The following is a 57,671-nucleotide window of genomic DNA, read 5'->3' as shown; positions in this document are numbered from 1 at the left end:
GGGAAATATTAGTGGAAGCGATCGAAGCCGCATTAGTGACTGCATATAAACGCAATTTTAATCAAGCACAAAATGTACGCGTTGATTTTAATCAAGAAACCGGAGAAATTAAAGTATTCTCACGAAAAGAAGTTGTGGAGGAAGTGGAAGATCCACGATTAGAAATTTCGCTAGAAGAAGCTAGAAAAATTAATAGCGTTTATGAACCAGGAGATATTGTTGAACAAGAAGTGACACCTCGCAACTTTGGTCGAATTGCTGCACAAACTGCAAAACAAGTTGTTACTCAACGCGTACGTGAAGCAGAAAGAAGCATTATATATGAAGAATTTGTTGATCGCACTGATGATATCGTGAATGGAATTATTGAACGAAGAGACGCTCGCAATATTTATATTAATCTTGGAAAAGTAGAAGCTGCATTACCATTAAATGAACAAATTCAAGGTGAAGAATATAAGCCTCAACAACGCATTCGAGTGTACATTACAAAAGTCGAAAAAACGACTCGCGGACCACAAATTATCGTTTCCCGTACACATCCAGGTTTACTACGTAGACTATTTGAAATGGAAGTACCAGAAATTTATGATGGTATCGTAGAAATTAAATCAATCGCTCGCGAAGCAGGAGATCGTTCAAAAATCTCCGTTTATGCTCACGATCCAGAAGTGGATGCAGTAGGTGCTTGTGTTGGTACGAAAGGAGCCCGTGTACAAGCAATCGTCAATGAGTTAAATGGCGAAAAAATTGACATTGTTGAATGGTCAGAAGATCCTGTTGTATTTGTTGCAAATGCTCTTAGCCCTTCAAAAGTGTTAGATGTCATTGTGAATGAAGAAGAAAAATCAACGACAGTCATCGTTCCAGATTATCAACTGTCATTAGCAATTGGTAAACGGGGACAAAATGCGAGACTTGCAGCAAAATTAACAGGTTGGAAAATTGATATAAAAAGCGAATCTGATGCTCGTGAATTAGGAATTTATCCTAATGAGAACAGTCCAATCATCGACATTCAAAATGATGAAGAGTCTTCCTTCGACGATTTTGAATATGACTTATATCAAGATATCAACGATGATGAACATCAAGAAGTTACAATCGATGAAGACACAATCTATGAAGAACAAGATGATGAAAAATAAATGACATCGAACAAGGAATGCGTATGATGAGCTTATAGGGAAGGTGATATTACGTGCCAACGAAAAGAAAAGTTCCATTACGCCGCTGTGTTGTAACAGGTGAGAGTTTCCCAAAAAAAGAGTTGCTTCGTGTTGTTCGCTCGAAAGATGGAGAAGTATCGGTAGATCCGACTGGAAAAAAGTCAGGTCGCGGTGCATATGTTTCTAAGTCGGAAGAGGTAGTTGAAAAAGCTCGTAACAAAAAGATTTTAGAACGCCATCTAGAAGTAAAAATACCAGATGAAATTTATGATGAATTAATTAGATTAATTCGCAGGGAGTCGCTATTTAAAAATGAATCATGAAAAGATATTTCAAATGCTAGGCTTGGCGACTCGAGCTCGAAAAATCATTACTGGTGAAGAATTAGTTGTCAAAGAAATTCAAAAAGGCAATGCGAAGTTAGTCATTCTTGCTTCGGATGCAGCCTACAATTCAAGAAAAAAAATTCAAGATAAATGTACGTTTTATAACGTTGAGTATCATATATTTGGCAATCGCTATGAACTAGGACATGCGATTGGGAAAGAAGCCCGGGTGGTTATTGCAATCACCGATCAAGGTTTCGCCAAAAAATTGTCTAGTCTACTCAACGAAAATTAATCGGGGGTGAGCAGATGACCAAAATCAGAGTTCATGAATATGCCAAAAAAGTTAATAGACCTAGTAAAGAAATCATTGAAGAATTGAAAAAATTAAATATAAATGTAACTAATCATATGTCTACGCTTAACGGAGAAGAGGTTGCTAAATTGGACGCAGTCTTTAACAAAAATACGAATGAAGCACCAGTTAAGCAAAAAAATGCAGAACAACAAAAGTCAAAGCCAGTGCAAAACAAAGAAGTAAAAAGACATGAGCAACAGCTAAAGAAAATCGATAATAATGATGATGAGTTAGACGTTGCTTTTGAAAAAATTAAAAGAAACAAATCTCCAAAAGATCAAGATGTTCTTCAACATCAACCAAAAAATAAAGGTAATCAACGTAAAAAGCCTGGTATTCATGGTGGTAAACGCCGTCAGCCAAAACAACAACCTCAACAGCAAGTTCAAAAGGAACTTCCTAAAAAAATTACTTTCTACGAATCGCTAACGGTAGCAGAACTTGCGAAGAAATTAAATCGCGAACCTTCTGAAATCATTAAAAAGCTCTTCATGCTAGGTGTAATGGCTACAATTAACCAAGATTTAGATAAAGATGCGATAGAATTAATTTGTGCGGACTATGGCGTAGAAGTGGAAGAAGAAGTTCGCATCGATAAAACGGACTTAGAAATTTACTTTGAACAAGCGGATGCAGAAGAGGATTTAGAAGAACGTCCACCTGTTGTAACAATTATGGGCCACGTTGACCATGGGAAAACTACAACTTTAGACTCCATCCGCAATTCGAGAGTAACAGAAGGAGAAGCTGGCGGTATTACGCAGCATATCGGTGCATATCAAGTGGATATTAACGGAAAGAAAATTACTTTCCTTGATACACCAGGGCACGAAGCCTTCACAACAATGCGTGCTAGAGGTGCACAGATTACCGATATTGTTGTTATCGTTGTTGCTGCTGATGACGGTGTCATGCCACAAACTGTGGAAGCCATTAACCACGCGAAAGCAGCTAACGTACCAATCATTGTTGCTGTAAACAAAATGGATAAACCAACAGCAAATCCTGATCGCGTTATGCAAGAATTAACTGAATATGGTCTTATTCCAGAAGACTGGGGTGGCGATACAATCTTCGTACCAATCTCAGCGTTAAAAGGTGAAGGAATTGACCAACTATTAGAAATGATCCTACTAGTTGCAGAAGTTTCTGAATTAAAGGCGAATCCAAACCGCAGAGCAATCGGTACAGTTATCGAAGCACAATTAGATAAAGGGCGCGGTTCTGTGGCCACATTATTAGTGCAAAATGGTACGTTGCGCGTTGGAGATCCAATCGTTGTAGGAAATACGTTCGGTCGTGTTCGTGCTATGGTCAATGACTTAGGACGTCGAGTTAAAGAAGCGTTGCCGGCAACACCTGTCGAAATTACTGGTTTACACGAAGTACCTCAAGCAGGTGACAGATTCGTAGTCTTTGAAGATGAAAAAACGGCTCGCGAAATTGGTGAAGCTCGTGCACAAATGGCAATACAAGCAAGCCGTGCACAAAAATCACGAGTTACGTTAGATAACTTGTTTGAACAAATGTCCCAAGGGGATATGAAAGAATTGAATTTAATCATCAAAGCAGACGTACAAGGTTCAGTAGAAGCTCTATCTTCCTCATTTATGAAAATTGATGTGGAAGGTGTAAATGTGAAAATTATACACACAGGTGTAGGGGCAATTACTGAATCCGATATTAGTCTTGCAGCGGCTTCCAATGCCATTGTAATAGGATTTAACGTTCGTCCAGACGTCAATGCAAAGCGTGCAGCGGAACAAGAAGGCGTAGAAATTCGCCTACACCGCGTCATTTATAAAGCAATTGAAGAAATTGAAGCTGCAATGAAAGGAATGCTTGATCCGGAATATGAAGAGAAAATTATCGGGCAAGCGGAAGTACGTCAAACAATTAAAATTTCCAAAGTGGGTACAATTGCAGGTTCATATGTGACAGATGGTAAAGTAACTCGCGATGCAGGCGTACGCGTCATCCGTGATGGAATCGTTATTTATGAGGGAGAACTTGAGTCGCTAAAACGCTTTAAAGATGACGTAAAAGAAGTCGTTAAAGGCTTTGAGTGCGGTATGCAAATTAAAAACTTTAACGACATTAAAGAAGGCGACATCATCGAAGCCTTCATTATGGAAGAAATTGTGCGGAAATGATTGTCTATCTTGAAGCGGAATTTATGATTCCGGATGCCCATTCTTTAAAGGAAAAGCGTGCAGTTCTCCAACGGATGATTACACGTACAAAACAAAAATTTAATGTATCAGTTGCAGAAATCGATCATCAAAACGTGTGGCAGCGAACAAAGATAGCTGTTGTAACAGTTGCTTCATCGAGTGCTGCAGCTGACCGTGAAATCGATCATGTACTTCACTTTTTACAATCAAATCCATCATGGGAATTGCTAGAATTTTCTCGGGAATATTTATAAAAACAAGAGGATAATTTTCCGGTTTCCAATTAAACTAACAATAACACTATGAAGTAAAGTAGATAAAAGCCAGTTCGTTTCGCTTTTATCCTGCTTTTAAAAGAGGTGACAACATGTCTCTACGTGCAAATCGTGTTGCTGAACAAATGAAGAAAGAATTAGGCGACATCATTGGCCGAAAATTAAAAGATCCTCGCGTAGGATTTGTTACGGTAACGGCTGTCGAACTGACAGGCGACCTTCAACAAGCTACGATTTATATCACCACATTAGGCGATGAAGAAGAAAAGAATGAAACGTTAAAAGCCTTGGAAAAGGCGAAAGGTTTCATTCGCACAGAAATCGGCCAACGTATTCGTCTTCGAAGAACACCTGAACTTTTATTTAAGTTTGATTCATCGATTGAATACGGCAACAAAATCGAACAATTATTACGCTCTATTAAAGATCATGATGAGGCGTAATTCTAAATAGTTTAAAAAAGCCTGCGACTGCATCATAATGCAGGTAGGCTTTTTTTATTGAAATTTTTAGGGGGGATAGAGTGAACGGGATTTTACCACTATGGAAAGAACGAGGTTTAACGAGTCACGACTGTGTATTTCAACTGAGAAAAATTTTAAAATACAAAAAAATAGGGCATACAGGAACGCTCGATCCAGCGGTTGAAGGAGTTTTACCGATTTGCATTGGACAAGCAACTAGAATTGCCGAGTATATAACGGATACGGGTAAAACTTATGAAGCCACTGTTGCTATTGGTCGCTCAACAACAACTGAAGATGCTGAAGGAGAAACGGTAGAAGAAGATCTATCTTATAAAGTTATTACCCGTGAGCAATTGCAAAAAGTGCTTTCACAACTTACTGGTGAAATTGAACAAATTCCCCCAATGTATTCAGCGGTAAAAGTAAATGGAATTAAACTTTATGAATATGCACGAAAAGGAATTGAAGTAGATCGACCTTCAAGAAAAGTAACGATTCATGAATTGCAACTGCTTGATGATCAAGCCATTTTTGAAGGCGGGGAAATTACCTTTCATATAAGAATTAAGTGCAGCAAAGGCACATATATACGAACTCTTGCTGTACAAATAGGACAATTATTAGGCTATCCTAGTCATATGGCTTCTCTTGTTAGAACTGCCTCAGGGAATTTTACGAAAGCGGATTGTTATACTCTTCGTGATATTGAAAAGGCTGTGGAGGAAGGAACATTTGAACAACTGCTGCTTCCCATTGAAGATGCGTTAACTTATCCATTTATCGAGGTCGATGAATCAAACGAAAAGAAAATTTGTAATGGACAAATTTTAAAAGTCCATTCATTATTAAAACAGGAAGAAAAAATCGTTTTTAGTCGAAATGGGAAGGCGATTGCAGTATATAAAAAACATCCAACGAAACCTGGACTCATGAAACCAGATAAGATGTTTCCAAATAATTTCTAGGAGGCCAATCGAATGAAGGTTATTCATTTAAAATATCCATATCAATTAAATAAAGTTGATCCTTCCACTTCCTATTCCCTAGCAGTTGGCTTTTTTGATGGAGTACATAGAGGACACCAAGCTGTTATCAGTGCAGCAATGGAAAAAGCAGAGGAATTGAATATTAAAAGTGCTGTTATGACTTTTGATCCCCATCCTTCTATTGTATTAGGTAAAAGCAATGAAAAAATTTTTTATATTACACCTCTTCCACAAAAATTAGAAATATTAGAAGAAATGGGCGTAGATACAACATTTGTCGTACAATTCACATCTGATTTTGCTAGGCTTTCACCAGAGGATTTCATTCAATATTTTATTCGAGATTTGAATGTTAAACATGTAACTGCCGGCTTTGATTTTTCTTTTGGTGCATTTGGGAAGGGAAATATGGATTTAATGAAGGAACTGTCCCTTGGTAATTTTGGTGTAACAGTAGTGGAAAAACAGGTGGACGATGGGGAAAAAATCTCATCAACTCGCATTCGAAAATGTTTACAAGATGGAGATATGGAAACCGTCCATCATTTATTAGGACGCCCCTTCCAAGTTCCTGGAATTGTTGTTCAAGGAGATAAAAGAGGACGTACCATCGGATTTCCAACAGCCAATATTCAATCAATGGAAGGCTGTTTTATTCCAAAAAATGGGGTTTATGCAGTAAGGGTGTTCGTGCAAAATCGATTATATGATGGTGTTTGCAATGTCGGCTTTAAACCAACATTTAAAAACCCGGATGAAAAACAATTAACAATTGAGGTGCACATATTAGATTTTGAAAAAAATATTTACGGTGAAGAAGTAAAAGTCCTTTGGTATAAACGTTTACGTGACGAACAAAAATTTGACGGCATTGAATCATTAAAAGCTCAAATCTCTCGAGATAAGGAACGAACAATTGAGTATTTTGCCGATAAATAAGTTGCTTATCCATTTGAACTATGATATTATTTCCTAGTGTACTAATCGTACATTCCTTAGCTCGGCTTACCGATTCTCCAACGGTTGACTGTGCTAAAGGAGTAAATAAATATTAGGAGGAACTAAACATGGCAATTTCAAAAGAACGTAAAAACGAAATCATTAAAGAATTCCAAACTCATGAAGGAGATACTGGTTCTCCAGAAGTACAAATCGCAATTTTAACAGAAGAAATTAACGTATTAAACGATCACTTAGCTGTTCATAAGAAAGACTTCCACTCTCAACGCGGTCTTCTTAAAAAAGTAGGTCGTCGTCGTCATTTATTAAAATATTTACGTGAAAAAGACGTTCAACGTTACCGTACATTAATCGAAAAATTAGGCTTACGTCGTTAATTCAAAGCGGGATTTTCCCGCTTTTTATTTATTCAAAAAACAGTATATTGGGTAACAATAAAAGTAAAATTACCATATTTTAATTGAAAATGTTTAGCATAGAATATTCTTTTTTGATACACTTACTAATGGTATATAAATATTCCTGACGAGTGTTCTCAAAGAGAAAGGGGATTAATGAATGACCGAAAAAAAAGTCTATCGATATGATTGGGCTGGACGCCCATTAGTAATTGAAGTTGGCCAATTAGCAAAACAAGCTAATGGGGCTGTGCTTGTTCGCTACGGCGATTCGGCAGTACTTTCCACTGCAACGATGTCTAAAGATGCAAAAGCATTAGATTTCTTCCCTCTTACTGTAAACTACGAAGAGCGTTTATATGCAGCAGGAAAAATACCTGGAGGGTTCATCAAACGAGAAGGCCGTCCATCTGAACATGCAATTTTGGTTTCGCGCTTAATTGACCGTCCGATTCGTCCGATGTTCCCAGAAGGATTTCGAAACGAAGTACAAGTCGTTTCAATTGTCATGTCTTCAGACCCGGATTGTCCAACAGATGTGGCTGCAATGCTTGGTTCATCGTTAGCTCTTTCCATCTCAGATATTCCATTTAACGGTCCAATCGCAGGTGTGCATGTAGGTTATGTAGATGGAAAATTTGTTATTAATCCAGATATAGAGCAATCAGAGAAAAGTACTATCCACTTATCTGTAGCAGGAAATAAAGACGCTATCAACATGGTTGAAGCAGGTGCTTTAGAAGTTCCGGAAGAAATCATGCTTGAAGCCATTATGTTTGGGCATGAAGAAATTAAAAAATTAATTGAATTCCAGGAACAAATAGTTGCAGAAGTCGGCAAAGAAAAAATTGAAGTAGAATTGTTTGAAATTGATGAAGAAATTGAAAATGCAGTTAGAGCAATGTGCGAGCAAGATATGATTGCTGCCATTCAAACTGTGGAAAAATTAGCTCGGGAAGAAGCAATTGCAGCTGTTAAAGAGCGAGTAATTACTTATTATGAAGAACAAGAAGCTGAAGAAGAAACGTTGAAACAAGTAAACACTGTTTTAGATAAAATGGTGAAAGAGGAAGTTCGACGTTTAATTACAGAAGAAAAAGTACGCCCAGACGGACGAAAAGTAGATGAAATTCGTCCGCTATCATCTGAAGTCGGCTTATTGCAACGCGCCCATGGTTCAGGTCTTTTCACTCGCGGTCAAACACAAGCCCTTTCCATCTGTACTTTAGGTCCATTAGGAGACGTGCAAATCATTGATGGATTAGGTTTAGAAGAATCAAAACGTTTCATGCATCATTACAACTTCCCTCCATTCTCAGTAGGGGAAACAGGTCCTATGCGCGGTCCTGGTCGACGTGAAATCGGACACGGTGCATTAGGTGAACGTGCATTGCTTGCAGTCATTCCGGATGAAAAAGAGTTCCCATATGCGATTCGTTGTGTATCAGAAGTATTAGAGTCCAACGGTTCAACTTCTCAAGCGTCAATTTGTGCTAGTACACTCGCTATGATGGATGCAGGTGTTCCAATCAAAGCGCCTGTTGCAGGAATTGCGATGGGATTAGTGAAAAAAGGCGAACACTATACAATTTTAACAGATATTCAAGGAATGGAAGACCATCTTGGAGATATGGACTTTAAAGTAGCTGGAACAGAAAAAGGTGTTACAGCGCTTCAAATGGATATTAAAATTGACGGATTATCACGTGAAATTTTAGAAGAAGCGTTAATGCAAGCAAGAGAAGGTCGTTTGAAAATCTTAGAACATATGAAACAAACGATTGCAAAACCGCGTGAACAACTTTCAAAATATGCTCCAAAAATTATTTCCATTAAAATTAACCCTGAAAAAATTCGTGATGTTATTGGGTCAGGTGGAAAAACAATCAACAAAATTATCGATGAAACAGGTGTAAAAATCGATACTGAACAAGACGGTACAATTTATATTTCTTCTGTGAATGAAGAAATGAACTTACGCGCGAAAGAAATTATCGAAGAAATTGTTCGCGAAGCAAAAGTGGGAGAATACTATTTAGCAACTGTAAAACGCATTGAAAAATTCGGTGCATTCTGTGAAATTTTCCCTGGCAAAGATGGATTACTCCACATTTCTGAAATTCAAGAAGAACGTACAAATAAAGTAGAAGATGTGCTCAAAATTGGCGATAAAGTACTGGTGAAAGTAATCGATATTGACGATCAAGGTCGCATTAATTTATCGCGAAAAGTAGTCATTAAAGAAGATAAAGAGCGAGCAAAACAAAATTTAAAACAATAATATGTTGAGAGGTTGTAGGAAAGGAGAACAACCTCTTTTTATTTGTTTGAAATGAAAGTACATAGGATATCAAAAAACTTTTATTCCAATAAAATATTTTGTAAAGTAAGAAGTAGTTTCGATTATAAAGATCGAACAGATAGGAAATGTCAGTAGAAAGAGGTTGTAAATTGGTTAACGTTTATACTTGTCAAAATGGCGTAAGGATTGTATATGAACATATTCCATACGTGCGTTCAATTTCTGTAGGAATATGGGTTGGAGCAGGATCTCGATTTGAACTGCCAGAAGAAAACGGAATTACCCATTTTATTGAACATATGCTCTTTAAAGGAACAAATACTCGAACTGCTAGACAAATTGCAGAAGAGTTTGATCGCATTGGCGGAGAACTAAATGCTTTTACATCAAAGGAAAACACTTGCTACTATGCAAAGGTGTTGGAGCATCATGGAAAGTTGGCAATCAGTATATTAGCTGATATGTTTTTCCATTCAGTGTTTGAAAAAAATGAATTGGAGAAAGAACGGCAAGTTGTATTAGAGGAAATCTTAATGAGCGAAGATGCTCCTGATGATGATGTACACGAACGTTTATGGAGAGTGATGTATCCAAACGATTCATTAGGTCTTCCGATTTTAGGAACGAATGAAACCCTTCAAAAATTTGATCGTGATTTTATTTTGAACTATATGGATAAACATTATTATCCAAAGAATGTTGTTATTTCTTTGGCAGGGAATATATCAAAAGATTTGCTTTTACATATTGAATCGTTGTTCGGGAACTTCGAACCATCGGAAAAAGCTGTCCCACTAAACTTATCAAATCCAACATTTCATTCAGGACGTTTCGTAAAGGAACGGGATGTAGAACAGTCCCATTTGGCGATGAGTTATCCCGCCATCAGTGTAAAAGATACAAATTACTATAGCTTTATCACTTTAAATAATATTATAGGTGGTAATATGTCTTCTCGCCTCTTCCAAGAAGTAAGGGAAGAAAAGGGATTAGCTTACACAATTTTCTCCTATCCATCCTGTTATATGGATGTCGGTGCATTAACCATTTACGGAAGTACGAACAATCAACAATTGCCTTTACTACATGAGACAATTATTAAATCCATTGAAAAAATAAAAAAAGATGGCGTGACGCTACAAGAGCTTTATAACGGAAAAGAACAGTTAAAAGCAAGTTTTCTACTGAATATGGAGAGCATGACGAATCGCATGAGCCGTAACGGGAAAAACGAATTGATTTTTGGACGCCACAAGTCGATTGATGAAATCATTCAACAGATCAACGCTATTTCAATGGATTCAATTCATGAGCTAGTGAAAAAGATTTTTTCAGTTGAGCCTGCAGTGGCGATCATTGGTCAAGGCGTTCAACATTATGCAGCGAAAATAGCAAATTTATGAAAAAACGAGCAAAGGGAAATCCTTTGCTCGTTTTTTCATCGATGGAACCACCCACACTGTGAATAAAGTTTGTATGTTGATTCCTGCTACTCTACTCATCATTCGAGATTGTGATGAAAAGTGTAATAAAAAATGTTCATTGCCAACTATGAATGATATGGAGCATAAGTTGCAATATATTCAAACATTAATTAATTTGCTCTACTTAAAAACAATGCTAATATTCTTTTTTCTCGAAAAACATAACGGATAGTTTAAAAGATAAATAAAACATAACAACAGCTAAAATGAAAGAAATGATACTAATTAGATTCACAAGTTCAAGTAAATTAGAAAATAATGAATTATTGAACAGTATATTGATTGCAATGATAGGTATAAATACTATTGCGATTATGAAAATGCGAGCTTTTTGGGCACCAAATTTGATGGACACTGGTATCACGAATGACAACATCATGAGGATTCCTGATATGATGATGGATAAAATTGAAATAAAATTAACCATTGTAAATGTTTTCGTAATCATATTTGTTAATAAAAATATTGGAAAAACAATGATAACCATAAAAAGTATTAAGATCAGACTTAAGATATACTTACTTTTTACGATATCTGCTTTATTAATTGGCAGTGTATTGACAAATCGATTCCAATGACTTGTTTCGTCGTTGGAAAGGGTGATATTGATTAAAGTCATGGATAAAACCGTAAGAAAAATAAGTAACATTCCCGTATCACCCAAAAAGAAAGAAGCGATGACAAAAAGCGTTATGAGCATTAACAAAGAGTTTTTTTGGTTAAGTATGACGTACAAATCTTTTAAAATCAGTGCTTTCATACATAAGCTCCTTTCACAAAAAATAACATGATGTCTTCTATAGACGGTTTATCGAGATGGAAAGCTTTGTTCACTTCTTTTCGATTCACTAAAATTTCTATTCCGAATGCATTTTTTCTCATGCGCACTTTTGCATGTTCAGGCAATTCCTTCGATTGCTCCACCGTTCCTTTCCATATTCCGTAGTCATACAACAGTTCATCTTTATTTTTGCTAAAGACGATTTCCCCTTCATGAATAAACGTAATATAGTCAGCAATCTTTTCTAAGTCAGATGTAATGTGGGTGGAGAATAAAATGCTGTTGTCCTCGTCCTGCATAAATTCCATAAAAAGATCGAGAATTTCATCCCGCACAATCGGATCTAATCCGCTCGTCGGTTCATCTAAAATTAATAATTTTGGATGATGGGCAAGAGCCATAGCAATGGACAGTTTCATCCGCATCCCACGGGAAAGCTGTTTAATTGGCTTTTTAATAGGTATTTTGAAGCGCTTTAATAGTTCTACGTAGTAAGCTTCATCCCAATTAGCATAAATTTTTTCTAATATGTGATTGATTTGAGTTGCATTTAATGTTTCAGGTACATATAAATCATCAAAAACGACGCCAATTTGCTCCTTGATGGCTATATCATGTTCAACATGATCAAGTCCAAATAGTTTAACTTCACCACTATCCTTTTGAAGCAGGTTTAAAAGGCATTTTATGGTTGATGTTTTTCCGGCACCATTTTCTCCAACAAATCCCATAATTGTACCAGTTGGTAACTGGAAAGAAACATCGACTAATTGAAATTGAGGAAACTTTTTTCTTAAATTTGCGACTTCAATTGCATACGTCATTCCAATTCCTCCTCTATTAACAATGAAAGTAAATCCAATAATTCTTTTCCATGTATTCCTGAAATCTTCGCAATTTGAACGGCTTTATTTAAGTGATCTTCCACTTGCCGAAGCAATTCTTCCCGCAAAAACTCCTGATTTCGTTCCGCAACAAAACTTCCCTTCCCAGCAAAAGTAACGATAAATCCATCCCGTTCTAAATCGGAATACGCTCTCTTTGTCGTCATAACGCTAATTTTTAATTCTCTCGCTAGATTGCGAATAGAAGGCAATGGATCACCAGGTGTTAATTTTCCCGTAATAATTGCTTGTTTAATTTGTTCTGTAATTTGTTCATAAATTGGTTTATCGCTTGCATTACTAAGTTTAATATCCACGGAGTCACCACCATTCTGATTTACAACTGTATATATACAGTATATACAGTTATAACGGATTGTCAACAATAAAACTTTTAAACTTGATGGGCACCTAACGGATTTTTCATGCATATAGTACTAATAAGCTCATGGAGGAGGGAAATGATGCTATTATCAGAGCTTGCTGAAAAGGAATTAATCGAAATGGAAAATGGAGTTCGTTACGGCTATCTATCTGAGACGGAATGCATCTTTGATCCTAAAACAGGAAAAATTTTAGGGTTTGAATTAATAGAACCTTCCCGTTTACCGTTCCAGAAAAAAAAATCAACGACGGCATTATTTATTCCTTGGGAAGAAATACATCTCATTGGGGAAGACCGTATTTTATTTCGAAAAACAACGAGTACAAGAAGGCATTATGACCAATGACGAACGAAAAATGGCTTGTAATTGGAACGGATGAGCGATTGAAAATTCTTGCAAAAATGTTATCAAATCCAGAGAGGACTGTTTACTACAAAAGCAAAACAAATTGGGATCATGAACTAAACCATCTTTCGTTATCTATACAACCGGACTATGTCGTATTACCAATCCAGCCACTAAAAGTGGAAGTACCTGCTGTTTTAGGTATAACGAATGCGACTATTTTTAGTGGGAAGACAAATGAAGAATGGAAAGAAATTTTAAATGAAAATCAAATTTACTATTATTTAGAGGATGAAGAGTTTATTTGGCAAAATGCTCTTCTTACAGCAGAAGCTTTTGTAGCAACTTTCTATAATACGAAACATGCGATTTCTGGAAAAAGATTTATTATTACTGGATTTGGTCGTGTAGCAAAAACGCTTGGACATTTATTGAGAAGTATTGGGGCTGAAGTGGTTATTGCTGTAAGGTCGGATGTTCAATTGAATGAAGCGAAAGCTTTCCGTTTCGAATCTGTATATTTAGCTGATGTGGGAGAAATAGAAGCGGATTATTTTATTAATACAATTCCTGCTAGATGGCTAGATGCAAGTGTGAAAGAAAAAATTAACATGCCGATTTATGATTTAGCTTCCTACCCAGGTTGCTTAAAAGATGATGTAGAACGTGATCATTATGAATTATTACCAGCATTACCTGGGAAATATTTCCCGCATGATGCGGCGAAAATTTTGTATAATTCGATTGTTGGCCAATTAAGGAGGAGAAAATCTTGCTGAAAGGTAAAAGAATTGGGCTTGGCATTACCGCTTCCCATTGCACATATGAGGATGTCGTACCAAAAATAAAAGATCTTCGCGATGCAGGTGCGACAGTCATTCCGATTGTAACCCATTCGGTATTAACAGCTGTCACACGCTTCGGAACAGGAGAGGAATGGGTGAAAAAAATTGAGGAACTATCTGGTGAAAAGGTAGTTTCCACTATTGTAGAAGCAGAACCGTTTGGACCAAAAAATCCTCTGGATTGTATGGTCATTGCGCCAATGACAGGAAATTCCATCAGTAAATTCGCCAATGCTGCGACTGACAGCCCTGTGCTAATGGCTGCAAAAGCAACTTTAAGAAACGGAAATCCTGTAGTATTAGGAATTTCTACAAATGATGCGCTAGGTTTAAATGGTGTCAACATTATGAAACTATTAAACTCAAAAAACATTTACTTTATTCCTTTCGGGCAAGATGATCCATTTAATAAACCAACTTCATTAATTGCAGATTTCACAAAAATGGTAGATACTGTCGTGCATGCAATTTACTACAAAAAGCAGCTTCAGCCGTTATTTATTCAGTACCATAAAGAAAATTAATTTTTATCACACAATTCAGTAAAATTGTGATAAAATTTTCATCATTATATAAGGATTATATGGTTTAAATGTATTAGGAGGAGATTTATAGAATGTCGAAGTTATTAACAGTAGCGATTGTAGGTGCAACAGGTGCAGTCGGTACAAAAATGAAAGAACAATTACTAAAAAGAAATTTTCCAATTAAAGATATAAAGTTTTTAGCCTCTGCCAAATCTGCAGGAAAAGAAATAGAATTTGGCGGAAAAATGTACAAAATTGAGGAAGCTACTCCTGAAGCTTTCGAAGGGGTAGATGTGGCGCTATTTTCTGCAGGAGGGTCTGTTTCCGCAAAACTTGCTCCTGAGGCGGTAAAACGTGGAGCGGTTGTAATTGATAATACAAGTCATTTCCGTATGGATCCGGATGTGCCTTTAGTGGTGCCGGAAGTCAATCGCGAAGACTTAAAGAAACATAATGGAATCATCGCTAATCCAAACTGTTCAACAATTCAAATGGTTGTAGCATTGCAACCTATTCGACAAAAATTAGGTTTAAAGAGAATTATCGTTTCCACTTATCAAGCAGTTTCTGGTTCAGGGATGTCTGCCATCGAAGAACTTCGCGAACAAAGCAAGTATTGGGATGACAGAAAAGATATAGAAGCGAAGGTATTACCAGTAAAATCTGAAACTAAACATTATCCAATTGCTTATAATGTTCTCCCTCAAATCGATGTGTTCACAGAAAATGGATTTACTAAAGAAGAAATGAAAATGATTAACGAAACAAAAAAGATTATGCATTTACCAAATTTACATGTGGCAGCAACATGTGTACGTGTACCGGTTGTGAACGGTCACTCTGAATCTGTGTATATCGAAGTTGAAAAAGAGGCAAGTGTACAAGATATCTATAATATTTTAAAAGACGCACCTGGCGTTGTGTTGCAAGACGATTTAAATAATCAAGTTTATCCAATGCCTCTTTATACTGAAGGGGAAGACCCAGTGTATGTAGGAAGAATTCGAAAAGATTTATATCATCCAAACGGTTTCCACCTATGGGTTGTCGCAGATAACCTGTTGAAAGGAGCTGCCTTAAACTCAATCCAAATCGCTGAAGCAATGCTAGAGGATAACTTACTATAAGGGGTGTTAGATTTGGATTTAGGTAGAATCGCTACTGCCATGGTTACACCGTTTCAAGAAAATGGTGATATTGACTTTGAGGCGGTGGAGAGACTCATTGAATATCTTCTTGCGAATGGAACCGATTCGATTGTCGTTTGTGGAACAACTGGAGAATCACCTACTCTATCAACTGAAGAAAAACTTCAGTTGATTCGGTTTACGGTTGAAAAGGTGAACAAACGGGTGCCTGTCATTGCAGGAACAGGCTCCAATAATACGAAACAAACAATTGAGCTAACTAAAAAAATAGAGAGCCTCGGAGTTGACGGGGTTATGTTGGTGGCTCCCTACTACAATAAACCTAATCAAAAAGGACTTTATGCACATTTTGAGGCAGTAGCAGAAGAAACAACATTACCAATTGTTGTGTATAATGTGCCAGGGCGCACGAGTTCGAATATTGAAGCAGCCACAACAATTGCATTAAGTAAAATACCTAATATCCAAGTCGTAAAAGAAGCGAGCGGTAATTTAGATCAAATATCTGAAATACTAGCAAATACTCATGATAAATTTCTCGTTTATAGCGGAGACGATGCGTTAACACTACCGCTGTTGGCAATTGGAGGTCGAGGTGTCATATCCGTTGCTTCGCATATCGTTGGAAACGAAATGCAGGCGATGATTCAAGCTTTTGAAGAAGGAAGACACGCATTTGCAGCGAAAATGCATCAAACGCTATTACCTTTGTTTAAGCAACTCTTTAAAAACCCAAATCCGGTTCCGATAAAATACGCAATGAGTAAAGTTGGTTTCCATATTGAAAAAGTTCGATTGCCTTTAGTCGAGATGACTGATGAAGAAAAACAAGAATTTGATCATGTTTGGGAACAAGTGAAGCAAAATATTTGAAGCCTGCTCTCCAAACAATTCTTTTTGAGTTGTTTGGGTGATAGGCTTTTTTTATTTTTAAAATTTACAATATCGAAATACCATTTTTTATTTGTACTTCCTCCCCTCTCACCGTATAATGATAAATAAGTGGTTGTGCGTTCGGGATAATATTAGGAGGAAAGATTGTGATAAAAACAAAAAATGAAGTAATCCGAATCATCCCACTTGGAGGCGTGGGAGAAATCGGGAAATCCATGTACGTTATTGAAATCGATGACGAAGTCTTTATTGTCGATAGCGGTTTAATGTTTCCAGAAGATGAAATGCTTGGTATTGACATCGTCATCCCTGACTTTACTTATTTGGAAGAAAACAAAGATCGGATTAAAGGAATATTTCTTACTCATGGTCATGAAGATGCAATTGGTTCTATTGCCTATGTATTGCAAAAAATTAATGCACCTGTGTACGGATCGAAATTAACAATTGCTCTTGCTAAGGAACATTTGAAAGAATTACCTGCTCCACATCAAGTGAAATTCTTCGAAGTAACAAACAAAAGTCGCATGAACTTTCAATCGACTTATGTAACCTTCTTCCATACAACACATAGCATTCCTGACTCTTTAGGAATTGTGTTCCATACTTCTGAAGGGGCAATTGTGCACACAGGAGAATTTAAATTTGACCAATCTGCAAAAGGAAAATTTAAACCAGATCTTGCCAAAATGGCTCAATTAGGTGAAGAAGGAGTATTTATTTTACTTTCAGAATCAACAGAAGCAGAGCGACCAGGGTATACGACGAGTGAAACGGTAATTGAGGAAAGGTTAGCGAAATTCTTCCATTCTGCACCTGCTCGTATCATTGTTGCAGTATATGCTTCAAATTTTATCCGCATTCAACAAGTATTTAACCAGGCACAAAAATCAAATCGTAAAGTAGCTATCGTTGGGAAAAGCCTCGAAAAAGTCATCGATATTGGAGTAAAACTTGGATATTTATCCATAGACGAAAACACATTAATTCCTGTTTCAGAAATTAATCAATATGAAGATGATGAATTAATTATTATTGTGACAAGCAATCAAGGAGAACCTTTAGATGCCCTTGATAAAATTGTACGAAAACAACATCGCGATATTCGAATAAAAGAAACAGATACTGTATTAATTACTTTCACGCCGTCACCAGGAATGGAAGTGCAGATGTCAAATGCCATGAACAATCTTGCGAAAGCTGGTGCAACGGTATTGGCAGCCGATAAAAAAGTCCATGTATCTGGGCACGGTAGCCAAGAAGATTTAAAACTAATGTTAAACTTAATGAAACCAAAATATTTTATCCCGATCCAAGGCGAATACCGAATGTTAATTGCACATTCCAAATTAGCACAGCAAGTTGGAATTGATAAATCGCGCATTTTTATTGCGGATAAAGGCGATGTTGTGGAATATCGAAATGGTAAAATGCGCATAAGCGGCCGCGTACAAGCAGGAAATGTCCTTATTGACGGAAGCGGTATCGGTGACGTTGGAAATATCGTTTTGCGTGACAGAAAACTGCTCTCCCAAGACGGTATATTCATCGTTGTCGTAACCTTAAACCGTGCCCAAAAGCGAATTGCTTCAGGACCAGAAATTATTTCTCGCGGATTTGTTTACGTTCGTGAATCTGAAGAACTAATTTCAGAAGCGACGGAAATTGCCCGTGAATGTATAGAAAAATATGTAAGCAAAGACACGTTCGAATGGACAAATATTAAACAAGAAATCCGAGAAACGTTAAATGCTTATTTATTCCAAAAAACAAAACGACGACCAATGATAATCCCGATTATTATGGAATATTAAGCTAGACTAGATAAGACAGGATTTTCTTCACCGTACAGCGGTTAAGGAAATCCTGTTTCTCATACTGATGATTGTTTCTTGTAGAGTAGGTGAACAATATGGCAAGGAAGAAAACGAAAGCAAAAACAAAAGCAAAGGCTGGCATTTCTCCCCTTTATTTTGAAATCATCGGATTAATTTTAATTGGCTTTGCCATCATCATCTTTTTTGAATATGGTTTTGTAGGCCGAATGGTTCAAAGTATTTCGATGTTTTTTTTCGGTAATCTTTACTTCGCAGTCCCAACATTCCTCTTTTTATTCGCAATATTATTGATGGTTAAGCGAGAAAAAATCCCATTTACCGATCGCGTTTTACTCGGTGCGATGATGATGATTTTCAGTTTATCCATTTTTAGTCATAGTGTTTTGTTTGATGAATTATATAAGCGGGATGCGTTGGAATCTCAATCAGTATTGAAAGAAACTTGGCGAATAATGATTAGTGATGAGGGCATTCAAAATAGAAGCAATGCGCTTGGCGGTGGAATGATTGGTGCGTTTTTGTTTAGTATGTTTCACATTTTATTTGGTGCAACTGGAGCGAAAGTAGTAGCAATTCTATTATTTTTCATTGGAATTGTTTTAGTCACAGGAAAAGCTTTTGTACCGATGATTGCTGAAAAAATTCCAAACTTCAAATTAAAATTGCCGAAAAAGAAAAAACGTAAACGCCGTTCATTAAATAAAGACGAGAATAAGCGAAAACGAACGAAATCTGAAGAGCAAACAGCATTAAAAGAGATGGCGGCAACAAGTGAAGAATCGGTTCCATTATTGTTAGTGGAAGATGATGAAGATGATGAACCAATCATTTCTGATTTTACTCAAAATATTCAAAAAGAGCAGAAACTAGCGCAAGAAGTACAAGAAGACGATATACAGGATACAATTGAAGATACAATTCAACAATCCGTTGAAAACAACGTGGAAAATCAAGATTACCGGTTGCCGCCTATGACTTTATTAAATGTCCCTCCAGAGCATGATCAAAGCGGCGAATATTCTATCATTCAAGCGAACGCAAAAAAACTTGAGCAAACGCTTTTAAGTTTTGGCGTAAAGGCAAAAGTAGTGCAAGTTCATTTAGGTCCAGCCGTAACAAAATATGAAGTGATGCCAGACGTTGGAGTAAAAGTTAGTCGAATTGTCAATTTACAAGATGACTTAGCTCTTGCACTTGCAGCAAAAGATATTCGAATGGAAGCGCCGATTCCAGGAAAATCAGCCATCGGTATCGAAGTGCCAAATAGTGAAGTGGCAGTTGTAACGCTGAGAGAAGTTTTAGAGTCAAAAGAAAATAACAAACCGGATGCTAAACTGTTGATTGGATTTGGTCGAGATATTGCTGGACAAGCAATCTTAGCTGAATTAAATAAAATGCCTCACTTGCTTGTTGCAGGTTCAACCGGAAGTGGGAAAAGTGTATGTATTAACGGCATCATCATCTCGATTTTAATGCGAGCAAAACCACATGAAGTGAAAATGATGTTAATTGACCCGAAAATGGTTGAGCTCAATGTTTATAATGGAATTCCACATTTGTTAGCGCCTGTTGTTACGAACCCGAAAAAAGCCTCACAAGCCTTGCAAAAGGTTGTGAGTGAAATGGAAAGACGTTACGATTTATTCTCTCATACTGGAACGAGAAATATAAAAGGGTACAACAGCTACGTAGAGCGCTACAACAAAGAGCATGAAGAGCAATTATCAAAATTACCTTATATCGTTGTCATTATTGACGAGTTAGCAGATTTAATGATGGTAGCTTCCCACGATGTGGAAGATGCCATTACGAGACTTGCACAAATGGCTCGTGCAGCAGGAATTCACTTAATTATCGCAACTCAACGGCCTTCTGTTGATGTCATTACTGGAGTCATCAAAGCAAATATCCCATCTCGAATTGCCTTCGCTGTATCAAGTACTGTCGATTCAAGAACTATTCTTGATACAGGCGGAGCAGAGCGCCTCTTAGGTCGAGGGGATATGTTGTTTATGCCAGCAGGTACTTCCAAACCAATACGTGTTCAAGGGGCATTTGTTTCTGATGAGGAAGTACAAGCGGTAGTAGATTATGTCATTGCTCAACAAAAAGCCCAATATGATGAAACGATGATTCCAACTGATGAACCAGATGATCAATCTTTTGAAGAAGAAACAGACGAGCTTTATGATGAAGCGGTGAAATTAGTGGTGGAAATGCAATCTGCATCCATTTCTATGCTGCAACGTCGTTTTCGAATTGGTTATTCCCGCGCAGCAAGAATTGTTGACCAAATGGAAGCTCGCGGTGTAGTTGGCCCACCTGATGGCAGCCGTCCAAGACAAGTATTAATCTCGAGTATACAGGAATAATAAGCGATTCATTCAATGCTCTCTATTAGGATGACGGATTCAATCGTTGACCTAATCGAGAGCGTTTTTTATCTTATTCTTCATTGTGAAAACTAGTAGGATACATTACGACAACAAATGCTGAAGAAATTGTTCTTTTACGTTTAACCATTCTTCCTTTGTAATACTATACATGACCGTATGTCGAATGCTTCCATCTCTTCGAATCATATGATTTCGAAAAACTCCTTCTTTTACTGCTCCAATTCGTTCAATTGCTTTTTGGGATCGTATATTTTGATGACCTGTCTTTAGTTGAACCCGATTTAACTTTAATTGTTCAAAGCAATACGTAAGTAACAAAAACTTGCAATTTGTATTAATCGGCGTACGCCATACAGAAGGATTGATCCATGTGTTACCAATTTCTAATCTTTTATGCTCCAGCGATATATCTAAAAAGGAAGTGCAACCCACAATTTTGTTTGTTTTTTTATCGATGATGACAAACATATAGGAAACTTTTAAATTGCGTTCAGCAATTGCGTTTTTAACATATTGTTCAACTGCTTTTTTCGTCGTTAAAGATACTTGCATATGTTCCCAAATACGCTCATCTCTTCCAGCTTCCGCAATAGATTCAATATCGGTTAATTCAACTGGACGAAGTAAGACAATATCGTTTTCTAGTATTATATTTTTCATTTGAACAACCTCCTTTATTGCTATTAAAAGCTTCATTTGATACTTTTGAAATAACCAAATTCTGAATTTTTTATCATACCAGGAGGTTGAAATGGAGTTACAATTTCAGTTTCCCGAGACGACGCCAAAATATATTGCGATATATGAACAGCTAAAAGAAAAAATCATTACGAAACAACTTAGGGCTAATGAAAAATTACCTTCAAAAAGAAAGCTTGCAGAGCAATTGAACATTAGCATTCAAACTGTACAAAACGCGTATGAACAATTGCTAAGTGAAGGATACATTTATAGTGTAGAACGCTCAGGCTATTTTATTTCAGAATATAATGGTGATTGGTGTCACATAGTTGTAAAAGATAAACCTTCGATTGAATTGATTGAGGAGAACTCAATCTATAATTTAAAAAATGGGCAAGTAGATGCAGAGGCTTTTCCATACAAGGTATGGCAAAAACTATATAAAACTCAATTACAAAAATTCCCTGCACACGCTAGTCCTTGGCAAGGTGAAAGAACGTTGCGTAAAAATATTGCAAATTATTTACACATCGCTAAAGGAATTGAATGTGAACCTGAACAAATCTTTGTTTTTAGTGGTACACAGCAACAGTTACAAGCATTATGCATCTTTTTTGGCAACATTCCAGTTGCAATTGAAGAGCCTGGATTTTATAGAGCAAATATTATTTTTCAACAAATGAAATATAACATTGAATATGTAAGAACTGATCATTACGGTGCCACCATCCCAACGAACAGAGTAAAATTATACTATGTGACTCCTGCTCATCAGTTTCCGTTAGGGGCCGTTATGCCAATTGAGCGAAAAGCTCAATTACTTCAATGGGCACAGGCAACAAATGCCTATATTATTGAGGATGATTACGATGCAGAATTTCGTTATAAAGGGTTGCCCATTCCTCCACTAGCTAATATGGATCAGCTACAGCGCGTCATTTATTTCGGTACTTTTTCAAAAACCCTTTTACCATCGATTCGCATGAGCTATATGGTGCTGCCAATTTCCCTTGCTGTTGATTTCCAAAACTTTTATCAGCATCAAAAATCAACTGTGTCGAGAATTGATCAACTTGTTGTGGCTGAATTTATGGAATCTGGTTATTTTGTAAAACATATTGAAAAAATGCGCACACTGTATAGAAAAAAATGGAAAACATTAATAGAAGCATTACAAGTTTATTTAACGGATGAATATAAAATTTTCGGCGATACAGCAGGACTGCATATCGTCATACAATTACCTCCATGGTTATCTGAGAAACGTGCTGTACAAATTGCTCTTGAAAAAGGAATTGATATTGATCCGGTCTCAAAATATTATCAAACAACTACACCTCAAAACCTAGTCATGATAGGATTTGGTGCCATCCCTTTAGAAAAGATTCATCCTGTCATACAAACATTAGCTGATGGTTGGTTACAATCGCGGTAATGGAAGAATCTACTATACTACAATCTTCAAAAAATTCTTCATTAAGCCATATGTAATGCTAAAAGGAAAATTTTCTATTAAAATGAAAATGTTGTACATAAACTGTTCCTTTGCATGTATAGTAGTAATAGTAGTTAATTGGGTATATTTCTGAATAATAAACGAGCCTCTTGAGAAAATTATTTTTATGAGGCATATACACAATATATGGGAAGTCAGGAGGAATTTTTTTGTTTCAAACGACGAAATTAGCGGAGGGCGTTTCGCTACATATAAGAAAAACGACACAATTTAAGACGGTGAATTTCTCTTTTAAGTTTAGGACACCTTTAACGACAAAAGTGGCAGCTGAGCGAGCTGTTCTTTCAAACGTATTACAACATAGCAATGAGCGGTATAAAAAATCAGCAGAGTTTCGCAGTTATTTAGATGATTTATATGGTACGATGCTTTATTTCGACGTATCGAAACGCGGTGCGGAACATACTGTAGTGTTGAACGTAGAAACGGTAAATGATCAATATTTATCGAATCATCCTGTTTTAAATGATGTGATTGGCTTATTACAAACAGTTATTTTCCATCCAAATATGGAAAACGGACAATTTGTTCCATCGATCGTCGAACGGGAGAAACAAATTGTTATCCAACGAATTGAATCAATTTTTGACGATAAAACTCGCTATGCTCAACAACGGTTAACACAAATTTTACGTCCGAATCATCCTGCATCTATTCCAGCAAGCGGCTCAATTGAAGCGGTAAAGGAAGTAACTCCGGAGTCGCTGACAGAGGCTTATTATTCCATGATTCATAACGACAAAATTGACATATACGTAGCAGGAGATATCGACACGGAAGAAATTCAAGAAAAAATGAAAAAAGCTTTCCAGTTTAAAGATCGAACTCCTCAACAACTAAATTACAATGAGGAATCAAAACCTGAGAAAGATTATGTAAAAGAGTTTCAAGATATGAAGCAAGGGAAGCTGCATATTGGCTTTAGCACACCGGTGAAATTTGGCGATCCAGATTTTCCTAAAATGCAAATTTTCAACGGTGTATTTGGCGGATATGCCCACTCGAAACTATTTATGAATGTCCGTGAGCGTGAAAGTTTAGCATATTACGCTTCCAGTTCCTATTCGCCTCATTACGGTCTACTTTTCGTTGTTTCAGGAATTGAACCAAGCAACGAGAAAAAGGCAATTGATATTATTTTTGAACAGTTAGAAGACATGAAAAAAGGAAATATTTCCGATTTAGAATTGAATCAAACGCGGGCGATGTTGACAAATCAATTGAGAGAAGCGTTGGATTTAGCTCGTGGTCAAATTGATATATTTGATCAATATAAAGATTTAGATGAAGAATTTTCTGTAGAATTGTGGAAGGAACGTTGGAATAAAGTGACAAAAGATGATTTAAAACAAATGGCATCTCAAATTCAACATGAAGCAACATATTTCTTATGCGGAAAGGAGGCGAAATAATGGAAACGATTGAATTTCAACAATTAGATGAAACGTTATATTATAAAAAATTATCCAATGGACTTGATGTATATATATTGCCAAAAAAGGGATTCTCTAAAACTTTCGTAACTTTTACTACAAAATATGGATCCATTGATCGTACCTTTACGCCAATCGGAGAATCGGAGCGTATCACAGTTCCAGATGGCATCGCCCATTTTCTTGAACATAAAATGTTTGAAAAAGAAGAAGGCGATGTATTCCAAAAGTTCAGTGAAAGAGGAGCGTCTGCAAACGCATTTACTTCTTTTACAAGAACAGCTTATTTATTTTCTGCAACGGTTAATATTTTCGAAAATACGGAAACATTGTTAGACTTCGTGCAACAACCGTATTTTACTGAAAAAACGGTAGAAAAAGAAAAAGGAATTATTGGGCAAGAAATCACAATGTATGATGACCAACCGGATTGGCGACTGTATTTTGGTGCAATTGAAAATATGTATCACAATCATCCTGTAAAAATTGATATCGCTGGAACGATTGAATCCATTGATCAAATTACAGCTGAACATTTATATACTTGCTATAATACGTTTTATCATCCTTCCAACATGTTGTTATTTATTGTTGGAAATGTGGATCCAAAAGAAATGATGAATTTTATTGAAGAAAACCAAAATAAAAAGTCCTTTAAAGAAGCACCTGAAATTGATCGCTATTTTGAAGAAGAACCACTTGATGTTGCAGTAAAAGAGCGAGAAATCAAAATGGATGTTCAACAGCCGAAAGTGTATGTCGGACTGAAAGCGAAGGAGACAAATTTGAGTGGGGAAGAAATGCTCAAACATGAACTCGCTGTACAAATTGGTTTAGAATGTTTATTTGGTCGAGCATCCGAATTTTATACAGATGTTTACGAAAACGGATTAATTGATGAGTCCTTTGCTTACGATTTTACTTTAGAGAAGGGATTTGGATTCGCTTTAGTCGGCTCAGATTCACCGGATCCTGATGCACTCGTCGAAAAAATATTGCATACCGTTAATCATGCAAACAAAATTTTCAATGAAGAGGCGATTGAACGCATAAAACGAAAAAAAATCGGCTTCTTCTTAAGAGCGTTAAATTCTTTAGAATATATTGCAAACCAATTTACAAGATATAAATTTAATGATATGAATTTGTTTGATGCAGTTCCTGTAATTGAAAAAATCACATTGGAAGATGTGAAAGAAGCTTTTCAATCCATTCAAGGCGAATCTCAACAAACGACATTCAAAATTTTACCGACAAGGAGCCCGCAATGAAAAAATTTGCACTTGTAATTGGAGCTTCCGGTGCAATCGGTAGTGCGATTGTAAAGCGTCTAGCTAAAGATGGCTGGTCGCTTTATTTGCATTATTTTAAAAATCGTGAAAAAGTGGAGCATTTAGTAGATGATTTGAATACTGCTTATCCTCACTTGGAATTCATCCCGGTACAAGCGGATTTCTCCGTTGATGATGGGGCAGAACAATTGGTCAATCAAATTTATTCTATTCAAGCGGTCATTTTTGCCGGTGGTACCGCATATTATGGTCTACTTGAAGATACCCCTTCAAGCGTTATCGATCAACTATGGAAAGAGCATGTACAAAACCCCATTCGACTTGTTGCACTTTTATCAAAAAAATTGCGTCAACATGATATTAGTTATATTATGTTTATCGGTTCTATTTGGGGAGAAGCTGGAGCTGCTTATGAAACTGTGTATGCCACAGTAAAAGGTGCTCAACATGCTTTCGTGAAAGCATATGCAAAAGAAGCAGCCTATCAAGGGATTTTAGTAAATGCGATTGCACCTGGTATCATCAATACGGAAATGAATTATCATTTGTCGGAAGAAGAAAAACAGGAAATTTATAATGAGATTCCACTTCATCGCATGGGGGAACCTGAGGAAGTTGCGAATATGGTCTCCTTTTACATTAGTGGACAGGCAGATTATGTCACAGGCCAAATTATACGTTTAAATGGTGGTTGGTACATATAATGAACGTTGCTTGTCCATACTAATGATGAAAAGGAGGAGATAATATGGAAATATTACAAAACTGGGAACGATGGAAATCATTTCTTGGACAACAAGTAGAAAATGCAAAAAATATGGGCTTGTCTGATAACACAATTGAAAAAACAGCGGTCCAAATCGGCGAATATTTAGCGAAAAATGTTGACCCAAAAAATGAACAAGAGAGAGTACTCGCCGATCTATGGTCAGTAGCTAGTGAAAAAGAAAAACATGCACTAGCAAGCTGTGTTATGAAATTAGTCCAAAACAGAAACATTAACTAATGATGGAAACTTTTTTGGTTGTTACTTTTTAACTAAACTATTCATATCATCATCTTGAATAGTATTTTGTTTCCTTTCCGTATGTGTATTTAAAAGGAAAAAGGGGGAAATTTCCTCCTTTTTCTTCATTCCAATTCATCAAAAATTAATGAGTCGTAAAAAGATGAATAATTTTGTCCAATTTAGCATAATTTTGTCGCATTCTAACTTTTCAATACATATAAAATCAGATATGATGAAACTTGTAGGTCATTATTTTCGTTAGAAATAAGGGGACGGTTGTAAATGGGTGAATGGTATTTTGAATATGAAATTCAAGTAAATCGTCCAGGATTGTTAGGTGATATTGCCTCTCTACTTGGTATGCTTAAAGTGAACATTGTAACTATTAATGGTGTAGACGAAGGCCGTCGAGGTTTGTTGTTAAAATCCGAAAATGAGGAATCCATTAGACGTTTTCAATCGATTGTCAACACAATTGATGATATCCGCGTCACAAAATTGCGTGAGCCAAAAGTTCGAGATCGTTTAGCTGTTCGCCATGGTCAATATATTGAAAGAGACGCAGATGAAAAAAATACTTTTCGATTTGTTCGAGATGAACTAGGAATTTTAGTTGACTTCATGGCTGAATTATTTAAAACCGAGGGACATAAGTTAATCGGAATTCGTGGAATGCCTCGAGTAGGCAAGACAGAATCAATTGTTGCAGCGAGTGTCTGTGCTAATAAAAAATGGATATTTTTATCCTCTACTATGATTAAACAAACGATTCGAAAACAATTAATGGGAGATGAATTTAATACAAATAATATTTTTATTCTCGATGGAGTCGTTTCTAGAATGACGACAGATGAAAGGCATTTGCAACTTGTGCGTGAAGTAATGAAAATGCCTAGTGTAAAAGTAATAGAACATCCAGATATCTTTGTAAAACACTCCGAATATAACATTGAAGATTTTGATTATATTATCGAATTACGCCATCATCCAGATGAAGAAATCGTTTATGATGCCATTGAGAAGAATGATACTTTTGCCAATGGGGACTTTTTCTCATTTTAATAATATTAAATAAAGTAGGTGTTATGGTTGACAGAGCTCGGTACTCGCCTAAAAGAAGCAAGATTGTCTAAAGGATATAGTTTAGATGATTTACAAGAGATTACGAAAATACAAAAAAGGTATTTAGTCGGCATTGAAGAAGGAAATTATTCTATTATGCCGGGTACCTTTTACGTACGAGCATTTATCAAGCAATATGCTGAAGCAGTTGGACTCGATCCAGATGAAATTTTTGAGGAATTTAAAAACGAAATTCCTAGTCATCAAACGGAGGAAGTAGCACAATCATTCTCCCAAAGTCCAACTCGTAAAAAATTAAAAACAACATCCACAAATAAATTAATGGAATCTTTGCCTAAATATGTTGTTGCCTTATTTATTATCATCATCATTGCTGTCCTTTGGTTCTTTTTCTCTCAAAGGCCATCAGCTCCAGAAGAACAAGTAACAGAAAATAATACTGAGCCAATTGAATATGAGCAAACAAATGTTGATAATCCTCCAGCAAAGGACGAAAATAAGGCTGGAAATGAGGAAGAGCCTAATAATCAACCAATTGTAGATGAGCAAGAAGATGATGAACAACAAACGCAAGTCATTTCAGAGGGACAAGTGCAACCGGATGGGGTTTCGACTGTTTACGAATTATCAGGAACAGACAAAATGCAAATCCGGGTTGAAGTTTCTGGTGATACTTGGGTAAGCATTCGCGATGCAAATGGTAATGAACAAGTGGATGATCGTGTCTATAAACAAGGAGAAGTAGTAGAACACGATTCATCTGCGAACGGATATGCCCGCATAAGACTTGGTTTCTCTGAAAATGCAAAAGTGTTTGTGAACGATGAAGAAATTCAATACGTTCAAAACTTGAGCGCTCAAAATATCATTATTAAATTTAGCGAGGAACAGTAGTCATCTATTATAGATGACTATTTTCTTTCGCATGAAAGGTTGTAGTAGATAATGAATTTACCGAATAAAATTACTGTTTCCCGCATTTTACTAATTCCTATTTTTGTCATTGTGATGATGTATGATTTTAATTGGGGAACAATGGAATTGTTCGGCGCTGAAATGCCTGTCCATCATTTTGTAGGTGCATTGATATTTATTGTTGCATCGTGTACTGACTGGATCGATGGGTATTTTGCCCGCAAATATAATCTAGTAACAAACTTAGGAAAATTTTTAGATCCCCTTGCTGATAAATTATTAGTCACTTCTGCATTTTTACTGTTAGTGGAATTAGGGCTTGCTCCTGCGTGGGTCATTATCATCATATTAAGCCGTGAATTTGCTGTTACTGGTTTGCGCTCCATTTTGGCCGGTGAAGGAAAAATTGTTGCTGCCAGCAACTTAGGAAAAATAAAAACATGGACGCAAATTGTTGCCATTACTGCACTGTTATTGCACAATACTATTTTTATTATGTTCGGCATACCATTTGATAAGTTGATGCTTTACGTTGCATTATTCTTTACAATTTGGTCTGGTTGGGATTATTTTTATTTAAACCGACAAGTTTTTGTCAATTCCAAATAAGTGAGGGGAAAAGATGAATGCCGAAATTATTGCAGTTGGCTCTGAGTTGCTATTAGGTCAAATTGCCAATACGAATGCAAAATTTATTTCCAGCCAATTATCAGAACTTGGTATTAACGTATATTATCATTCGGTGATTGGCGACAACGGAGGTAGGCTCAAAAAAGCTATTGAAATTGCTGAATCCCGTGCAGATTTAATCATTTTTTCCGGCGGATTAGGACCAACGAAGGACGATTTAACAAAAGAAACGATTGCAGAGCATTTAAATGTGCCTCTCGTTTTCGATGAAAAAGCACTAGAAACAATTGAAAAATTTTTCACTAACCAAGGTAGACCGCTTACAGAAAATAATCGAAAACAAGCTCTAGTTTTACAGGGTAGTGAGGTATTAGTTAATCATCACGGTTTAGCTCCAGGCATGCTGCTTCAAAAGGGAGGACGGACATACATATTATTGCCAGGTCCGCCAAAAGAATTAGAGCCGATGTTTCAATTTGAAGTCAAACCAAAGTTAGCTTCTCTTATCAGCAAAGGAGGAATCATTCTATCTCACGTTCTTCGCTTTTATGGCATAGGAGAAGCAGAATTGGAAACGAAGATTCAACATATTTTAGATGCCCAATCAAATCCAACGATTGCCCCACTAGCTTCTGATGGTGAAGTGACGTTGCGCATTACAGCGAAAGCGGATTCGAAAGCAGAAGCTTGGGAATTAATAAATGAAAAGAAAAGGGAAATTTTATCGATTGTTGGCAAATATAACTATGGTGTTGACGATGATACGCTCGCATCAAAAGCGGTTGAAATGCTGCTTCAAAATAAGTTAACGATTTCAGCTGCTGAAAGTTTAACAGCGGGATTATTTCAATCAGAACTAGCGGAAATCCCTGGCGTTAGCGGCACGCTCGTTGGTGGAATGGTGACTTATACAGAAGAGGCAAAAATCCAACAGCTGGGAATTCCAAAAGAATTGCTCAATCAATATGGTATCGTGAGTAGCGAGTGTGCTGCGAGTATGGCAAGAAATGTTCGTAAAAAGTTTGGTACGGACATTGGCATTGGTTTGACAGGAGCAGCTGGCCCAGAACCACATGACGGAGAGCCGGCAGGAACAATTTGGATTGGCATCGCGATTGGCGAGGATGTAGTGACGAGGAAACTTCAATTGTCTGGACTTCGAAATACCAACCGTTTACGTACCGTCAAATATACGTTGAGTTATTTAATCCGATTGCTTGAGGAAAAAGGATATCAAAAGGTCTAAAAATAAAATTTGAGCCAAAAAAATGGCTCAAATTTTATTTTTGCGAAAATACGTTCGGTTTTTTATTGATTATTTCTCAAAAAAGAAGTATAGTAGAAACAGAACAATACAGATTCGCTTTTTAAGGAGGAAACATTTTGAGTGATCGTAAAGCTGCCTTAGATATGGCGTTAAAACAAATTGAAAAGCAATTCGGTAAAGGCTCCATTATGAAACTCGGTGAAAAAACGGATTTGCAAATTTCGACTGTGCCAAGTGGTTCACTAGCTCTTGATGCAGCCCTTGGTGTAGGGGGATATCCGAGAGGACGTATTATTGAAATTTATGGTCCAGAGTCATCCGGTAAAACTACAGTGGCATTACATGCAATTGCGGAAGTTCAGGCACAAGGTGGACAAGCGGCATTTATTGATGCAGAACACGCATTAGACCCAATTTACGCTCAAAAATTAGGCGTTAATATCGATGAATTAATTCTTTCCCAACCTGATACTGGAGAGCAAGCGTTGGAAATTGCTGAGGCATTAGTGCGAAGCGGTGCAATTGATATTATTGTCATCGATTCTGTAGCGGCATTAGTGCCAAAAGCGGAGATTGAAGGAGAAATGGGCGACTCACACATGGGGTTACAAGCTCGCCTAATGTCTCAAGCTTTACGAAAATTATCTGGGGTCATCAATAAATCAAATACAATCTGCATTTTCATTAACCAAGTTCGTGATAAAATCGGCGTAATGTTTGGCAATCCAGAAACGACACCTGGTGGCCGTGCTTTAAAATTCTATTCTTCCATCCGTTTAGAAGTTCGCCGTGCGGAAACAATTAAACAAGGTAGCGAAATGGTTGGAAGTAAAACAAAAATTAAAGTAGTGAAAAATAAAGTAGCTCCACCATTCCGCACTGCAGAAGTGGATATTATGTTCGGTGAAGGAATTTCGAAAGAAGGCGAAATTGTCGATATTGGTGCAGAGCTAGACATTATTCAGAAGAGCGGTTCCTGGTATTCATACAACGATGAGAGAATTGGACAAGGTCGAGAAAACGTGAAACAATTCTTGAAAGCAAATCCAGAAATTCGCGATGAAATTGCACAAAAAATTCGTGAATCCTTTGGCATGACATCGAATTCCTACATGATTGCAGCTCATGACGATGACGAAGAGCTCGCAGAAGAATTACCGTTATTTGATGAAGAATAATAAACGGTGACGTTCTAAATAGCAGTCTAAAAAAGTAAATAGAAGGTTTGCCCAAAGACTTCATTAAAAGAGCGAATGAGAATTTTTTGATTCTCGTTTGCTCTTTTTCTTTCTCTAGAAAGAGCAGTAATTATTCTTGGTGGAGTTTTGGTTATATTTACATCTTTGAAAATACAAAATTTCATTTATAGATGAATAAAATCAAATGAAAATTGGCAAAATAAGTGAAGGAAATATTTTTTGAAAATAGAAACTTAATATTTCCTATAATTAATATATTTTCCACCAATTTATATCAAAAAAACAGAAAAATTTCCTTAAAATTATCATCAAATAACGAAGTATTGAGAAGCAAAATCAGCCGTCATTAGTGGTGGCAATCCTTGACAGAGCCAATTGTGAACTATACAATTAGACTGTATAATTTTTTTTAATGATAAAATGAAATAGGCAGTATGTTGAGAAAAATTGTCAATATATGAGCCGACTGAAAATGCATGTGATTATAGCAAGAGGAGGTGTTCGTATGGAATACATGATCTCCGCTTTGCTTGGACTCATCGTCGGTGCCGCTGTTATCTATTTCTATATGAAAAAAGTGAATGAATCGAAAGTGAATGGTGCGAAACAACAGAGCTTGCTCATCATAGATGAAGCTAAGCGAGAAGCGGAAGCGCTAAAGAAAGAAGCACTATTGGAAGCGAAAGATGAAACTCACAAACTTCGAACTGAGGCTGAGAAAGAAATCCGCGAACGACGCGCTGAGCTTCAGAGACAAGAAAACCGGTTATTGCAAAAAGAAGAAAATCTCGATCGTAAGGATGATGCTCTAAATAAGAGAGAAGCAAGTCTAGAGAGAAAAGAAGAGGCTCTAGCCGAAAGACAACAGCATATTGAACAGATGGAAAGTAAAGTGGAAGAGCTAGTAGAACAACAACAGTCAGAATTAGAACGCATTGCTTCTTTAACGAAAGAAGAAGCGAGAGATATCATTTTAAAACAAGTTGAACAAGAACTTTCAACGGATATCGCTATGATGATTAAAGAAGCTGAAACGCGTGCTAAAGAAGAGTCTGACAAAAAAGCAAAAGAAATTTTATCGTTGGCTCTGCAACGATATGCTGCTGACCATGTGGCAGAAACAACAGTGTCGGTTGTAAACTTGCCGAATGACGAAATGAAAGGCCGAATTATTGGTCGTGAAGGACGAAATATTCGTACCCTTGAAACGCTTACTGGTATCGATTTAATTATTGATGATACTCCAGAAGCGGTTATTTTATCTGGTTTTGACCCAATCCGTCGTGAAACTGCTCGTCTTGCATTAGAGAAACTCGTGCAAGATGGACGAATTCATCCAGCTCGAATTGAAGAAATGGTTGAAAAATCACGCCGAGAAATGGACGAACATATTCGTGAAACGGGAGAACATACTACGTTTGAAGTCGGCGTTCATAATTTACATCCAGACTTAATTAAAATTTTAGGCCGCATGAAATATCGGACAAGCTATGGCCAAAATGTATTAAAACATTCCATTGAGGTAGCTCATTTAGCCGGATTAATGGCTGCTGAATTAGGTGAAGACGTAGCGCTCGCGAAACGGGCAGGTTTATTACATGATATTGGTAAAGCAATTGACCATGAAGTAGAAGGAAGCCATGTTGAAATCGGTGTTGAACTTGCTACGAAGTATAAGGAACACCCTGTTGTCATCAACAGTATTGCTTCTCACCATGGCGATGTGGAACCTACAAGCGTTATTGCAGTGATTGTAGCTGCAGCAGATGCTCTATCAGCTGCTCGTCCTGGTGCTCGTAGTGAAACATTAGAAAACTATATTCGTCGTTTAGAAAAACTTGAGGAAATTTCAGAATCCTATGAAGGGGTAGAAAAATCTTACGCTATTCAGGCAGGCCGTGAAATCCGAATCATTGTTCAACCTGAAAAAATTGATGACTTACAAGCACATCGACTTGCGCGGGATATTCGAAAACAAATTGAGGAAGAACTCAATTATCCTGGTCACATCAAAGTGACAGTCATCCGTGAAACGCGTGCAGTTGAATATGCAAAATAATAAAATATTTTAATAGCCTCTTTTGATTTTTTAATCAAAAGGGGTTTTCTTATGATTTTGAAGAATAATTTCTTGGCAATGTTTCATTTTAAAAACATAAAATGTGAAGATTATTTTCATGGCACAAGTTATAAATAAAATAGCATTCATACTTGTAAGATGATAAAATTGAGTAGGTTTGATTTATAGAAAGTGGGTTATTCAGATTGAAAGTACTATTTATAGGTGATATCGTCGGATCAATCGGTCGAGAGGCGGTCGAAAAATATTTACCACGATTAAAGAAAAAATATGAACCCGATGTAGTTATTGCAAATGGAGAAAATGCAGCGGCGGGTCGAGGAATCACGCAAAAGATTTATCAACAATTGTTGCAAATGGGCATTGATGTGATTACGATGGGTAATCACACTTGGGACAATAAAGAAATTTTTGAGTTTATTGACGAGGCTCAATATTTAATTCGACCTGCAAACTTTTCTAAAGAGGCACCTGGTAAAGGTGTTGTCCAAATCTCGAAAAATGGACATATTTTAACGGTCATCAATTTACATGGCCGCGTATTTTTACCTCCCCATGAAGATCCGTTTCGTATGGCGGATGAATTAGTTGAAGAAGCAAGAAAAATTTCTCCATTAGTATTTGTTGATTTCCATGGTGAAGCAACGAGTGAAAAAATTGCATTTGGTTGGCATTTGGATGGACGGGTTTCTGCAGTCGTTGGAACACATACACATGTTCAAACAGCAGATGCAAGAATATTTCCAGGTGGTACAGCATATATAACTGATGTAGGGATGACTGGACCATACGATGAAATTTTAGGCATGAAAAAAGAAAGCGTCATTTACAAATTCCAAACGAATATGCCTTCTCGATTTGAAGTGCCAAAATCGGGAAGAGACGTATTCAGCGGCTTTTTCGTTGATATTGATAACGAAACTGGCAAAGCCACTTTTTGTGAAAGAATTTACATTAATGACGATTATCCTTTCCAAGGATAATTCCCAAGATTTTGCATGATTCCCTTCCAAAATGATTCTATTTTTCTAATTTGCTGCATAAAATGTGCTACGGACATAAGTTCAAGTCCTTTGAATGAATGCCAACAAAAAAGCTTCATTCAAAATCAATAAAAAAGCAAATATGGGGAGGAATAAATGTGGATTCATTGAAAGTATCGTCTCGCTCAAATCCTAATTCTGTAGCAGGTGCGCTCGTTGCGGTAATTCGAGAGCAAGGATATGCAGAAATGCAAGCTGTAGGTGCGGGTGCTCTGAACCAAGCGGTAAAAGCAGTAGCCATTGCCCGTGGTTTTGTAGCACCAAGCGGGACAGATTTAATCTGTTCTCCAGCATTTGCAGACATTCAAATTGGTGGAGAAGATCGTACTGCACTAAAACTTGTAGTTGAGAAACGCCAGCGATAAATCATTCAAAGTGGCGAATGGAAGTACTTCTTCCAAAACTTACGGAGGGTGGAGAGTAAATTCTCCACCATTTTTTTGTGGAATTATCTTGAAATGGCCAATAATGATCGAATTAACAAGATTCTCCTATGTAAGAAAAGTTCTTTTAGAAAATACATAGCAGGGAAAAATAAGTGTTGTAACCTTTACAAAGTTTTGAACGAACTTTTCCGTCTAAGGTCTGAAATTGAAATATTTAACCGTTTTTCGTATTTCAAGAAAATCGATTCATGTTATATTTAAATAAGAAAAAAGTATGTAATTAAAAGTTTTTTAAGGAGATGTTAGAATGTTACATCAGCTTTCATGGAAAGTCGGTGGGCAACAAGGTGAAGGTATTGAGAGTACTGGTGAAATTTTCTCAATGGCAATGAATCGTTTAGGCTATCATCTATATGGCTACCGTCATTTCTCCTCTCGCATTAAGGGAGGTCATACAAATAATAAAATTACTGTTCGCCCAACACCAGTTCGTGCAATTGCGGACGATTTAGATATTTTAGTGGCATTTGACCAAGAAACTATAGAGGTCAATTATAAAGAATTAACAGAAAACGGCATCATTTTGGCTGATAGTAAATTTGAGCCGGTAAATCCTGAAGACTCAAAAGCGCCACTCTTTTCTGTTCCGTTTACAGAAATTGCTACTGAGCTTGGCACATCGTTAATGAAGAACATGGTAGCAATTGGCTCAACTGCGGCTTTATTAAACTTGCCAATTGAAAGCTTCCAAGCAGTTGTAGATGAAATTTTTGGCCGCAAAGGTGAAGAAGTAGTAAAAAAGAATATGGAAGCCATTCAACGAGGTTATGATGCAACTTGCGAACTCATTGGCGATAAAGTTGGTAAATGGGAATTAGAACCAGCAGATGGCAAACGACGCATGTTCATGATTGGTAATGATGCGGTTGCGCTAGGTGCGATTGCTGCTGGTTCTCGATTTATGGCTGCATATCCAATCACTCCGGCCTCTGAAATCATGGAATATTTAATTAAAAAACTTCCTAAATTTGGTGGTACGGTTATTCAAACAGAAGATGAAATTGCCGCTTGTACGATGGCAATCGGTGCGAACTTTGGCGGAGTACGTGCCTTTACTGCATCAGCAGGTCCTGGTTTATCCTTAATGATGGAATCCATCGGTTTATCTGGTATGACTGAACAGCCGCTTGTAATCATCGACACACAGCGGGGCGGTCCATCAACAGGGCTTCCAACAAAACAAGAACAATCTGATTTAATGGCGATGCTTTACGGTACACACGGAGAAATTCCAAAAGTAGTAATTGCTCCTTCAACACTAGAAGAAGCCTTTTACGATACAATCCAAGCATTTAACATTGCTGAAGAATTGCAACTACCAGTCATTGTGATGACGGATTTACAATTGGCTCTTGGTAAACAAACTGCTGATCCATTTGATTATTCAAAAATTGAAATTCGCCGTGGTAAATTGAACCTTGGTGAATTGCCAGAAAAAGATCCGAAAGAAGATTTCAAACGTTATGAAGTAACGGAAGACGGAATTTCAACTCGTGTTCTTCCAGGCCAACTACACGGCATTCACAAAGTAACAGGAAACGAGCACGATGAAACTGGTAAACCGGCAGAAGCTCCAGGAAACCGTAGAAATCAAATGGACAAGCGTTTACGTAAATTAAATTATTTAAACTTCAAAGATCCAATTTATGTCGATGCGCCTCATGAGGAAGCTGATGTTTTAATCGTTGGTTTTAACTCAACTCGAGGTGCGATTGAAGAAATTCGCCCATTATTGGAGCAAGAAGGCATTAAAGCGAACCACGTTCATGTCCGCTTAATTCATCCATTCCCAGCCAATGAATTAAGACCTTATGCAGACCGTGCGAAAAAAATTATTGTGGTGGAAAATAATGCGACAGGTCAATTGGCCAATATTATGAAAATGAATATTGGTGGACATAACAAAACATTTAGTATCACGAAATATGACGGCACTCCATTCTTGCCTCGTGAATTAAAAACTCGTGTAAAGGAGTTGCTTGACTAATGGCAACATTTAAAGATTTTCGTAACAACGTAAAACCTAACTGGTGTCCTGGATGCGGAGATTTTTCTGTGCAAGCAGCGATTCAACGGGCAGCTGCCAATGTCGGTATCGAACCACATGAACTTGCAATCATTTCCGGTATCGGCTGTTCAGGACGCATTAGTGGATATATCAATTCCTATGGTTTTCACGGTACACATGGCCGTGCATTGCCAATCGCTCAAGGTCTAAAAATTGCCAATCGTAATTTACATGTCATTGCTACTGGCGGAGATGGTGACGGTTATGCGATTGGGATGGCTCATACGGTTCATGCCATTCGTCGTAACATCGATATTACTTACATCGTAATGGATAACCAAATTTACGGTTTAACAAAAGGTCAAACTTCTCCACGTTCTGCTTACGGATTCGTAACAAAATCAACACCAAATGGTTCAATTGAGCCATCGATTAAGCCATTGGAACTTGCTCTATCAGCAGGTGCAACATTTGTTGCTCAAGGATTTTCATCTGATATTAAAGAACTAACTGCTTTAATTGAAGCAGGTATTCAACATAAAGGGTTTTCCTTCATTAATGTATTTAGCCCATGTGTGACTTACAATAAAGTGAACACGTATGAATGGTTTAAAGAACATCTAACGAAATTAAGCGATATTGAACATTACGACCCTCAAAATCGTGAAATGGCGATGCAAACAGTAATGGAAAAAGATGGCCTTGTTACAGGTATCGTTTATCAAGATACTAAATCCGTACCTTATGAACAACAATTAGAAGGTTTTGCAGAAAAGCCGCTAGTGGATGTGGATTTAAAAATTGATGAAGATCAATTTAACGAATTAGTAAAAGAATTTATGTAAAATGCTCTTTGTGTCAAATCGAATATCAATGTAGTGAAACCAACTTAAGTGAATTGAATTCTGTCCTTTGACAGTTAGATTCTCTTAAGTTGGTATTTTTTTGAGTATGTTGGCTTATCTTAATATTTATTTAAAAATTGCAATTATTTAAGTTAAAAGTACTTTCTTTCTTTTTCTATATTTTTCATTCGAAATTATTCTCCAAAGAGGGTAATATGGGAGATAAGGGCGCAATTTCATTAATGGGTATAGGAAAATATTTAGATAGATAGAAATCGAGGTCTTACCATTGAGCAATGTAATTGATTTCATCTCCATGAAGAAGAGAAAACATGAGGAACAATTATTTAATTTGTTTCGTAAAGCAAATTCGTTTCAAAATCGAGAACAAATTGATAAGCTTGTAGATGAAAAAAAACTAACAGTTGAAGATCATAAAAGGTTCCTTGCTTTTTTAGCGCATTTACAAGCGAAGAATATTGAACCAACAGAGCTTTTTCAATCCGTATTGACCTTGTCGAAATATCAATTTGAACAACGATATCCATTCAATTGGTTTACTGTTGTTCAAAATTGCCTAACCTTTTTGACCATTATAAAAGAGAAGAATCACAAGCAATATGAGCGATTTCTCTCAGTACGGTAAATATGTCAAAAGTAGCATAATTGTATCATAAATATTGTTCTTTTAATGAACTATTCGTTATAATTAAAAAATGGGATTCCTCTATGAATCCAATAGAAAGGAGTCATTCATAATCAATGAACGAAGAACAACGTTTAGCAAATAGTCAGGCAGCACAGCCAAAACCTCAAAAAACAGAAAAAGATTATAGCAAATATTTTGAACGAGTAATCACTGCTCCTTCTTTAAAAGAAGCGAAAAAACGCGGAAAAGAAGAAGTGAAATATCATAAAGATTTTAAAATTCCTGAAGAGTTTCGAGGAATGGGAGACGGCCGTAAATTCTATATTCGCACATACGGTTGTCAAATGAATGAACACGATTCAGAAGTAATGGCCGGCATTTTCATGCAACTAGGATATGAACCTACTGATTCAGTAGAAGATGCAAATGTCGTACTTTTAAATACATGTGCCATCCGTGAAAATGCAGAGAATAAAGTATTTGGTGAACTAGGCCTTCTTGCAAAATACAAACGAGAAAATCCTGATATGTTGCTTGGGGTGTGCGGATGTATGTCCCAAGAAGAATCGGTTGTAAATAAAATTTTAACGAAATACCAACATGTTGACATGGTATTTGGTACGCATAACATACACCGTTTACCATATATCTTAAAAGAAGCGTACATGTCTAAAGAAATGGTCGTTGAAGTTTGGTCAAAAGAAGGGGACGTAATCGAAAACCTTCCAAAAGCTCGACAAGGCTCTATTAAAGCTTGGGTAAACATCATGTACGGATGTGATAAATTCTGCACATACTGTATCGTTCCTTATACTCGAGGAAAAGAGCGCAGCCGCAGACCGGAAGAAATCATTCAAGAAGTAAGAGAACTTGCAGCTCAAGGATACAAAGAAATTATGCTTCTTGGACAAAACGTAAATGCTTACGGTAAAGATTTCACAGATATCAACTATCGACTTGGCGATTTAATGGATGAGCTGCGTAAAATTGATATTCCACGCATTCGTTTCACAACGAGCCACCCTCGCGATTTTGACGATCACTTGATTGAAGTGTTAGCAAAAGGTGGAAACTTAGTTGAACACATTCACTTGCCAGTTCAATCTGGTTCAAATGAAATCTTAAAAATTATGGCTCGTAAATATACGAGAGAACAATTCTTAGAACTTGTTCGAAAAATTAAAGCAGCTATTCCGAATGTGGCGTTGACAACTGACATCATCGTTGGATATCCGAACGAAACGGAAGAACAATTCCAAGAAACGCTTGATTTATATCGTGAAGTTGGATTTGAATCAGCATTTACTTACATTTATTCTCCACGTGAAGGTACGCCAGCTGCAAAAATGAAAGACAACGTTCCAATGGAAGTGAAAAAAGATCGCTTATACCGCCTCAATGCCGTTGTAGAAGAATTCTCAAAAGCTGCATTGAAAAAATATGAAAATCAAATTGTTGAAGTGTTAGTTGAAGGCGAAAGTAAAAAACGCAGTGATGTATTAGCTGGTTATACAAGAAGAAATAAATTAGTAAACTTTGTTGGCCCGAAAGAATTAATTGGTCAGTTAGTAAAAGTGAAAATCACGAAAGCAAGTTCTTACTCTCTTCGCGGTGAATTTGTAGAAGTGGTAAAACGACAAGAGGTGGAAATCTAATGGCGACTAAATTATATACAAAAGATGAAATTGTTGAAAAAGCGAAAGAAATCGCTCACATGATTGCCCAAACTGAAGAAGTAGAATTTTTCAAAAAAGCAGAAGCTCAAATTAATGAAAATCAATTTGTGCGTGAAAAAATTGCAAGTTTAAAATCCCTTCAAAAACAAGCTGTAAACTTCCAACATTTAGGGAAAGAAAAAGCGCTGAAACTTGTTGAGAAAAAAATCGAGGAAATAGAAAAAGAAATCGATGAATTACCAGTTGTTCAGCAGTTTAAACAATCTCAAATGGAAGTTAATATACTATTGCAATTAGTTTCCAACGCGATTGCGACAACTGTTACAAACGATATTATTGAATCAACTGGCGGCAATTTACTTACTGGTGAAACGGGATCAAAAGTGCAAAATACGAGTCCTGGAAGTTGCTCTTAATAAAAGGCTACAAGGAAAATCGAATGTTTGATTTTCCAGTAGCCTTTTTTCTTTTGAATTTTTTACGCAAACTGGAACACTTCTTAACCTCCCTTAATACTATATGTTTGTTAGGCAAATGCACTAGTTCAACTCATTATTGCTTTAATCGACAGGATTTAACAAATTTCTTTAAAAACAAAGATCATATTTCACCAATTAGGCATTCGCCGCATACAATAGTTCGACTAGATGAAAAGGAGGAAATTGTTTGAAACGTTTGCGTCAAATCGTGACAAAAGCGGTTGTGGCGAAAGGGAAAAAACGTACGGAATCCAGTGAAGTGATGCGTCCACCTAACACGCCAACAAGCATATTAGGTTGTTGGGTAATCAACCACCACTATTCTGCGAAAAAAGTGGGTAAATATGTAGAAGTTTCTGGTAAATTTGATGTGAATGTGTGGTATGCATATCATAACCATTCAAAAACTGCTGTTTATACAGAAACAATTCCTTATAAAGACAGAATAAAATTACATTATCGCGATGAAGAAATCATCGATTCAAATGAAGTCCATGTAAAAGTATTACAACAACCAAACTGCATTGAAGCAGTGATCAACCAACAAGGCGATAGCTTCAACATTGTGATTGAACGCGAATTCTTAGTGGAAGTAATCGGTGAAACAAAAGTGGTAGTATCAGTTCATCCAATTGAATTTGAAGAAGAATGGAATTTTGATGACGATGATGATGAATCATCAAGCTCCTCTTCCTCTTCAAGTTCTTCAGATTTCGATTATAAAAAATCAAGCAGCAGTGAAGACTCCTCTTCATTTCAATAATCTCCATTGAGAGCACCATCAATAGAATAATAAGATGGTGCTCCTAATATTAAAAAGCATGTTTTCTTGGTTATCGCTATAATTTTCGTCATGTTATAATAGCTTAGAGAATTTTAAGTGAGGTAATAACATGACTACATATACACCAATGATGCAACAATATTTATCCATTAAAGCAGATTACGAAGATGCTTTTCTCTTTTTTAGATTAGGTGACTTTTACGAATTGTTTTTTGAAGATGCATTGAAAGCGTCTCAAATACTTGAAATCACTTTAACAGGACGTGATGCGGGTGGAGATGAACGAGTACCGATGTGCGGTGTACCATATCACTCCGCCCAAAGCTATATTGAAACATTAGTATCAAAGGGTTATAAAGTAGCCATTTGCGAACAAGTGGAAGACCCAAAACAAGCAAAAGGTGTAGTGAAGCGTGAAGTCATTCAACTCATTACACCAGGTACGATGATTGAAGGAAAAACAATTGACAATAAATCAAACATTTTCATCGGATGTGCTGAGCGAATTAGTGATCATGAATTTGCATTTGCCTATTTGGATGTTTCCACTGGGGAAGCGAAGTCTTTCATCATTGAAGGCGGCGTAAAGGGGCTTTTTCAACAATTACAAGCCTATAATATTCGAGAACTTGTAGTGACAGATGAATTAAAAATTCTCTTACAAGAACAAGCGGCAAATCTCGGCATTGTTTTATCTATTGAAAATGAAGAGATGCACGATGAAAAAGCTAACAACTATTTACTCCATCTCCCGAAAAAGTGTTTCGGTGTGGCTAAATATTTACTTCAATATATTGAACGTACTCAAATGCGCTCCTTATCTCACATTCAACCTTTTACATATACCGAAACGAAACAATATTTACAAATCGATGCCAATTCAAAACGCAACTTAGAACTCCTGCAATCCATTCGTGGAAAGGATCAAAAGGGAACTTTGCTTTGGCTTTTAGACGAGACGGTAACGGCAATGGGCGGAAGAAAGTTAAAACAATGGCTCCACCAACCTCTCGCGAACCGAGCACAAATAGAAGAAAGACTAAACACCGTGACCGATTTACTGGATGAATTTTTCTTGCGTGATGAATTAAGGGAACTGCTAAAAAGCGTCTATGATTTGGAGCGCCTTTCAGGACGAGTTGCATTTGGCAATGTAGGTGGTCGAGATTTAGCGCAACTTCGTGAATCATTAAGACAAGTCCCAACCATTAAAGAAAAACTTCTCGAAAGCAATAAAGAAACGTTAATAAACCTTGCGAGTAAAATGGACGCTTGTGAGGATATTGAGCAATTACTTTCAAGAGCTATTACGGATCATCCGCCAGTTGCCATTAAAGAGGGGGATGTGATCCGAGAAGGCTACAATCAAAAACTAGATGAATTGCGCTATATTGCCCGAAACGGGAAGGATTGGATTGCTCAGCTTGAGCAAAAAGAACGGGAGCTAACAGGCATCAAAAATTTAAAAATTGGCTTTAACCGAATTTTTGGTTACTACATTGAAGTAACAAAATCGAACTTATCGAATGTAGATTTATCTCGCTATCATCGAAAACAAACACTAGCCAATGCAGAGCGCTTTATTACGGAAGAATTAAAAGAAAAAGAGACACAAATCTTGAATGCAGAAGAACAAAGCTTAGCTCTTGAGTACGAACTATTCGTTGAATTAAGAGAACAGTTAAAAGCATATATTCCCCGTGTACAACAACTCGCTTCAATTATTAGCGAATTGGATGTGTACTTAAGCTTTGCAGTTGTATCAGAAAAATATCAATTTACTAAGCCGACTTTCCATGAAGGAAAAGGTTTAAAAATCATTGGCGGAAGACACCCAGTTGTTGAAAAAATGTTAAATAAACAAGGCTATGTACCAAATGATTGTGTGTTAACAGAAGAAAAAAATATGATGCTGATTACCGGACCGAATATGTCTGGGAAAAGTACATATATGCGTCAAGTAGCGTTGATTGTCATAATGGCGCAAATGGGGTGTTATGTACCATGTGATGAAGCTGAATTACCGATTACCGATCAAATTTTTACCCGCATAGGAGCCGCTGACGACTTAGCTTCTGGCCAATCCACTTTCATGGTGGAAATGCTGGAAAGTCAGCATGCCATTACGAATGCAACGGAAAAAAGTTTGTTATTATTTGATGAAATTGGACGAGGTACATCAACATATGATGGGATGGCCCTTGCTCAAGCCATGATGGAATATATCCACGATCACATCGGTGCAAATACGCTATTTTCCACACATTATCATGAACTAACTGCTTTAGAAGAGGTACTTGAACGACTTCAAAATGTTCATGTGAGTGCGGTTGAGAAAAATGGCAATGTGGTGTTCTTGCATAAAGTGAAAAAAGGAGCAGCAGATAAAAGTTACGGTGTTCATGTGGCGAAACTAGCAAATATGCCGGAGAAGATTATTGAAAGGGCAAGAATTTTGCTTGAGGAATTTGAATCACAACAAATAGACAACTCAGCCCCTCAAATTGAGGAAGAGGTTCATCAACTATCATTGTTTGAAGAAGATGTAGAGCCTAAACAAGAAAAGAAATCGCTGAAATCTCATGAGCAAGAAGTTTTAAAACGATTAGAAAAAGTAAATATCGTATCGATGACACCGATGGAAGCAATGAATCTTTTGTACGAATTGCAACAATCACTAAAACAATAAGGAGGGATACGCATGGGTAAGATTCAATTGATGGATGAATGGCTGTCCAACAAAATAGCAGCGGGGGAAGTTGTTGAAAGACCTTCATCGGTTGTGAAAGAACTTGTTGAAAATGCCATTGATGCAGGAAGTTCATCCATTGAAGTTTTTCTTGAGGAAGCGGGTTTAACCTCTATTCAAGTCATTGATAATGGAAGCGGCATGGATGAGACTGATGCGATGTTATGTTTTTATCGCCATGCGACATCCAAAATCTCGAAAGAGCAAGATTTATTTCGCATCCGCACCCTTGGATTCCGGGGGGAAGCTCTTGCATCTATCGCTGCTGTTTCGAAACTTCAATTAAAAACTTCTGACGGGGAATCGGGAATTGAATTAGAACTTGAAGGTGGAAATATTGTATCGAAAAAGCCGGGGCCACTAAGAAAAGGGACAGAAATTACCGTGTCCCAACTATTTTTTAATACTCCAGCTCGGCTAAAGTATTTAAAAACGATTCAAACAGAACTCGGGCACTCCATCGATCTAATGAATCGTTTAGCCCTTGCGTATCCAAATATCGCATTTAAGCTTGTTCATAATGGAGGAACACTCCTTCAAACAAATGGTCGTGGAAATGTGCAACAAGTACTTGCAGCGATTTACGGAATGCAAAATGCAAAAAAGATGATAGCTTTCAGTGGAGAAAATAGAGACTATTCCATTCACGGATATGCTTCTTTGCCTGAAATTACACGCGCGTCTAAAAACTATATCTCCATTTTCGTCAATGGACGATGGGTGAAACATTACTTAGTCCAAAAATCAATCGTTGATGCTTATCACACTTTTTTGCCGATCGAACGCTTTCCAATCGTTGCATTGTACATCGAAGGCGATCCATATTTGACTGATGTCAATGTTCATCCTACGAAATTACAAATTCGTTTAAGTAAAGAAGAAGAGTTGCTGCCGTTGATTGAACAAACGATTCGCCATGCGATTCGTGAACGTATGAATGTCCCATTAGCTCAAAAAAAAGAGAAAATCACTCGACCAATTTCTGAGCAAATGAATATTTGGAAACAACCTACGATTAATGAATCAAAAATCAAGACAATTGTCGAACGTCTAGCCGATGAATCGGCTGTTATAAATGAAAGTCCTGCAATGGATGAAATAGAAATAGAGTCACCCCCAACAGAATTAGTGAACCAATGGGAGAATACAACTAGCCATCAGGAAACAGATGAGGGTGATGAAACAACTATGGAAAAGGCTGAGGCAGTTGTTGAAGAGCCCATCGTCGCTAAACATACAGAACCATTTCCGGAGCTAGAAGTGGTTGGGCAAATTCACGGAACTTATATCGTTGCACAAATGGAAGATGGCTTTTATTTAATCGATCAACACGCTGCACAAGAACGAATAAAATATGAATATTTTAAAGAAAAGGTGGGGGAAGTGGATCCGAATGAGCGGCAAGCATTATTGCTTCCGTTAACGTTCCACTACAGCCAGGATGAGGCATTCATCTTAAAAGAAAATCGACAAGCGTTAGAAGAAGTAGGGGTATTTCTCGAAGAGTTTGGTTCATCTTCTTTTGTTGTTCGTGAACATCCAACTTGGTTCCCAAAAGGTTTTGAACAAGAAATCATCGAAGAATTAATTGAACAAGTATTAAAAACTCGAAAAACGGATGTAAAAAAATTAAGAGAAGAAGCAGCCATCATGATGAGCTGTAAACGTTCCATTAAAGCGAACTATTATTTAACGAAAGAACAAATGGTGGCGCTTATAAACGACCTGCGTAAAGCGGAAAATCCGTTTACTTGCCCTCATGGACGTCCGGTGATGATTCATTTCTCTACTTATGAAATTGAAAAAATGTTTAAACGGGTTATGTAAAAGGAAGTAGCAAAAGCTTAATAAAGGAGTGTGCGGATGTTTTCATTTCAAAATCGTTCCAACATGTTGCAACTGTTAAATAACTATTCGTTTGATGTGTTGGTTATTGGCGGTGGAATTACTGGTGCAGGTATTGCGTTGGATGCTGCATCAAGAGGTCTTTCCGTGGCGTTAGTGGATATGCAAGATTTCGCAGCAGGCACTTCCAGCCGTTCAACGAAGCTGATTCACGGAGGACTTCGCTATTTAAAACAATTGGAGTTTGCTCTTGTAGCGGAAGTAGGGAGAGAAAGAGAAATTGTTTATAGAAATAGCATCCATGTTACAACTCCTGAAAAAATGCTACTTCCTATTTACAAAAATGGTTCTTTAGGGAAACTATCCACATCCATTGGCTTAAAAATCTATGATTCATTAGCACAAGTACGCAAATCAGAACGACGAAAAATGCTTTCAAAGAAAGAGACACTTCAACTCATACCGTTTTTGAAGAAGGACGGCTTGCGCGGAGCTGGTTATTACGTGGAGTATAAAACAGACGATGCAAGACTGACCATCGAGGCAATTAAGAAAGCGGTAGAATATAAAACGATTTGCTTAAATTACGCAAGAGTAACGGAATTTGTTTATGAGAAAAATCGAATTGTTGCAGCAAAAGTACGTGATGAAATAACTGGGAAAAGAATAACAATCCATGCCACCCAAATTGTCAATGCTACAGGGCCTTGGGTAGATGAACTTTTATCTAAAGATGTTCAACATAATAAAAAAGGAAAGGTATTAAAATTAACAAAGGGAATTCATATTGTAATAGACAAGTCCGCACTTCCTTTAGAGCAGGCGATATATTTCGATACAGAAGATGGTCGAATGGTGTTTGCCATCCCGAGAAATCAAAAAATATACGTCGGAACAACAGATACGTTTTATCATGAAGACCTTGTTCATCCGGTTGCAACAAAAGAAGAAGTGGAATATTTGTTGAATGCTCTGCGTTCCGTATTTCCATCCCTATCTTTAGATAAAAAAGATGTAGAGTCTACCTGGGCTGGTATTCGGCCTCTCATTTTTGAAAAAGAAGAGAATCCGTCTGAGATTTCAAGAAAAGATGAAATTTGGACTTCAAAAAGCGGATTAATGACTATCGCAGGGGGAAAGCTCACTGGGTATCGTCTAATGGCGGAACAAATTGTTGATAAAATCGTGAAGAAACATCGTTTTCGTCATGCGACAAAATGCAAAACAAAAACTTTATCGCTTTCTGGTGCTGAGGGTCTTCACTCTAACAATTTTGAGGCATTTGTAAATCACAAGGCAATGGAAGGGGCAAAGGTTGGACTCCCTTTCGAAGAAGCAAAGATGCTTGCCCGCATGTATGGAAGGAATGTCGAACGGGTATTTGCTTTACTAGAATCACAAGAACCGACTGATAAACTTCCAAAAACGTTGTTTGCTCAGTTGCTTTATAGCATTTATTATGAAATGGCATACACACCAGCTGATTTTTTCATCCGCAGAACAGGCCTCATGTATTTTGATCTTGCACTCGTGGAACGAACAAAAGATGTGGTCATTGAAATAATGAGTAAAAGGCTTGGCTATTCTGAAAATGAAAAGTTATTTTATTCCATGCAGTTAAATCAATTTATTCAAGATGCGAAGGGTGATGGCGGTGAAAAATGCACGATGGATCACTATGAGTGACGGAGTACAAATCTACACAAGAATTTATGAACAAGAACAGCCAATCGGAAACTTTTATATTCTTCACGGCATGGGAGAACATGGAGATCGCTACGATGAATTTGCCCGTATACTGTGTCAGAATGGATATCGAGTGGTTGTACATGACCACCGAGGGCACGGGAAAACGGGTGAAGCGAGCGGAAAGTTTGGCTATTTTTGTGACGAAGATGGTTTTGAGCGAGTTGTGCAAGATGTGTATGAAGTCATGAATGAAACGATGAATGATGAGCTTGAGTGTATTTTATTTGGCCACAGCATGGGTTCCTTTATTGCCCGCCGATTTATTCAACTTCATTCAAGTCTCATCCATCAAAGTATTTTATGTGGAACGGGCTCAACAACAGCTTTACATTATGTTGGGAATGTCCTTGCCAAATTTCTTGCTCGTTATCAAGGAAAAGAGATGGAAAGTAAATGGATGAATGAATTAACTTTCACAAGCTTCAACAAACAATTTGAAAACGCTAAAACCCCATTTGATTGGTTAAGCAGTAATATAAAAGAAGTGGAAAATTATTTGGAAGATCCTTATTGCGGATTCATCCCAACCCATCAATTTTTTAAAGATTTAACAGAAGGGCTGCTGTTAATTCATCAAAAAGATGAAAATAAAAAAATACGAAAAGACTTGCCTGTTCTTTTAGTTAGCGGCAGTGTAGATCCGGTTGGGAACAATGGTAAAGGGGTGTTTAAAGTCGCAAAAGAATTAACAGATGCAGGCCTTCAGCATGTTGCGGTTTATTTGTTTGAAGGCATGCGACATGAAATATTAAATGAACAAAATAAAGAAGTAGTATATCAAGTCCTATTACGGTGGTTAAAAAATGGAAAAACAAATTGATGTAGTAGCAATCGTTGGCCCTACCGCTTCTGGAAAAACGGCATTGAGCATCAAAATGGCGAAAGCTTTTGAAGGTGAAATCATTAACGGCGATTCAATGCAAGTTTATAAAGGTCTTGATATTGGGACTGCAAAAATCCGAGAAGAAGAAATGGAAGGCATCCCTCATTATCTATTAAGCTTTAAAGAACCGACTGAAAGCTTTTCCGTAGCGGAATACCAACGATTAGTAAGAGAAAAAATAGAGGAAATTCAAAGTAGGAGAAAACTGCCAATTATCGTTGGCGGAACAGGTTTATATATTCAGGCTGTATTATACGATTTTCAATTTACTGAAGAAAAAGTGGACGAAGAAGCGCGCAAGAAATATTACGAGGAACTCGCATTAGTGGGGCCAAAAGCAATGCATGAGAAACTTGCAGCACTAGATCCGGAAACGGCCAAAACAATTCATCCGAACAACACACGCCGTGTCATTCGGGCATTGGAATTAATTGAACTGCACGGAGTTTCTAAACAATCGGAGGAACTGAATCGAGGTAATGTTCCATTGTACAACCATTTAATTATTGGTATGAATATCGACCGGGAAGAATTGTATAGAAGAATTAACAAACGGGTCGATTTAATGATGGAACAAGGGTTGCTTGAGGAAGTCAAACGCTTATGGGAGAAAAATATTCGAGACGTACAATCCATTAAGGCAATTGGTTATAAAGAGTTATATGACTATTTTGATGGCCATATTTCCTTGGAAGAAGCGGTGGAACAAATTAAGCAAAATTCCCGTCGATATGCAAAAAGGCAGCTAACGTATTTTCGAAACAAAATGGATGTGCAATGGATAGGAAATGATTGGGAAAACATAATAAAAATGTCTAAATTTTTTTATAATAAAGAAGGAAAATAATCCATTTGCATCGAATAATTTACACTAGAGAAAAAAATAGATGAGGTGTGCGGTGTGAAATCAATGAATTTACAAGATGCTTTCTTAAACAATTTGCGTAAAAGCAATACATTTGTAACTGTCTTTTTATTAAATGGTTTCCAATTAAAAGGAACTGTTAAGTCTTATGATAACTTTACGGTGTTAATTGAATCGGAAGGTAAACAACATTTAATTTATAAACATGCCATTTCAACATTTTCACCATCTAAATCAATTTCTCTTCAGTCAGAGGAGTAATCCTGGGAAAATCGGCAGTATTCTACTCGCCGATTTTTATTTTGTGGATTATAATATTTGGCAGATGAAAGTTTGGAGGTTTAAAGTATGAAAACAATGACAACGGAAGAATTAATTAATTTATTAGATGCCAATGAGGATTTAAATATTATTGATGTACGCGAAGATTTTGAAGTGGCAAACGGAATGATTCCAGGTGCTGTTCATATTCCTTTAGGATCTATCCCTGAACGCATGAAGGAATTAGATCCTACAAAAGAATATATTATTGTATGCCGTTCGGGTGTTCGCAGTGCTAATGCTTGCCAATTTTTAGAATCAAATGGGTATAATGTGACAAATTTAGAAGGCGGCATGGAAGCGTACGATGGAGAATTAGAGTTTAAATAATGAATTATTCGGTGGAGTTCTTGAGAGGACTCCCCTTTTTTATTGAGCGAGTTGATAACTCCAGGAATTTTGTCCAGTGCAGCATGTATTTGAGGAAAAGGCGAAAGTATTTAAATAAATTCAAGTGTTTAGGTTGTCTATTTCCAGCAATACAGTTGACTCCTTTCAACGAACTGATAAGATGGTAAAGGATAAAAATAAAAGAAATTCCTTCAAAAGCAAAAAAGACAGGAGTATCACAAATGTTCGTATCTAACTTAAAACCTGAAATTGTAGAACTTGCAAAAAAAATCGAAGTAAAAGTAAAGCCTTACCATGAAAGAGTGGATGAAACAGCTTTTTTCAATCAACAAAAGGTATTAGCTGCTTTTCGTAAACATCAAGTAAGCGATTTTCATCTTAATCCATCAACAGGGTATGGATATGATGATGAGGGACGAGATAATTTAGAACGAGTTTATGCGGAAGTGTTCGGTGCAGAAAGTGCCCTTGTTCGAAGTCAAATTATCTCTGGAACTCATGCGATTACGTTAAGTTTATTTGGTGTGCTACGACCTGGAGATGAATTAATCTATATCACAGGGAAACCTTACGATACCCTCCAATCGATTGTTGATGGTGGTGAAAAAGATACAGGTTCTTTAAAAGATTTCGATATTCAGTATCGACATATTGATTTAATTAATGATCGTGAAATTGATTGGGAAGGTGTTCGACAAGCCATCAATGAAAAGACGAAAATGGTTGCAATCCAGCGCTCAAAAGGTTATGCAATCAGACCTTCCTTTACAATTGATCAAATACGTGAAATGTGTGAAAAAATAAGAGAAATCAAACAAGACGTCGTAATCTTTGTTGACAATTGCTACGGTGAGTTTGTAGAAAGATTAGAGCCGACAGAAGTTGGGGCTGATTTAATGGCAGGTTCACTTATCAAAAATCCAGGAGGAGGACTTGCCAAAACAGGTGGATACATTGCTGGTAGAGCTGATTTAGTTGAGAAATGCGCTTATCGTATGACGAGCCCTGGCATTGGTGGAGAAGCTGGCGCATCTTTAAATACACTAATCGATTTTTATCAAGGCTTTTTCTTAGCACCTCATATTGTGGCGCAAAGTTTGAAAGGAGCAATCTTTACATCTGCCATATTAGAGGAAGTTGGAATGAAGACAACTCCTCATTATACGGAATACCGCACGGATTTAATACAATCCGTATCGTTCCAAACTTCGGAGCAGATGATTGCCTTTTGTCAAGAAATCCAAGCAGCCTCTCCAATTAATGCCCATTATGCACCTGTTCCGTCATACATGCCTGGATACGAAGATGATGTCATCATGGCGGCAGGCACTTTCGTTCAAGGTTCAAGTATTGAACTAACAGCAGATGGTCCAATACGACCGCCGTATACTGCATATGTACAGGGTGGCTTAACATACGAGCATGTAAAATATGCGGTTTGCAGCGCAGTTCAAAAATTAAAGTCTATTTAAAGCAGTTCATTAAGAGCTGCTTTTTTTCGTTTTATTGAAAAATCTACTACGTTAGCAGGTTACTTGCAATTAGTAGGAAACACCTGAACAATCAGTCATAAGTTTTCTTAACCTGCTGTATTGTTTGTTCACTTAAACTTCGATTTGTGTTAACTTACTTAATAGAGTAGTCAAAAAGAGGGAATAGAATGATAACACTTGAATGTATCAAAAATTATGGAGAATTTATTGCAATTGAAGCGAATGAACCCATGCGCACGTTTAGTTCAGCTATGCACAATCCTGGTTATGGTCATTATCAATATTTTATTAATCGTACTGTTGATAAATCCTACTTTCCTCAGGATGCCCATGAGGAAATGAAACAATTTCTTCTATCCAAAGGCTTTCCACTTGATAAAACCGTAGCGATGATGACGGCTGTCGATATGAAATTTGCATTTTCACGTTTTTACGAGGAGGGTGAAACTTCCATCGTTTTACTTGTTACTGCTGGATTGAGTAATGCGGTGGATGTTACAAAATCTCATGCATATTCTTATAAACCAGCAAATGGCACAATCAATATCTTTATTTTCATAAACGGTTATTTAACGGATGAGGCATTAATTCAAGCATTATGTTGCGCTATTGAAGTGAAAACAAAAGTGCTCGCGGAACGAAACATTATCGATTCCAATTCCGGCACGATTGCGACAGGTACTTCTACTGATAGCGTTTGCATTGCCTCCACTCAAAAAGGGGAATTTCATGAATATGGAGGGTCCATTACAAAACTTGGTTCGTTTGTTGGAAAAGCCTTATATGAAACGTTAACAATGGCCGTTGATGAATATATTGCTTATACGAAAGGAATATCGAAAACATGACGATTGTTGCAGTGATTGTTGGACAATTGCTAGATGCTTTTATCGGTGACCCTCCAAAATTTCCCCACCCTGTTCGGTGGATCGGTTCATTCATCAGATTCCTTACCTATCGTTTCAATAAAGGATCTTACCGCTTTCTTAAAGGAATGATTACCGGTATTCTCGTTGTATCTGTTGTAGCTATTACAACTTTTCTTATAGTGTATTTAGCTTATAAAATTCATGTAATAGTAGGCATACTCATTGAAGGGGTATTGATTGGGATTGGACTAGCCCAAAAAAGTTTAAAAGAAGCAGCAATGGAAGTATATAATGCGTTAATTGCAGGAGATTTAAATGAAGCTAGAAAAAAACTATCGTGGATTGTGGGGCGCGATACCGAACATTTAGAGGAATCGGAAATTGTGCGCGGTGTTGTAGAAACAGTCTCTGAAAATACAAGTGATGGGGTAACAGCACCACTATTTTACGCTTGTCTTTTTGGAGCAACTGGATTATGGGCTTATAAAGCAATTAACACGTTAGATTCCATGATTGGTTATAAAAATGAAAAATATATTGAGTTTGGAAAATTTAGTGCAAAGTTGGATGACGTGGCTAACTTTATTCCAAGTCGATTAACAGGTTTGATTATTTTATTGTTCACGAAAAATAAAACCCATCGCTCGTTAACTGAACGGATTCGTTTATGGAGGATAGATGCAAAAAAACATCCTAGTCCTAATAGCGGTTATTTAGAAGCTGCTACCAGCTATCAACTTGGAATTAGACTAGGAGGCTACAACTCTTACCAAGGTGTACAATCCTTTAGAGCTTATATGGGAAAAGCGGATGTGCCGTTAGAGGTAAACCATATTAAAGAAGCAATTCGCCATATGTTTATCGTTTCAGCACTATTTACGATTATCATGGGAGGTGGCGTCGTTGCAATTACCGTCGCATGGGGCTAATTACAAAACACTTTATCAACGTTTTCAGATTCCAATTCCTGAAAAAGTATATGATTTAAGTGAAAATGTGAATGCATTTGGCTTTCCTCAGAAAGTGAAAGATGCTTGGCCCCAATTCATTCACCATATTTCCACCTATCCGCATCCAGAAGCAGAACCGTTAAGAACAATGCTAGCAAAGAAACTAAATGTTCAACGAGAAAACCTTATCATTGGAAACGGCGCGGCAGAATTATTAACCTTTTTTGCTGGAAGATTTACTAATCGACAAGTAATCATCGTTCATCCAACCTTTTCTGAATATAAATCGACGTTGGAAGCGCAAGGAGCCAAAATCATTGAATATGTGGCTCATGAAATTACGACATACAAACTTCCAATGAATCAAATCAAAAAGAGCATGCATGATGCTTCTTGCCTCTACTTATGTAATCCGAATAATCCAACGGGTTCCCTTATTTCAAAGGATATAATTGAAGAACTCTTGATTTACGGAAGAGAAGTAGGTTGTGAGCTGTTAGTTGATGAGGCCTTTATGGATTGGACCGATGAATCTGAATCTGTTATCTCCCTAATAAAACAATATTCTAATCTTTCGGTTATGAGATCGATGACGAAAATGTACGGTATTGCTGGCATTCGATTAGGATATTTAGTTTCAAGCGAAAATGTTATCAATCAGTTGAGAGAAAAGCTTCCTCATTGGCACGTAAATGCTTTGGCAATCGAAATCGGCAGATTGTGTTTAGAAGATGATAAATTTCGAAAAGAAAGCATTGAAAATCACCAATCATTAAAAAGAAATCTAGAAAACTATTTGCACAAACAACAATGCATCATAACGAAAAGCGTTGCGAACTTTTTATGCTTTCAATTGAAAGAATCGCAAAAAACAAGAGATTTTTATTTTTATTGCCTTCGTAATGGAGTTGTCTTAAGACATACAGAAAATTTTGTTGGTATGGATGGCAAATGGCTTCGAATTGGAATTAAAAGCGAAAAAGCAATCGAAAAATTTCAGCAAGTTATGGATGAATGGTATGGAAAATAAATTAGAACTTTATATCGTGCGCCATGGAGAAACAGAATGGAATAAAGAAGGGCGGCTGCAAGGGTGGCTCGATTCAAATTTAACGAAAATGGGCATTGAGCAAGTCATGCGTTTAAAAGGGCAACTTCAAGACATTTCATTTGATGCGGCTTTTTCTAGTCCTTCAAAAAGAGCCTATGACACTGCCGAAATATTAGTAGGTCATTATTTAACGATTGAAAAAGATGCTAGATTGCAAGAAATTCATTTAGGTAGTTGGCAAGGAAAGCGGATTGCAGAAATTCAAAATGATGATGCAGAAAGATACGAGGAATATTGCTGTTATCCAGAACGATACACCCCTGATACCGGGGAAAGTTTCCAACAAGTTATTCAACGAATGGACGAGTTTGTTCAATTTTGTGCAAGAAAATTGAGCTCGGGGAAAATTCTTGTTGTATCCCATGGTGTAGCCATTCGCGCCCTAATATTATCGATTTTGCGATTACCAATTCAACATATATGGGACTTTGAAATTGAAGGAGCAAGTGTCACAAAAATTATCGTGACAAAGGAAAATCGAATGATTGAATATACCGGAAAGGTCTTTTAGTTTGAATATACAACTCCAATGAAAAATATATTGAACTAAATAAGATAAACGGAGTTGTTTACATGTACGCCCATCATTTAAGACTTGTATTACAACATTTTGCTTTAATGTGGGGTTTAACGGCCATTGGTTTATTGATTGGAATGTTATTGCCATCCTCAATTGTTTTGGCCATTGCAATTATGAATATTATCTTGTTAATTGTCGTCGTTTTTGTACGCAATGTATATTTAGCGGGTGGAATTTTATATGCTGTTCCATTTTTAACAGGTATTATGTTCTTTTGGTTAGGTCAGTTTTTTATAGAGGCATTAGGAGCAGCATTTTTGCTTTCCGTATTTTTCGGAACGGTAATTCTATTTATTATACTTGCGTTAGTGGGATTAAATATACCACGGGATCTTTCTAGCTGGGGAATGTATTTAGTGGCAATTTTACTTATTGTTATTATATTTTCCCTTATTTATTTCTTTATCTCAGTTAGCAGTACAGTACATATATTTATTGCAGCTTTAATCGTATTGGTATTTGCTCTTTTCACTGTGTATGATTTTAATTTAATTCGGAATCATTATGTAAAAGAAGATGAAGTTGTAAAGATGGCTTTGAGTTTATATTTAGTTTTTATCAATTTATTTATCCATTTATTAGAATTGATTTACCGATTGAAAAAAGGATAATGATAAAGGAAAAAACTGTGGAAAATGACAATCAATTTTCCCACAGTTTTTTTGTTTTGCGTCAAAATAAAAAATAAACAATTTTTCTTAGGATAAATGGCAATTTATCTCGAATATACAATAAATTACTGATGTTAGGTTTTCTAACATGACATTGACAAATAAAATGACAGGTAGTAAAATTTCCTCATTGGGGAGGAGTGACATGTCAAATCAAAAGAAACGGACGAGTGAAATTCGAAAATCTATGCCTTTATTGCCAATTGGTACGGTAATTCAATTAACGGATCTTACGGCGCGCCAAATTCGTTATTATGAAGAACATGATTTAATTCGTCCACATCGTACAGAAGGCAATCAACGAATGTTTTCATTAAATGATGTTGATCAACTGCTAGAAATTAAAGATTTACTTGAACAAGGTTTAAACATTGCGGGAATCAAAAAAGTCTTTGAAATGAAAAAAGAGGAAAATGAGCATAATAAAATCGGAAAAGAACTATCAGAAGATAAAATCCGCAGCATTTTGCGGGAAGAAATGAAGATTGCTCAATCCCGTTTGCAAAAACCTTCCTTGCGTTATGGAGACGTTAATAGGCTCTATCAATAACAATCATCAAAGCAAAGTTAACATAATTAGGAGAGTGGATTTTTTGAGTCGTTATACAAAAGAAGATATCTATCGTTTAGTAGAAGAAAAGGAAGTAAAATTCATCCGATTACAATTTACTGATATTTTAGGAACAATCAAAAACGTGGAAATTCCTGTAAGCCAATTGGATAAGGCATTGAACAATAAAATGATGTTCGACGGATCTTCCATTGAAGGATTTGTGCGAATTGAAGAATCTGATATGTATTTATATCCGGATTTAGATACATTCATGGTATTCCCTTGGACAACTGGGAAAGGGAAGGTAGCTCGTTTTATTTGTGATATTTACACTGCTGATGGCGAACCATTCTTAGGTGACCCTCGCACAAACTTAAAACGAATTATTAAAGAAATGAAAGAAATGGGCTTTACCGATTTCAATCTAGGGCCTGAACCAGAGTTCTTCTTATTTAAATTGGATGAAAACGGCGAACCTACTTTAGAAGTTAACGACCATGGTGGATATTTTGATTTAGCTCCAACTGACCTTGGAGAAAACTGCCGCCGCGATATTGTATTAGAGTTAGAAGAGATGGGCTTCGAAGTGGAAGCGTCTCACCATGAAGTGGCGCCAGGACAACATGAAATCGACTTTAAATATGCAGACGCAATTACTGCTTGTGATAATATTCAAACATTTAAATTAGTAGTTAAAACGATT

Annotated in this window: 56 protein-coding genes (2 of these 56 only partly in view); 52 read left to right on the top strand and 4 right to left on the bottom strand. The window is 36.9% G+C overall.

Annotation, left to right across the window (positions count from 1 at the left end; translation table 11 throughout):
* The 11 genes from nusA to NST00_RS12950 form a co-directional block, all read left to right on the top strand.
* Positions 1–1,148, top strand: the 3' portion of a protein-coding gene (gene nusA, locus NST00_RS13000; RefSeq protein ID WP_168411712.1) for a transcription termination factor NusA. The gene continues 58 nt to the left of window position 1, outside the view; 1,148 of the gene's 1,206 nt are visible here — the last part of the coding sequence; its start codon lies beyond the left edge, outside the window; it ends in the stop codon at positions 1,146–1,148.
* 53 nt (positions 1,149–1,201) lie between these two features.
* On the top strand, positions 1,202–1,492 hold the full coding sequence (gene rnpM / locus NST00_RS12995; RefSeq protein ID WP_016836798.1) for an RNase P modulator RnpM: 291 nt from the start codon (positions 1,202–1,204) through the stop codon (positions 1,490–1,492).
* Positions 1,482–1,790: a YlxQ family RNA-binding protein gene (locus NST00_RS12990; RefSeq protein ID WP_016836799.1), complete on the top strand. Its 309-nt coding sequence runs from the start codon at positions 1,482–1,484 to the stop codon at positions 1,788–1,790. Before rnpM ends, NST00_RS12990 begins: the two co-directional genes overlap by 11 nt.
* A 14-nt stretch (positions 1,791–1,804) precedes the next feature.
* A complete protein-coding gene (infB, locus tag NST00_RS12985; protein ID WP_016836800.1) occupies positions 1,805–4,006 on the top strand; it encodes a translation initiation factor IF-2 in 2,202 nt (733 codons plus the stop codon).
* Entirely contained in the window at positions 4,003–4,281 is a 279-nt protein-coding gene (locus NST00_RS12980; RefSeq protein WP_016836801.1) for a DUF503 domain-containing protein, read from the top strand. The genes infB and NST00_RS12980 overlap by 4 nt, the downstream gene beginning before the upstream one ends.
* A gap of 113 nt (positions 4,282–4,394) precedes the next feature.
* The gene (rbfA, locus tag NST00_RS12975; RefSeq protein WP_016836802.1) at positions 4,395–4,745 is read left to right on the top strand and encodes a 30S ribosome-binding factor RbfA; all 351 of its coding nucleotides are present in this window, start codon (positions 4,395–4,397) and stop codon (positions 4,743–4,745) included.
* Positions 4,746–4,825: 80 nt separating this feature from the next.
* Entirely contained in the window at positions 4,826–5,734 is a 909-nt protein-coding gene (gene truB, locus NST00_RS12970; protein WP_340710074.1) for a tRNA pseudouridine(55) synthase TruB, read from the top strand.
* Between the two features lie 12 nt (positions 5,735–5,746).
* Complete coding sequence (locus NST00_RS12965) at positions 5,747–6,694, top strand: bifunctional riboflavin kinase/FAD synthetase (RefSeq protein ID WP_016836804.1); 948 nt, start codon at positions 5,747–5,749, stop codon at positions 6,692–6,694.
* Positions 6,695–6,822: 128 nt separating this feature from the next.
* Entirely contained in the window at positions 6,823–7,092 is a 270-nt protein-coding gene (gene rpsO, locus NST00_RS12960) for a 30S ribosomal protein S15 (protein ID WP_016836805.1), read from the top strand.
* A 181-nt stretch (positions 7,093–7,273) separates the two neighbouring features.
* Positions 7,274–9,394, top strand: coding sequence for a polyribonucleotide nucleotidyltransferase (gene pnp / locus NST00_RS12955; protein WP_016836806.1), 2,121 nt, complete (start codon positions 7,274–7,276; stop codon positions 9,392–9,394).
* A 170-nt stretch (positions 9,395–9,564) separates the two neighbouring features.
* The gene (locus tag NST00_RS12950; protein ID WP_016836807.1) at positions 9,565–10,818 is read left to right on the top strand and encodes a M16 family metallopeptidase; all 1,254 of its coding nucleotides are present in this window, start codon (positions 9,565–9,567) and stop codon (positions 10,816–10,818) included.
* Between the two features lie 217 nt (positions 10,819–11,035).
* Here the strand turns inward: NST00_RS12950 and NST00_RS12945 are convergent, their stop codons facing one another.
* Genes NST00_RS12945 through NST00_RS12935 form a run of 3 tightly spaced genes read right to left on the bottom strand, consistent with a single transcriptional unit; the run spans position 11,036 to position 12,881 of the window.
* A complete protein-coding gene (locus NST00_RS12945; protein WP_016836808.1) occupies positions 11,036–11,659 on the bottom strand; it encodes an ABC-2 transporter permease in 624 nt (207 codons plus the stop codon).
* Complete coding sequence (locus NST00_RS12940; RefSeq protein ID WP_016836809.1) at positions 11,656–12,504, bottom strand: ABC transporter ATP-binding protein; 849 nt, start codon at positions 12,502–12,504, stop codon at positions 11,656–11,658. The genes NST00_RS12945 and NST00_RS12940 overlap by 4 nt, the downstream gene beginning before the upstream one ends.
* Positions 12,501–12,881 (bottom strand): GntR family transcriptional regulator, encoded by a 381-nt coding sequence (locus NST00_RS12935; protein WP_016836810.1) that lies wholly within the window; start codon positions 12,879–12,881, stop codon positions 12,501–12,503. Before NST00_RS12935 ends, NST00_RS12940 begins: the two co-directional genes overlap by 4 nt.
* Positions 12,882–13,028: 147 nt before the next feature.
* Here NST00_RS12935 and NST00_RS12930 point away from each other — a divergent pair, with 147 nt between their 5' ends.
* From NST00_RS12930 to NST00_RS12900, 7 genes are all read left to right on the top strand, one after another.
* Complete coding sequence (locus NST00_RS12930) at positions 13,029–13,295, top strand: YlmC/YmxH family sporulation protein (protein ID WP_016836811.1); 267 nt, start codon at positions 13,029–13,031, stop codon at positions 13,293–13,295.
* Positions 13,292–14,074 carry a hypothetical protein gene (locus tag NST00_RS12925; RefSeq protein ID WP_016836812.1) on the top strand — a complete coding sequence of 261 codons (783 nt, stop codon included), beginning with the start codon at positions 13,292–13,294 and terminating at the stop codon, positions 14,072–14,074. Before NST00_RS12930 ends, NST00_RS12925 begins: the two co-directional genes overlap by 4 nt.
* A complete protein-coding gene (locus NST00_RS12920) occupies positions 14,068–14,664 on the top strand; it encodes a dipicolinate synthase subunit B (RefSeq protein WP_016836813.1) in 597 nt (198 codons plus the stop codon). The genes NST00_RS12925 and NST00_RS12920 overlap by 7 nt, the downstream gene beginning before the upstream one ends.
* 92 nt (positions 14,665–14,756) lie before the next feature.
* The gene (locus tag NST00_RS12915; protein ID WP_016836814.1) at positions 14,757–15,794 is read left to right on the top strand and encodes an aspartate-semialdehyde dehydrogenase; all 1,038 of its coding nucleotides are present in this window, start codon (positions 14,757–14,759) and stop codon (positions 15,792–15,794) included.
* A gap of 12 nt (positions 15,795–15,806) precedes the next feature.
* Positions 15,807–16,688, top strand: coding sequence for a 4-hydroxy-tetrahydrodipicolinate synthase (gene dapA / locus NST00_RS12910; protein ID WP_016836815.1), 882 nt, complete (start codon positions 15,807–15,809; stop codon positions 16,686–16,688).
* Between the two features lie 167 nt (positions 16,689–16,855).
* Positions 16,856–18,523: a ribonuclease J gene (locus NST00_RS12905; protein WP_016836816.1), complete on the top strand. Its 1,668-nt coding sequence runs from the start codon at positions 16,856–16,858 to the stop codon at positions 18,521–18,523.
* 98 nt (positions 18,524–18,621) lie between these two features.
* Positions 18,622–20,919: an FtsK/SpoIIIE family DNA translocase gene (locus NST00_RS12900; RefSeq protein WP_016836817.1), complete on the top strand. Its 2,298-nt coding sequence runs from the start codon at positions 18,622–18,624 to the stop codon at positions 20,917–20,919.
* Positions 20,920–21,024: 105 nt separating this feature from the next.
* Here the strand turns inward: NST00_RS12900 and NST00_RS12895 are convergent, their stop codons facing one another.
* Positions 21,025–21,603: a GNAT family N-acetyltransferase gene (locus NST00_RS12895; protein WP_096550699.1), complete on the bottom strand. Its 579-nt coding sequence runs from the start codon at positions 21,601–21,603 to the stop codon at positions 21,025–21,027.
* Positions 21,604–21,694: 91 nt separating this feature from the next.
* Here NST00_RS12895 and pdxR point away from each other — a divergent pair, with 91 nt between their 5' ends.
* From pdxR to glnA, 34 genes are all read left to right on the top strand, one after another.
* Complete coding sequence (gene pdxR, locus NST00_RS12890) at positions 21,695–23,059, top strand: MocR-like pyridoxine biosynthesis transcription factor PdxR (RefSeq protein ID WP_016836819.1); 1,365 nt, start codon at positions 21,695–21,697, stop codon at positions 23,057–23,059.
* A gap of 230 nt (positions 23,060–23,289) precedes the next feature.
* Positions 23,290–24,552: an EF-P 5-aminopentanol modification-associated protein YfmF gene (gene yfmF, locus NST00_RS12885; protein ID WP_168411721.1), complete on the top strand. Its 1,263-nt coding sequence runs from the start codon at positions 23,290–23,292 to the stop codon at positions 24,550–24,552.
* Positions 24,552–25,844, top strand: a complete 1,293-nt coding sequence (gene yfmH / locus NST00_RS12880) for an EF-P 5-aminopentanol modification-associated protein YfmH (protein WP_168411722.1) — start codon at positions 24,552–24,554, stop codon at positions 25,842–25,844. The genes yfmF and yfmH overlap by 1 nt, the downstream gene beginning before the upstream one ends.
* Positions 25,841–26,569, top strand: coding sequence for an elongation factor P 5-aminopentanone reductase (gene ymfI, locus NST00_RS12875; RefSeq protein WP_016836822.1), 729 nt, complete (start codon positions 25,841–25,843; stop codon positions 26,567–26,569). Before yfmH ends, ymfI begins: the two co-directional genes overlap by 4 nt.
* A 44-nt stretch (positions 26,570–26,613) precedes the next feature.
* The gene (locus tag NST00_RS12870) at positions 26,614–26,871 is read left to right on the top strand and encodes a DUF3243 domain-containing protein (RefSeq protein ID WP_016836823.1); all 258 of its coding nucleotides are present in this window, start codon (positions 26,614–26,616) and stop codon (positions 26,869–26,871) included.
* 285 nt (positions 26,872–27,156) lie between these two features.
* Entirely contained in the window at positions 27,157–27,936 is a 780-nt protein-coding gene (locus NST00_RS12865; RefSeq protein WP_016836824.1) for a DUF3388 domain-containing protein, read from the top strand.
* Between the two features lie 18 nt (positions 27,937–27,954).
* On the top strand, positions 27,955–28,851 hold the full coding sequence (locus NST00_RS12860) for a helix-turn-helix domain-containing protein (protein ID WP_184656202.1): 897 nt from the start codon (positions 27,955–27,957) through the stop codon (positions 28,849–28,851).
* Between the two features lie 51 nt (positions 28,852–28,902).
* The gene (gene pgsA / locus NST00_RS12855) at positions 28,903–29,481 is read left to right on the top strand and encodes a CDP-diacylglycerol--glycerol-3-phosphate 3-phosphatidyltransferase (protein WP_016836826.1); all 579 of its coding nucleotides are present in this window, start codon (positions 28,903–28,905) and stop codon (positions 29,479–29,481) included.
* 13 nt (positions 29,482–29,494) lie between these two features.
* Positions 29,495–30,748, top strand: a complete 1,254-nt coding sequence (locus NST00_RS12850) for a competence/damage-inducible protein A (RefSeq protein WP_168411723.1) — start codon at positions 29,495–29,497, stop codon at positions 30,746–30,748.
* A gap of 137 nt (positions 30,749–30,885) precedes the next feature.
* Positions 30,886–31,947 carry a recombinase RecA gene (gene recA / locus NST00_RS12845; protein WP_016836828.1) on the top strand — a complete coding sequence of 354 codons (1,062 nt, stop codon included), beginning with the start codon at positions 30,886–30,888 and terminating at the stop codon, positions 31,945–31,947.
* A gap of 526 nt (positions 31,948–32,473) precedes the next feature.
* Positions 32,474–34,027, top strand: coding sequence for a ribonuclease Y (rny, locus tag NST00_RS12840; protein WP_016836829.1), 1,554 nt, complete (start codon positions 32,474–32,476; stop codon positions 34,025–34,027).
* 206 nt (positions 34,028–34,233) lie between these two features.
* Complete coding sequence (locus NST00_RS12835) at positions 34,234–35,031, top strand: TIGR00282 family metallophosphoesterase (RefSeq protein ID WP_016836830.1); 798 nt, start codon at positions 34,234–34,236, stop codon at positions 35,029–35,031.
* Positions 35,032–35,189: 158 nt separating this feature from the next.
* Positions 35,190–35,456 (top strand): stage V sporulation protein S, encoded by a 267-nt coding sequence (locus NST00_RS12830; protein ID WP_016836831.1) that lies wholly within the window; start codon positions 35,190–35,192, stop codon positions 35,454–35,456.
* Between the two features lie 328 nt (positions 35,457–35,784).
* Positions 35,785–37,524, top strand: coding sequence for a 2-oxoacid:acceptor oxidoreductase subunit alpha (locus NST00_RS12825; RefSeq protein WP_016836832.1), 1,740 nt, complete (start codon positions 35,785–35,787; stop codon positions 37,522–37,524).
* Positions 37,524–38,390 (top strand): 2-oxoacid:ferredoxin oxidoreductase subunit beta, encoded by an 867-nt coding sequence (locus NST00_RS12820; protein WP_016836833.1) that lies wholly within the window; start codon positions 37,524–37,526, stop codon positions 38,388–38,390. The genes NST00_RS12825 and NST00_RS12820 overlap by 1 nt, the downstream gene beginning before the upstream one ends.
* A 289-nt stretch (positions 38,391–38,679) precedes the next feature.
* Positions 38,680–39,036 carry a hypothetical protein gene (locus NST00_RS12815; RefSeq protein ID WP_096550714.1) on the top strand — a complete coding sequence of 119 codons (357 nt, stop codon included), beginning with the start codon at positions 38,680–38,682 and terminating at the stop codon, positions 39,034–39,036.
* Positions 39,037–39,152: 116 nt separating this feature from the next.
* On the top strand, positions 39,153–40,694 hold the full coding sequence (gene miaB / locus NST00_RS12810; RefSeq protein WP_016836835.1) for a tRNA (N6-isopentenyl adenosine(37)-C2)-methylthiotransferase MiaB: 1,542 nt from the start codon (positions 39,153–39,155) through the stop codon (positions 40,692–40,694).
* Positions 40,694–41,131 carry a RicAFT regulatory complex protein RicA family protein gene (locus NST00_RS12805; RefSeq protein WP_016836836.1) on the top strand — a complete coding sequence of 146 codons (438 nt, stop codon included), beginning with the start codon at positions 40,694–40,696 and terminating at the stop codon, positions 41,129–41,131. The genes miaB and NST00_RS12805 overlap by 1 nt, the downstream gene beginning before the upstream one ends.
* Before the next feature lie 250 nt (positions 41,132–41,381).
* A complete protein-coding gene (gene cotE, locus NST00_RS12800) occupies positions 41,382–41,957 on the top strand; it encodes an outer spore coat protein CotE (RefSeq protein WP_016836837.1) in 576 nt (191 codons plus the stop codon).
* Between the two features lie 130 nt (positions 41,958–42,087).
* The gene (gene mutS, locus NST00_RS12795) at positions 42,088–44,667 is read left to right on the top strand and encodes a DNA mismatch repair protein MutS (RefSeq protein WP_168411725.1); all 2,580 of its coding nucleotides are present in this window, start codon (positions 42,088–42,090) and stop codon (positions 44,665–44,667) included.
* Positions 44,668–44,679: 12 nt separating this feature from the next.
* The gene (gene mutL, locus NST00_RS12790; RefSeq protein ID WP_016836839.1) at positions 44,680–46,554 is read left to right on the top strand and encodes a DNA mismatch repair endonuclease MutL; all 1,875 of its coding nucleotides are present in this window, start codon (positions 44,680–44,682) and stop codon (positions 46,552–46,554) included.
* A gap of 36 nt (positions 46,555–46,590) precedes the next feature.
* Positions 46,591–48,258, top strand: coding sequence for a glycerol-3-phosphate dehydrogenase/oxidase (locus NST00_RS12785; protein ID WP_016836840.1), 1,668 nt, complete (start codon positions 46,591–46,593; stop codon positions 48,256–48,258).
* On the top strand, positions 48,251–49,141 hold the full coding sequence (locus NST00_RS12780; protein ID WP_083839493.1) for an alpha/beta fold hydrolase: 891 nt from the start codon (positions 48,251–48,253) through the stop codon (positions 49,139–49,141). The genes NST00_RS12785 and NST00_RS12780 overlap by 8 nt, the downstream gene beginning before the upstream one ends.
* Positions 49,125–50,051, top strand: a complete 927-nt coding sequence (miaA, locus tag NST00_RS12775; protein WP_016836842.1) for a tRNA (adenosine(37)-N6)-dimethylallyltransferase MiaA — start codon at positions 49,125–49,127, stop codon at positions 50,049–50,051. Before NST00_RS12780 ends, miaA begins: the two co-directional genes overlap by 17 nt.
* Before the next feature lie 54 nt (positions 50,052–50,105).
* The gene (gene hfq / locus NST00_RS12770) at positions 50,106–50,330 is read left to right on the top strand and encodes an RNA chaperone Hfq (protein WP_016836843.1); all 225 of its coding nucleotides are present in this window, start codon (positions 50,106–50,108) and stop codon (positions 50,328–50,330) included.
* Positions 50,331–50,417: 87 nt separating this feature from the next.
* Complete coding sequence (locus NST00_RS12765) at positions 50,418–50,720, top strand: rhodanese-like domain-containing protein (RefSeq protein WP_016836844.1); 303 nt, start codon at positions 50,418–50,420, stop codon at positions 50,718–50,720.
* A 242-nt stretch (positions 50,721–50,962) separates the two neighbouring features.
* Positions 50,963–52,213: a methionine gamma-lyase family protein gene (locus NST00_RS12760; RefSeq protein ID WP_016836845.1), complete on the top strand. Its 1,251-nt coding sequence runs from the start codon at positions 50,963–50,965 to the stop codon at positions 52,211–52,213.
* Between the two features lie 188 nt (positions 52,214–52,401).
* Positions 52,402–53,082 (top strand): adenosylcobinamide amidohydrolase, encoded by a 681-nt coding sequence (locus NST00_RS12755; protein WP_016836846.1) that lies wholly within the window; start codon positions 52,402–52,404, stop codon positions 53,080–53,082.
* Positions 53,079–54,032 (top strand): adenosylcobinamide-phosphate synthase CbiB, encoded by a 954-nt coding sequence (gene cbiB, locus NST00_RS12750; RefSeq protein WP_016836847.1) that lies wholly within the window; start codon positions 53,079–53,081, stop codon positions 54,030–54,032. The genes NST00_RS12755 and cbiB overlap by 4 nt, the downstream gene beginning before the upstream one ends.
* Entirely contained in the window at positions 54,007–55,083 is a 1,077-nt protein-coding gene (locus NST00_RS12745; protein WP_016836848.1) for a pyridoxal phosphate-dependent aminotransferase, read from the top strand. Before cbiB ends, NST00_RS12745 begins: the two co-directional genes overlap by 26 nt.
* Positions 55,073–55,675, top strand: coding sequence for a histidine phosphatase family protein (locus NST00_RS12740; RefSeq protein ID WP_016836849.1), 603 nt, complete (start codon positions 55,073–55,075; stop codon positions 55,673–55,675). Before NST00_RS12745 ends, NST00_RS12740 begins: the two co-directional genes overlap by 11 nt.
* Positions 55,676–55,737: 62 nt before the next feature.
* Positions 55,738–56,355, top strand: a complete 618-nt coding sequence (locus tag NST00_RS12735; RefSeq protein WP_340710054.1) for a Bax inhibitor-1/YccA family protein — start codon at positions 55,738–55,740, stop codon at positions 56,353–56,355.
* A gap of 205 nt (positions 56,356–56,560) precedes the next feature.
* Positions 56,561–56,965 (top strand): MerR family transcriptional regulator, encoded by a 405-nt coding sequence (locus NST00_RS12730; RefSeq protein ID WP_016836852.1) that lies wholly within the window; start codon positions 56,561–56,563, stop codon positions 56,963–56,965.
* Between the two features lie 43 nt (positions 56,966–57,008).
* Positions 57,009–57,671, top strand: partial view of a type I glutamate--ammonia ligase gene (gene glnA, locus NST00_RS12725; protein WP_340710053.1) — the start only. 672 nt of this gene lie beyond the right edge of the window; only the first 663 of its 1,335 coding nucleotides appear in the window; it begins with the start codon at positions 57,009–57,011; its stop codon lies beyond the right edge, outside the window.

The organism is Ureibacillus sp. FSL K6-0165 (genome assembly GCF_038004285.1).
Taxonomy (GTDB): Bacteria; Bacillota; Bacilli; order Bacillales_A; family Planococcaceae; genus Ureibacillus; species Ureibacillus thermosphaericus.
The sequence above is the reverse complement of the archived record's forward strand: the minus strand, read 5'-3'. Positions and strand labels throughout refer to the sequence as shown.

Excerpts from the sequence above, each read along its gene's own strand:
- NST00_RS12990 (WP_016836799.1), top strand. The coding sequence starts at position 1,482 with ATGAATCATGAAAAGATATTTCAAATGCTAGGCTTGGCGACTCGAGCT.
- infB (WP_016836800.1), top strand. The coding sequence starts at position 1,805 with ATGACCAAAATCAGAGTTCATGAATATGCCAAAAAAGTTAATAGACCT.
- NST00_RS12980 (WP_016836801.1), top strand. The coding sequence starts at position 4,003 with ATGATTGTCTATCTTGAAGCGGAATTTATGATTCCGGATGCCCATTCT.
- rbfA (WP_016836802.1), top strand. The coding sequence starts at position 4,395 with ATGTCTCTACGTGCAAATCGTGTTGCTGAACAAATGAAGAAAGAATTA.
- NST00_RS12965 (WP_016836804.1), top strand. The coding sequence starts at position 5,747 with ATGAAGGTTATTCATTTAAAATATCCATATCAATTAAATAAAGTTGAT.
- rpsO (WP_016836805.1), top strand. The coding sequence starts at position 6,823 with ATGGCAATTTCAAAAGAACGTAAAAACGAAATCATTAAAGAATTCCAA.
- pnp (WP_016836806.1), top strand. The coding sequence starts at position 7,274 with ATGACCGAAAAAAAAGTCTATCGATATGATTGGGCTGGACGCCCATTA.
- NST00_RS12945 (WP_016836808.1), bottom strand. The coding sequence starts at position 11,659 with ATGAAAGCACTGATTTTAAAAGATTTGTACGTCATACTTAACCAAAAA.
- NST00_RS12940 (WP_016836809.1), bottom strand. The coding sequence starts at position 12,504 with ATGACGTATGCAATTGAAGTCGCAAATTTAAGAAAAAAGTTTCCTCAA.
- NST00_RS12930 (WP_016836811.1), top strand. The coding sequence starts at position 13,029 with ATGCTATTATCAGAGCTTGCTGAAAAGGAATTAATCGAAATGGAAAAT.
- NST00_RS12925 (WP_016836812.1), top strand. The coding sequence starts at position 13,292 with ATGACGAACGAAAAATGGCTTGTAATTGGAACGGATGAGCGATTGAAA.
- NST00_RS12915 (WP_016836814.1), top strand. The coding sequence starts at position 14,757 with ATGTCGAAGTTATTAACAGTAGCGATTGTAGGTGCAACAGGTGCAGTC.
- NST00_RS12900 (WP_016836817.1), top strand. The coding sequence starts at position 18,622 with ATGGCAAGGAAGAAAACGAAAGCAAAAACAAAAGCAAAGGCTGGCATT.
- NST00_RS12895 (WP_096550699.1), bottom strand. The coding sequence starts at position 21,603 with ATGAAAAATATAATACTAGAAAACGATATTGTCTTACTTCGTCCAGTT.
- pdxR (WP_016836819.1), top strand. The coding sequence starts at position 21,695 with ATGGAGTTACAATTTCAGTTTCCCGAGACGACGCCAAAATATATTGCG.
- yfmH (WP_168411722.1), top strand. The coding sequence starts at position 24,552 with ATGGAAACGATTGAATTTCAACAATTAGATGAAACGTTATATTATAAA.
- ymfI (WP_016836822.1), top strand. The coding sequence starts at position 25,841 with ATGAAAAAATTTGCACTTGTAATTGGAGCTTCCGGTGCAATCGGTAGT.
- NST00_RS12870 (WP_016836823.1), top strand. The coding sequence starts at position 26,614 with ATGGAAATATTACAAAACTGGGAACGATGGAAATCATTTCTTGGACAA.
- NST00_RS12865 (WP_016836824.1), top strand. The coding sequence starts at position 27,157 with ATGGGTGAATGGTATTTTGAATATGAAATTCAAGTAAATCGTCCAGGA.
- pgsA (WP_016836826.1), top strand. The coding sequence starts at position 28,903 with ATGAATTTACCGAATAAAATTACTGTTTCCCGCATTTTACTAATTCCT.
- NST00_RS12850 (WP_168411723.1), top strand. The coding sequence starts at position 29,495 with ATGAATGCCGAAATTATTGCAGTTGGCTCTGAGTTGCTATTAGGTCAA.
- rny (WP_016836829.1), top strand. The coding sequence starts at position 32,474 with ATGGAATACATGATCTCCGCTTTGCTTGGACTCATCGTCGGTGCCGCT.
- NST00_RS12825 (WP_016836832.1), top strand. The coding sequence starts at position 35,785 with ATGTTACATCAGCTTTCATGGAAAGTCGGTGGGCAACAAGGTGAAGGT.
- NST00_RS12820 (WP_016836833.1), top strand. The coding sequence starts at position 37,524 with ATGGCAACATTTAAAGATTTTCGTAACAACGTAAAACCTAACTGGTGT.
- miaB (WP_016836835.1), top strand. The coding sequence starts at position 39,153 with ATGAACGAAGAACAACGTTTAGCAAATAGTCAGGCAGCACAGCCAAAA.
- NST00_RS12805 (WP_016836836.1), top strand. The coding sequence starts at position 40,694 with ATGGCGACTAAATTATATACAAAAGATGAAATTGTTGAAAAAGCGAAA.
- mutS (WP_168411725.1), top strand. The coding sequence starts at position 42,088 with ATGACTACATATACACCAATGATGCAACAATATTTATCCATTAAAGCA.
- mutL (WP_016836839.1), top strand. The coding sequence starts at position 44,680 with ATGGGTAAGATTCAATTGATGGATGAATGGCTGTCCAACAAAATAGCA.
- NST00_RS12785 (WP_016836840.1), top strand. The coding sequence starts at position 46,591 with ATGTTTTCATTTCAAAATCGTTCCAACATGTTGCAACTGTTAAATAAC.
- NST00_RS12780 (WP_083839493.1), top strand. The coding sequence starts at position 48,251 with ATGAGTGACGGAGTACAAATCTACACAAGAATTTATGAACAAGAACAG.
- miaA (WP_016836842.1), top strand. The coding sequence starts at position 49,125 with ATGGAAAAACAAATTGATGTAGTAGCAATCGTTGGCCCTACCGCTTCT.
- NST00_RS12765 (WP_016836844.1), top strand. The coding sequence starts at position 50,418 with ATGAAAACAATGACAACGGAAGAATTAATTAATTTATTAGATGCCAAT.
- NST00_RS12760 (WP_016836845.1), top strand. The coding sequence starts at position 50,963 with ATGTTCGTATCTAACTTAAAACCTGAAATTGTAGAACTTGCAAAAAAA.
- NST00_RS12755 (WP_016836846.1), top strand. The coding sequence starts at position 52,402 with ATGATAACACTTGAATGTATCAAAAATTATGGAGAATTTATTGCAATT.
- cbiB (WP_016836847.1), top strand. The coding sequence starts at position 53,079 with ATGACGATTGTTGCAGTGATTGTTGGACAATTGCTAGATGCTTTTATC.
- NST00_RS12740 (WP_016836849.1), top strand. The coding sequence starts at position 55,073 with ATGGAAAATAAATTAGAACTTTATATCGTGCGCCATGGAGAAACAGAA.
- NST00_RS12735 (WP_340710054.1), top strand. The coding sequence starts at position 55,738 with ATGTACGCCCATCATTTAAGACTTGTATTACAACATTTTGCTTTAATG.
- NST00_RS12730 (WP_016836852.1), top strand. The coding sequence starts at position 56,561 with ATGTCAAATCAAAAGAAACGGACGAGTGAAATTCGAAAATCTATGCCT.